Below are 55,987 nucleotides of genomic sequence, written 5' to 3' on the forward strand. Positions count from 1 at the left end.
ACCCCGGCTTCCCATTCGCCTTCATAGGTCGACCCGTCCGGGTATGTGATCTTGCCAGTGCCATCGGCGAGGTCTTCGCGGAATTCTCCGACATAGACCGACCCGTCGGGATAGGTCACGGTGCCGTTGCCTTCGATATGTCCAGCGACCCAGTTGCCGACATAGTGATAGCCGTCCGCGCCTTTGAATTCGCCTTGGCCGTGGCGTTTGTCGGCTTCAAAGCTGCCTTCATAGGTGTCGCCATTGGCATAGATCACCCGACCTTGCCCCTGACGCTGTCCGGCGACGAGATCGCCTTCGTAAATATCGCCATTGGGCTGAATGAGTTTGCCCGTGCCTTCGATCTGGCCCGCTGCCCAGAGGCCCTCGTAGATGAGACCGTCATCGGTTGTCAGCACGCCTTGACCAGAGCGTTCGCCCGCGACGATCTCGCCTTGGTAGGTGGCGCCGTCGGGATAGCTGATGGTGCCTTGGCCTTCCTTGACGCCATTGACCCAATCGCCTTCATAGACGTAGCCACCGGGCGACAGCATGGTGCCCTTGCCGTGATGCATGGCGTTCTTAAACCCGCCCTCATAGCGCACCCCGTTGGCATAGACCGCGACGCCCTGGCCGTTGATCTTGCCGTCTTTCCATTCCCCTTCATAGGTGCCGCCGTCGGTAAATGTGATCTTGCCGATGCCTTCGGGTTTGCCTTTGGCGAACTCGCCGACATAGACCGACCCGTTGGGAAAGCGTGCCTGGCCTTCGCCGCGGATTTCGCCTTCGACCCATGCGCCCGTATATTCATAGCCATTGGGGAGGCGGTAGCTTCCGGTGCCGTGTTGCAGCCCGTCCTTGAAGGTGCCTTCATAGACGCCGCCGTCATCATATTGCTTGGTCAGGATTTCCCCATCCTGCGCCGCCACGGGCGCAGACCATGCACCCATGGTCATGAGAACGGCGAGAGTGATCGTCCGCTTTGTGATCGCCTGTTTTCTGCTCATATTCATCCCCTCGGGCCAAGCCCGGTCACGTGCGTGGCGTTTTGCGAATCCTAGAACAGGGGCGGTTTCGGGGCAACGCCTTTTGCCTTGGCTCTTCCCCTCACGCGTGCATCTGCTAAATCTGCGACGAAGAAATGCGACAGGAGAGCCTGATGGCCGACAGTTTCCGTCTCACCATGGCACAGGTCAACCCGGTGATGGGCGACCTTGAAGGCAACGCCGCCGAGGCGCGTCGCGTCTGGCAGGAAGGCAAAGCGGCGGGGGCGGACCTCGTGGCGCTGCCGGAGATGTTCATCACTGGCTATAACGCGCAAGACCTGATCCTCAAGCCAGCGTTTCAAAAGGCCGCAATGGCGGAGATCGAGGCGCTGGCCCGCGATTGCGCCGATGGCCCGGCGCTTGCCATTGGTGGGCCGCTGGCCGAGGACGGGGCGCTCTACAACGCTTATTTCATCTGTCGCGGTGGCAAGATTGTGCACCGCCAGCGCAAGCACCACCTGCCGAATTACACGGTCTTCGACGAAAAACGCCTGTTCGATGCCGGGCCGCTTGGCGGGCCGTATGACGTCGGCGGCGTGCGGGTCGGCTCGCCCATCTGTGAGGATGCGTGGTTCGAGGATGTCTCGGAGACCATGGAAGAAACCGGGGCGGAGATTCTCGTGGTGCCCAACGGCTCGCCCTATTATCGCGACAAGTTCGACCGCCGGATGAGCCACATGGTCGCCCGGGTGATCGAGACAGGCCTGCCGCTGGTCTATCTGAACATGGTCGGTGGTCAGGACGATCAGGTGTTTGACGGCGGCTCATTTGTGCTCAACCCCGGTGGTGAGCTGGCGGTGCAGCTCCCGGTCTTCGACAAGCGCGTGGTGCATGTGGATTTCACCCGTACCGACACCGGTTGGCGCGCGGCGCATGGCGAAAAGGCGGTGCTGCCCGCGGGCGAGGAACAGGATTACCGCGTCTGCACAGAAGCGCTGCGCGATTACATGGGAAAGACCGGGTTTTCCAAGGTGCTTCTTGGTCTCTCGGGTGGGATCGACTCGGCGCTCGTGGCGACGATCGCGGTCGATGCGCTCGGGGCGGAGAATGTGCGCTGCGTGATGCTGCCGTCGGAATATACTTCGCAAGGCTCGCTTGATGACGCAAAGGACATCGCCGAGCGATTGGGCTGTCGCTATGACTATCTGCCGATCTCCGGGCCGCGCGATGCGGTGACAGAGGCGCTGGCGCCCCTGTTCGAAGGCACGGCGCCGGATATCACTGAGGAAAATATCCAGTCCCGCCTGCGGGGACTTCTGCTCATGGCGCTTTCCAACAAGTTCGGAGAGATGCTTCTCACCACGGGCAACAAATCCGAGGTCGCGGTGGGATACGCGACGATCTATGGCGATATGGCGGGCGGCTATAATCCGATCAAGGACATGTACAAGACACGGGTCTTCGAGACCTGCCGCTGGCGCAACGCCGTGCATCGCGACTGGATGAACGGCCCCGGCGGCGAGGTGATCCCGGTGTCGATCATCGACAAGCCCCCCTCCGCCGAGCTGCGCCCGGATCAGAAGGACGAGGACAGCCTGCCACCCTATGACGAGCTGGACGCGATCCTGACGATGCTGGTGGACGAGGAGCGCTCGGTCGCCGAGTGCGTCGCGGCGGGGTTCGCGCGTGAGACGGTGAAGCGGGTGGAGCATCTGCTCTACATATCGGAATACAAGCGGTTCCAGTCCGCCCCCGGCGCACGGCTTTCGAAAAAGGCGTTCTGGCTGGATCGCCGCTATCCGATCGTCAACCGCTTCCGCGACAAGAGCTAGACCTCTGCGCGCCCTATGCGGGCGCGTCTTGATAGGGTGAAAGGGGCGCTGCCCCTCTGGCCGCAAGCGGCCATTCACCCCGGAGGTATTTGGAACAGAGAAGAAGAGCGGGGGTCCGTTTCTTCTCTGCGAAAATACTCATACTGGACGTCTCCTGTGTCGATGTCTTTGCGGTGAGGGTGCGATGCCCGCGGTGGCGGGCCGGGGCGACCGGCCCCCTCGCGGGGGCGGGCGGCGCGTTCGTCCTTAGCCCAGAACTGTGAGCGGGCAGTCGGTCAGGAGGCGCTCGGCGTCGGCGCGGGTGCAGAGGTCGGTGGCGCCTGTCATCACCGCCGCGCTTGCCGCGGCCGCGCCGCGTTGCAGGGCGGTGCCGGGGTCGGCACCCAGCGCCAGCGCGAGCGTGTAGGCGCCGACAAAACTGTCGCCTGCGCCGATACGGCTTTGCACCGGGACATCTGCGGCGGCGGCGTGAAGGGCGGTGGCAGCGGTGGCAAGGACCGAGCCATCGGCGCCACGTGCGACGATGACGGTGCGGGCCACGCCTTTGCCGACGAGGGCGCGGGCGAAACCGGCGGTGTCGGTGCGTGTGGGCAGGGGCGTGCCGCGCAGGGTCTCGGCTTCGTGCTGATCCATGCGCAGCGTGTCGAGACCGGGAGCCGGGCGCGCGACAAGCGCCTCGAGCGCGGTGCCGGACACATCCGCGACCACCCGCACATCGCGTCCGGACAGCAAAGCACAGAGCCGGGCGATGAAGTCGGGCGGTACGCCGGGCGGCAGGCTGCCGCTTGGCACGACAAAGCCGCCGTCTGGCACGATGCCGGGAATCATGTCGAGGAGGCGTTCTACATCCGCCGCGCTCCAGTCAGGGCCGGGCAGGACAAAGCGGTATTGCGCGCCACTGTCGCGGTCGGTCACAGCGAGGCTCTGACGGGTTTCACCGGGGGCGCGGAAGGGCAGGTAGGCGATGCCTTCATCAAGCAGAAGGTGGCGCAGCGTCTTGCCGGTCGATCCGCCCACGGCGACAAGGGCGCGGGTTTGCCCGCCAAGGGTTCGAATGGCGCGGGAGACGTTGATGCCGCCCCCGCCGGGATCGACAGCGGGCCGGTCGCAGCGCAGTTTCGGCCCGGCCGCCACATGGTCGACGGCGGTGGACATGTCCACCGCCGGGTTCAGCGTCATCGTCAGGATGTCCTGCAAGGGACGTGTCTCCGGTCTCTGGTCCGTTTGGACCTAGAGCATAAGCTGATAGCTCGCCGGAACATAGTGATACCCGTCGCCTCGGGTTTCGACGTAGCCGATGCCGGGCCAAGGCATGTGATAGCCGACGAAGGGAATCTCGCTCCCGGCCATCATCGAAAGCATCTTGCGGCGAGTGGCGGCGGCGGCTTCCTTGTCGCGGTCGAATTTCACTTCCCAGTCGGGGTGGGCGAGGGACCAGACATAGTGGTTGGCGAAATCGGCACCGAGCACGAGCTGTTTGCCTTCGCTTTCGAGCATGTAGGCCATGTGGCCGGGGGTGTGGCCGAAGGCTTCGATCGCGGTCACGCCTGAGGCAACCGCATCGCCGCCCTTGATCATGGCGATCTTGTCTTCGAGCGGGCGGACCTTGGCTTCGAACGTGTCGTTGCCCGCCATGTCCCATGCGTCGAACTCGACCGCACCCGTCACGTATTTGGCTCCGGCAAAGGTTTCTCCGCCGTCGCCCATCAGCCCGCCCACATGGTCGCCGTGCATATGGGTGATCACAACGGTGTCGATCTGGTCGGGGCGATAGCCTGCGGTCTCGAGCGCGGCGGTGATGCCTGCGGGGTTGAGGCCGGTGTCAAAGAGGATCAACTCGGAACCGGTATTGACCACGGTCGGGGTAAAGAAGAACTGTGCCGCGTCGGTGGGAATATTGGCCTTGGCAGAGGCGGCGGCGAAGGTATCGGTATCGACGTTCATGCCGAAGATGGTTTGCGGATTGGGCACGGTGCGGGTTCCGGCCAGCAACGTGGTGACTTCGAACCCGCCGAGTTTCACGCGATTGAAGCGGGTGGTGCCGACGCCCATCATCTCGGCAGCGGCGAGGGCGGGGGAGGCCGTTGCAGCGGCGAGCGGCAGGGCTGCTCCGCCAAGCAGGACTGAGCGACGATTGATATGGGGGGTCTTCAAGGGCATTTCCTGTGTCCTCCTGATATGTGCGTGTTTGGGAGGGTAGCGCGGAACGGCGCCGCCGCCATGTCAACTTTGTGTGTCCGGCGGGAACGGCACCTGGTGCGGGCTTCTTATGGACAAAACCGCGCGCGTATGAGAGGTAGCGCGCGATATCCGGAGATTCCCATGACCACGACACGTTTCGCGCCCTCTCCCACGGGCTATATCCATGTTGGCAACCTGCGCACTGCGTTGATGAACTTTCTCATCGCGAAGAAGGCAGGCGGCACCTTTATCCTGCGCATCGATGACACCGACCCGGAGCGCTCGAAGCAGGAATATGTCGATGCGATTCAGGAAGACCTTGAATGGCTCGGCATCACATGGGACCGCATGGAGCGTCAGTCGGAGCGGCTCGAGCGGTACGAGCAGGCGGCTGAAGAGCTGCGCGAGAAGGCGCGGTTCTACGAGTGTTTCGAGACGCCGACCGAATTGGACCTGAAGCGCAAGAAACAGCTCAACATGGGCAAGCCGCCGGTCTATGACCGCGCTGCGCTCGATCTGTCCGAGGCGGAGAAAGAGGCGCTGCGCGCGGAGCGGGGCAACGGGCATTGGCGCTTTAAGCTCATTCAAGAGCGGATCGAATGGACCGATGGCATCCTTGGGGATCTGTCGATTGATGCGGCCAGCGTGTCGGATCCGGTTCTTATTCGCGGCGATGGGCAGTTCCTTTATACGCTTGCATCGGTGTGTGACGACGTGGATTTCGGTGTGACGCATGTGGTGCGCGGGTCGGATCACGTCACCAACACAGCGACACAGATTCAGATCATCGAAGCGCTTGGCGGGGCGGTGCCGGAATTTGCGCACCATTCGCTTTTGACCGGCCCGCAGGGCGAGGCGCTTTCGAAGCGTTTGGGGACACTTTCGCTGCGCGATCTGCGCGCCGCGGGCGTGGAGCCGATGGCGCTTGTCAGCCTGATGGCGCGGCTTGGCTCGTCCGATCCGGTCGAGCTTCGCGAGAACATGGACGAGGTCGCAGACGGGTTCGATATCGGCCATTTCGGCTCAGCGCCGACGAAGTTCGACGAGCAGGATCTTTACCCGCTCACCGCACGCATCCTGCATGAACAGCCTTTCGCGGCGATGGCGGCGGATGTGAAGGCGGCGGGCGTGCCGGATGATCTGGCCGAGCAGTTCTGGGAGGTGACGCGCGAGAATATCGTCACGCGCAAGGACCTTGCCACCTGGTGGGATTTGTTCGCCAACGGCGCGGAGCCGGAGATTGACGAGGAAGACCGCGCGTTCATCGCCGAGGCGATGGCGCTTCTGCCCGAGGGGCCATTTGACGGCGAGACCTGGGGCACTTGGACCAAGGCCGTGAAAGAGGCGACGGGCCGCAAGGGGCGGGGGCTTTTCATGCCGCTCCGCAAGGCGCTTACCGGACAGAGCAACGGGCCGGACATGAGCGCGGTGATGCCGCTTTTGCAGGTGGTGAAGGCGCGCGGGTGAGGTCTGTCGCTTGAATGTGCGCGGCCAGGGCCGCGCGCAGGATATCTCGTCACCGCGCCTCTGGCGCGGCTCCTCGGATGGCCTCCGGCGGGGATATTTTCAGCAAGAGGAAGATCCGGGCGTCAGCGCCTCAGGGACGGGTGTGCCTCGGCCAGCGGGATGCGCGTTGTGGCGAGGTGCGCGAGATGGGTATCGACCTGTTTGCGCAGGGCGTCGGTCGTAGTCTGGGCGCGCGGGTAGATCGGGGCGGAGCGGTCGTCGAGGATCGGGGCGGACCAGCCTGAGGTTGTCGCGAAGCAATGTGCCACGCCGGACGCGCCGAATTCCTGTAGGTAGCCTTGCACCACCGTGTCGATATAGGAGAGCAGCACCGGGTGTTCGGCGCTTGGGCGGCCGTGTTTGCCTTCGGGGACGGTATAGACGGCGATGTGGATCGGGTCGGGCGCGTCGTGGGTGACGTCATCGCAGACGGCGACGCGATCATAGGCGTGTTCGCGGATATGAGTGCGCGCCAGTCATCGCCGGGCACATGCGCGATCAGGCCGTCGATGGCGCAGTCCGGATCGGGGATCGCTGTCAGATAGGCCACGGGTCGCAGGTCGGTATGGCGCCAGATTCGTCGCCAACCCGACAGTCGCGCGGGACGGGCCTGACCATACGCGTGGGTGGCGCGGTTCACGAGACTTCCATAGCCAAAGAAGTACTTTTGGTGCATATTGGCCGACATTCACTAGTATCTGTTGATCCATGTCAAAGCATTTAGGCGTCAAAACCCGCATTTTCCGTGGATGTTTTCGGCCATAACCCTAGTTCGGAGAAGACTGTGCGTATTACGAAAAGAACCAATATTGCGATCCGCGTGCTGATGTTTTGCGCGGCGCACCGCGACCGTCTTGTGACCAAGGCGGAGATTGCGCGGGTGTGCAAATCTTCCGAGAACCACCTTGCGCAGGTGATCAACCAATTGGGCCAGATGGGGATCATCCATACCCATCGCGGGCGCAACGGCGGCATCGAGCTTGCGCTTGAGCCGGAACAGATCGAAGTCGGCCAGATTTTCCGCCACATGGAGGCCCCTGTGCCGTTGGCAGAGTGTTTCGCGGATGCAGACAACTCCTGCCCGCTTGTCAATGCCTGCCTATTGCGGGTGGCGTTGCAGGATGCGGCGGAAGCCTTCTATGACGTTCTTGACGGTGTGACGCTGAATGCGCTGGTCTGCAACAACGCGGCGTTGCTTGATATCCTTGCGCCGCGGAATTGCCGCGAGCGTGGCGCTGCGTCGGCAGGGCTTGTCAGCGCCTCCGCATAACACTAGGTATCGGTTGACGCGAGTCGGGAGAACCGGGTTGACCCGGTGCCGAAGGAGCAACCGCCCCGGAAACTCTCAGGCCACAGGGACCGACACGCACCGATAACACTCTGGAGAGAGCCTGCGAGAGGCAGGCCGCCGAAGGGATAGCGATCTCAGGCGAAAGGACAGAGGGGGCATTGCCCGCGCGGGCCACATTCGCGCGAGAGAGTGATGCCGGATGCCTTCATGATCAGAAGCCGCTCCGGAAGACAGGGAGCGAGACCATGGACGCGTTGCAGCGCACGCCGCTATACGATCTTCATCTGGAGCTTGGCGCCAAGATGGTGCCTTTCGCGGGATACGAGATGCCGGTGCAATATCCGCTCGGCGTCATGAAGGAGCATCTTCATACCCGCGCCGAGGCCGGGCTGTTCGATGTCAGCCATATGGGACAGGTGATCCTGCGCGGCGAGAGCCTCGAGGCGGTTGCCAAAGCGTTCGAGGGCCTTGTGCCGGTGGATGTGCTTGGCCTTGACACGGGGCGCCAGCGCTACGGCTTTTTCACCAACGACACAGGCGGGATCGAGGACGATCTCATGTTCGCCAACCGGGGCGATCATCTTTTCGTTGTGGTCAACGCGGCCTGCAAAGCGGCGGATATCGCGCGGATGAAGGCGGCGTTGGAGCCGGGGATCACGGTTGAGACGATCACGGACCGAGCGCTTGTCGCGCTTCAGGGGCCGCAGGCGGAAGCCGCGTTGTCGCGGCTCGCGCCGGAGATTGCGGAGATGCGATTCATGGATGTGGCGACGGTCGAGATCTTGGGTGTGGACTGTTGGGTTTCGCGTTCGGGCTATACCGGCGAGGACGGGTTCGAGATCTCGGTTCCGGACGGCAGTGCAGAGGCGCTTTGCCGGGCGCTTCTCGAGATGGAGGAGGTCGAGGCGATCGGCCTTGGCGCGCGTGACAGTCTGCGGCTCGAGGCCGGGCTTTGCCTATATGGAAACGATATTGATGCGGGCACCAGCCCGGTCGAGGCGGCACTGACCTGGGCGATCCAGAAGGTGCGGCGCACGGGCGGAGCGCGTGCGGGTGGTTTCCCCGGCGCGGAGGCGATCCTAGGCCAGATGGCCGAGGGCGTGGCACGCAAGCGGGTTGGTCTTTTGCCGGAGGGCCGGGCGCCCATGCGCGGCGGTACGGAAATCTATGCAAGTGACGAGGGCGGTGCGCCCATCGGAACGGTGACGAGCGGCGGATTTGGTCCGAGCGTCAACGGACCTGTTGCCATGGGCTATGTCTCTGCGGAATATGCGAGCAAGGATAGCGAACTTTTTGGTGAGGTGCGCGGCAAGCGGATGCCTGTGAAGGTTGTCAGAATGCCTTTCGTGCCGGCCGGTTTCAAACGTTGAACGAACAGGGAGACCTCGGAAGATGAAATTCACCGAAGAACATGAATGGCTGCGCGTCGAGGATGACGTGGTTGTCGTGGGCATTACGGAACACGCGAGCGAGCAGCTTGGCGATGTGGTGTTCATCGAATTGCCGGAAGAAGGCACCGAGGTGTCGAAGGATGACGAGGTTTGCGTCATCGAGTCGGTCAAGGCGGCAAGCGATATCCTTGCGCCGCTTGATGGCGAGATTGTCGAGGTCAACGCGGCCTTGGTCGAGGATCCGGGCAAGGTCAACGAAGACCCGCTTGGTGATGCGTGGTTCTTCAAGATGAAGCCCGCGGATGCCAGCCAGATGGACGATTACATGGACGAGGCGGCCTACAAGGACTTCGTGGGCTGACGCGCGACTGTCCGGCGCGGGGTGTGCCGGGTTTGCAAGGGAAATGACGCCCGAGAGGGCAGGGCGCGACCGATGCCGGAGCGCCGATGGGTAAGTTATGGAGGACACCATGCCGTTCACGCCGACGGACTACCTGCCGTATGATTTCGCCAACCGCCGCCACATCGGGCCATCGCCCGAGGAAATGGCCGACATGCTTGGGGTGGTTGGGGCCGAAAGCCTTGATGCGCTGATCGAGGACACGGTGCCCAAGAGCATCCGGCAAGAGGCACCGCTTGATTTCGGGCGGCCGTTCTCGGAGCGCGAGTTGCTTTATCGGATGCGGGTCACGGCGGCGAAGAACAAGGTTCTGACAAGCCTTATCGGGCAGGGATATCACGGCACGGTGACGCCGCCCGCGATCCAGCGCAACATCCTTGAGAACCCGGCGTGGTACACGGCCTACACACCGTATCAGCCAGAGATTTCGCAGGGCCGCCTTGAGGCGCTCTTGAATTTTCAGACCATGGTGTCGGACTTGACGGGGCTTGAGGTTGCCAATGCGTCGCTTCTTGACGAGGCGACGGCCTGCGCCGAGGCGATGACCATGGCGCAGCGGGTGTCGAAATCGAAGGCCAAGGCGTTCTTTGTCGACCGTGATTGCCACCCTCAGAATATCGCTGTGATCCAGACCCGTGCAAAGCCGCTTGGCATCGAGGTCATCGTCGGCAATCCGGACAAGTTGGAGGCCGACAAGGTTTTCGGCGCGATTTTCCAGTATCCGGGCACATATGGGCACGTGCGGGATTTCACCGACCATATCGCGGCGCTGCATGAGGCCAAGGCGATTGGGATTATCAGTGCCGATCCGCTGTCGCTTACCCTGCTGAAAGAGCCGGGTGCAATGGGGGCGGATATCGCCGTGGGCACCACCCAGCGCTTTGGCGTGCCGATGGGATATGGCGGGCCGCACGCGGCCTATATGGCGACCAAGGACGCCTATAAGCGGCAGATGCCGGGGCGGATTGTCGGCGTGTCGGTCGATGCGCGCGGCAACAAGGCGTATCGTCTCTCGCTCCAGACCCGCGAACAGCATATCCGGCGCGAAAAGGCGACGTCGAACGTCTGCACGGCGCAGGCGCTTTTGGCGGTGATGGCGTCGATGTATGCGGTGTTCCACGGGCCGAAGGGGCTCAAGGCGATTGCGCAGCGGATTCACCGCAAGACCGTGCGCCTTGCCAACGGGCTTGAGGCGGCGGGGTTCAAGGTTGATCCCAAGGTGTTCTTCGACACGATCACCGTCGATGTGGGCCCGCTTCAGGCGGCGGTTATCAAGTCGGCGGTGGACGAGAACGTCAACCTGCGCCCGGTCGGTGAGACACGGGTTGGGATCACCGTGGACGAGGCCACGCGCCCGGCAGTGATTGAGGCCGTGTGGCGAGCCTTTGGGATCGACCGCAAGGATGACAATTTCGAGGCCGAGTATCGCGTGCCGGACAACATGCACCGCCGGAGCGATTTCCTCACCCATCCGGTGTTCCACATGAACCGCGCCGAGACGGAAATGATGCGCTACATGCGCCGCCTTGCGGATCGTGATCTTGCGCTTGATCGGGCGATGATCCCGCTTGGGTCGTGCACGATGAAGCTCAACGCTGCTGCCGAGATGATGCCGGTAAGCTGGCGCGAATTCTCGTTGTTACATCCCTATTGTCCAGAGGATCAGGCGCTTGGCTATCGCGAGATGCTTGACGATCTCACCGCGAAGCTTTGCCAGATTACCGGCTATGACGATTTCTCGATGCAGCCCAATTCGGGCGCGCAGGGGGAATATGCGGGGCTGCTCACCATCGCGGATTACCATGCAGAGCGCGGCGAGGGGCATCGCAATGTCTGTCTCATCCCGATGAGCGCGCATGGCACAAACCCGGCGAGTGCGCAGATGGTTGGCTGGAAGGTCGTGCCGGTGAAGTCGAGCGAGAACGGTGACATTGATCTCAACGATTTCCTTGAGAAAGCGCAGAAACACTCGAACGAGCTTGCAGGCTGCATGATCACCTACCCCTCGACGCATGGTGTGTTCGAGGAAACGGTGCGCGAGGTCTGTGCGATCACCCATGAGCATGGTGGGCAGGTCTATATCGACGGCGCCAACCTCAACGCCATGGTGGGCCTGTCGCGGCCTGGCGATCTTGGTGGGGATGTGAGCCACCTCAACCTGCACAAGACCTTTGCCATCCCGCATGGCGGCGGTGGTCCCGGCATGGGGCCGATCGGGGTCAAGGCGCATCTCGTGCCGCACCTGCCAGAGAAGGCGGGCGCAGTCAGCGCGGCGCCGGTCGGGTCGGGGTCGATCTTGCCAATTTCTTGGGCCTATATCCTCTTGATGGGGGGCGAGGGCCTGACGCAGGCCACGCGTGCGGCGATTCTCAACGCCAACTACATCGCTAAGCGTCTCGAGGGGGCCTATGACGTCCTTTACAAAGGGCCGACGGGCCGGGTCGCACATGAGTGTATTATCGACACGCGCCCCTTTGCCGAAAGCGCGGGCGTGACGGTCGATGATATTGCCAAGCGCCTGATGGATTGCGGGTTCCACGCGCCGACCATGAGCTGGCCCGTGGCGGGCACGCTGATGATCGAGCCGACGGAGAGCGAGACCAAGGCCGAGCTCGATCGGTTCTGCGATGCGATGCTGGCAATCCGCGAGGAAATCCGCGTCATCGAGGCGGGCGAGATGGATGCGGAGAACAACCCGCTCAAACACGCGCCGCACACGACGCAAGACCTCGTGGGTGAATGGGACCGGCCCTATAGCCGCGAGCAGGGCTGTTTCCCGCCGGGGTCTTTCCGGGTCGATAAGTATTGGCCGCCGGTCAACCGGGTCGACAATGCCTATGGCGACCGCAACCTCGTCTGTATCTGTCCGCCGATGGAAGACTACGTGGACTAAAGCGGGGGCGGCTTGCGCCGCCGCAGGTTTCGCCCAGCCCCGGCCAGGGCCGGGTCCGGGCCCGCCGCGGGTTGAGAAAACAGCGCGTCGCTTGCGGGCGGCGCGCCTTTTGTGTTGGATGGGACGCCTCCGGCGGGAGTATTTGGGCAAAGGAGGAGCAGGGGCGTTTGCGTATGAAAAAAGGGCGGGAGGAAGCCCTCACGCCCTTTTCGAAATCTGTCAGTCGCGCCGGCGGATCAGGCCAGAGCGATATCCACCGCGCTTTCGCGGCCATCACGGCCGGCCTGAAGTTCGTAAGTGACCTTCTGGTTGTCGGCGAGGCCGGTCAGCCCGGAACGTTCCACGGCCGAAATGTGAACGAATACGTCCTTGCCGCCCTCATCGGGTGCGATAAAGCCGTAGCCTTTGGTGGTGTTGAACCATTTGACGGTGCCAGTTGCCATCGTCGTATCTCCTGTCTGTATCGTAACTGCCCGCGATCCTGCGGCAGCGTGGCTCGGTCAGTGCAAAATCGAGTGCCTGAGCCGAAGGAACAGTAGGTCGATAGAGGTAACGTTGCGCGGTGAGTATCCGCGAGAGTCGGTTTTTTCGCAAGCATTGTCTGGCGAAACGCCTCGCGATGAGCGGCAAAATTCGCTGAATTTTCGGGCATCTGAAGTTATTTGGCCACCAGTTTAAATTTTACCAGTTGATAAAAAACAGAACCCGTGACAGCCTGATTCCATTAGCCAAACGATGACATGGGGAGAGGAATGACCAATTCACCGTTGAGCGAAGGTATCGTGGGAGGGCGTCTTGGCCCCGACCAGCTTGCCGACAATTTCGGGGATTTGCATCCCCGGCTCGAGGATCACGAGGCGCTGGTCGCCGCGGATCGGTGTTACTTCTGTCACGACGCGCCCTGCATGGACGCCTGTCCGACCGATATCGACATCCCGCTATTCATTCGCCAGATCGCGACCGGCACGCCGGAGGCGGCGGCCAAGACGATCCTGAACCAGAATATCCTTGGGGGCATGTGCGCGCGGGTTTGCCCGACGGAGACGCTCTGTGAGCAGGTCTGTGTGCGGGAGACGGCGGAGGGCAAGCCGGTCGAGATCGGACGGCTGCAACGCTATGCGACGGACACGCTCATGCAGGCGGGGGTGCACCCGTTCGAGCGTGCCGCGGCGACGGGAAAGCGCGTCGCGGTGGTCGGGGCGGGGCCTGCGGGTCTTGCGACGGCGCACCGGCTGGCGATGCATGGCCATGATGTGACTGTGTTCGATGCACGCCAGAAGCCGGGCGGGCTCAACGAGTTCGGCATTGCGAGCTACAAGTCGGTCGATGATTTCGCGGCGAAGGAGGTCGACTGGCTTTTGAAGATCGGTGGGATCACCGTGGAGACCGGCAAGGCGCTTGGCGCGGGCCTGACGCTCGAGGCGCTCAAGGGCGATTATGATGCGGTGTTCCTTGGGATCGGGCTTGGCGGGGTCAATGCGCTTGGCGTCGAGGGCGAGGAGAAGGGCGGCGTTCTTGACGCGGTCGATTTCATTGCCGAGCTGCGCCAGGCGTCGGACCTTGGGGATGTGGCCATCGGGCGCGACGTGGTTGTGATCGGCGGCGGCATGACGGCGGTGGATGCCGCGGTTCAGGCGAAACTTCTGGGCGCGCTGAACGTCAGCCTTGTCTATCGACGGGGCCGGGAGCGGATGAATGCCAGCGTCTTTGAGCAAGACCTAGCGGCGTCGAAAGGCGTGCGGATCATCACCAATGCCTCGCCCAAGGCCGTGATCGGCAATGGCGCGGTGCGCGAGATCGAGTTCGAGTATACCGATGACGATCTCAAGCCTACGGGCCAGACGGTGCGTATTGCCGCCGACCAAGTTTTCAAGGCAATCGGTCAGACCCTTGAGGGCGCGGCCTTGCCGGAGACGGAGCGCGGCAAGATCAAGGTGACCGGCGCGGGGCGCACGAGCGTCAAAGGCATCTGGGCCGGGGGCGATTGTGCGAGCGGGGGGGATGACCTCACCGTGACCGCAGTGGCCGAAGGGCGCGATGCCGCCGAAGACATCCACGCCGCGTTGACGGCGTAAGAAAGGGAGATCAGCGACATGGCCAATCTTCAAAGCAACTTCGTGGGGATCAAATCCCCGAACCCGTTTTGGCTCGCCTCTGCGCCGCCGACGGACAAGGAATATAACGTGCGCCGCGCTTTTGAGGCGGGGTGGGGCGGGGTCGTCTGGAAGACCCTTGGCGAGGAAGGCCCGCCCGTCGTCAACGTCAACGGTCCGCGCTATGGCGCGATCCACGGGGCGGATCGGCGGCTTCTGGGCTTGAACAATATCGAGCTTATTACGGATCGCCCGCTGCAGACGAACCTGCAGGAAATCAAGGCGGTGAAGCGGGATTACCCGGATCGTGCGGTGATCGTCTCGCTCATGGTGCCGTGCGAGGAAGAGGCGTGGAAAGCGATCCTGCCGCTTGTCGAGGAGACGGGCGCAGACGGGATCGAGCTTAACTTTGGCTGTCCGCACGGGATGGCCGAGCGCGGTATGGGATCGGCCGTGGGGCAGGTGCCGGAATATGTCGAGATGGTCACGCGCTGGTGCAAGGCGAACACGCGGATGCCGGTGATCGTCAAGTTGACGCCGAACATCACCAATATCCTCAACCCGGCGACGGCGGCGATGAAGGGGGGCGCGGATGCGGTCAGCCTCATCAACACCATCAACTCGATCACCGGGGTGGACTTCGACGTGATGGCGCCGATGCCGACGATTGACGGCAAGGGCACGCATGGGGGCTATTGTGGTCCGGCGGTTAAGCCCATCGCGATGAACATGGTGGCCGAGATCGCGCGCAATGCGGAGACGGCGAACCTCCCGATCAGCGGCATTGGTGGCGTCACGACATGGCGCGATGCGGCGGAGTTTATGGCGCTTGGCGCGGGGAATGTGCAGGTTTGCACGGCGGCGATGACGTATGGGTTCAAGATCGTGCAGGAGATGATCTCGGGCCTGAGCCAGTGGATGGATGAGAAGGGCCACACGAGCACCGCTGACTTCGTTGGTATGGCAACGCCGAATGTCACCGATTGGCAGTATCTCAACCTCAACCACGTGACCAAGGCGGTTATCAACGAGGATGATTGTATCAAGTGCGGGCGCTGCTATGCGGCTTGTGAGGATACCAGCCATCAGGCGATCGAAATGACCGAGGATCGGGTGTTCCGGGTCAAGGACGACGAGTGCGTCGCCTGTAACCTTTGCGTCAATGTCTGCCCGGTCGAGGATTGCATCACCATGCGCACGCTTGCCCCCGGCGAGATGGACGAGCGCACGGGCCAGCCGGTTGCGGCGGAATATGGCAATTGGCTTGCGCATCCGAACAACCCGGCGTCGCAGGCGGCGGAGTAACAGCACAAGCTCTCTGTGCAGGGTAGGCAGGTTGCAGCCCACCCACGACAAGAGACCCGGCGGGGTGTTCTCCTTCCCGCCGGGTTTTTCATGTCCGGGTGTCAGGGGATGTCAGGGGGCGAGCATCTTGCGGAACATCGTGTCAAGATACGTGCGTGCGCCGTCGATCACGTCTTCGTCGCCGGGTATGAGCACCTGAAGCTGCGCGTCGAAATCTGCGTAATGCTGGGTCGTGGCCCAGATCGATACGATCAGGTGACGTGGATCGAGCGGCGCGAGCTTGCCCGCGTCGATCCAGCTTTGGATCAGTGCACATTCGGCGTCGAAAAGCGGTTTCAGCGCGGTTTCGAGATGCGGGCGCATGCGCGGCGCGCCTTGCAGGATCTCGTTGGCGAAAAGGCGGCTTTCACGGGGGAATTCGCGCGCCATGTCAAGCTTGCGATAGACATAGGCGAGGATCTCCTCGACCGGGTCGCCCTCGGGGTCGAGATGCGCGAGCGGGTCAAGCCACGTCTCCATCAACTGATTCAGGAGGGTGACGTGAATCTCTTCCTTGCCGGAGAAATAATAGAGGATATTGGGCTTCGACAGTCCGGCCTCTGCGGCGATCTGGTCGAGGGTGGCACCGCGAAAGCCGTGCTGGGCGAAAACCTCGAGCGCCGCGTCGAGAATGCGTTTGCGATTGCGCAGTTGAATGCGGCTCGGTTTCTTCTCGCTCTTGGTGGCGGGTTCAGCCATGACGCCTGTCCTGATCCGTGGTCGGGGGGCGAGGATACGTCAGACCGGGCGGGGCGTCCAGCGGACGAAATCACGCGGGGATGCCGATACCGCGCAGGATGATCTCTTTCACGCTTTTCTTGGCCGCGTCCCATTGCGCCTCAGAAAGAGGGGCCCCACCGTTCAGCGTCTCGATCTGGTGGTTGAAGTCGGCGTAGTGCTGGGTTGTGGCCCAAAGCATATAGAGCAGATGGCGAGGGTCGACAGGCGCCATGCGCCCCTCGGCGATCCAGCGGTCGATCACGGCGGCGCGCCCTTCGGTCCATTCGGTCAGTGTTGTCTCGAGATAGTCCTGAATCACCGGCGCGCGGTGCATGACTTCGGAGGCCCAGACCTTGGACCCGGCGGGGTGCAGGCGGGAGATTTCCATCTTGGCGTCGATATAGGCACCGATTCCCTCGGCCGGGCCATCGGCCTTGTCAAAGACGTCCGCGGCCTCGAGCCAGATCTGAAAGATGTTTTGCACCACTTGCCGATAAAGAGATTCCTTGGTCGGGAAGTAATAGTGCAGGTTGGCCTTGGGAAGCCCGGCAAGGTCCGCGATGAGCTGCATCGTGGCACCGCCAAAGCCTGCCTCGGCAAAGACTTTTTCCGCTGCATCCAAAATAAGCTTTTCGCTTTCCAGGCGGCGTTCTTTTTTGCTGTTTGGTTTTTGCGCGCGCGGCATGGGAAAATCCCTGTGGAGAAAAATCTTGACCGGTTGGTCAGACTGTGGTGGCCTCACATTGACCATATGGTCAGGATTTACCCGAGCGCAAGAGTCCAGTCGGACCGGACGCCGGGAGGACATAAAAAGCAAGCAGCGGGCGGGGTGAGTGCCGAAAAATGCAGCCCCCGACCCGGCAAGCAAGGGAGATACGAGATGGCGGCGCCCGGTGAAAACCTCAAGATCAATGCCGACCGGCTTTGGGATAGTCTCATGGAGATGGCCAAGATCGGCCCCGGCGTGGCGGGTGGCAACAACCGCCAGACCGTGACGGACGAGGATGGCGAGGGCCGCGCCCTGTTCCAGACATGGTGCGAGGCGGTGGGCTGCAGCATGGGGCTCGACCAGATGGGCAATATGTTTGCTGAATATCCGGGCACCGACCCGCAGGCGCTCCCGGTCTATGTCGGCTCGCATCTCGACACGCAGCCGACGGGCGGCAAGTATGACGGGGTGCTCGGCGTGCTTGGCGGGCTGGAAATCCTGCGGACCATGAAAGACCTTGGCATCAAGACGAAACACCCGATCGTTGTCACCAACTGGACCAACGAGGAAGGGACGCGGTTTGCCCCGGCGATGCTCTCGTCCGGTGTCTTTGCAGGCATCCACACGCAGGATTGGGCCTATGAGCGCGAGGATGCGGAGGGCAAGTCCTTTGGCGACGAGCTGAAGCGGATCGGTTGGCGCGGCGAGGAAGAAGTTGGCGCACGCAAGATGCATGCCTTCTTTGAGCTGCATATCGAACAGGGGCCGATCCTTGAAGCGGAAGGCAAGGATATCGGCGTTGTCACGCATGGGCAGGGCCTTAGCTGGACGCAAGTTACGATCGAGGGCAAGGACGCGCATACCGGTTCGACCCCGATGCCGATGCGCCGCAATGCGGGCCTTGGCATGGCGCGCGTTCTCGAGAAGGTTGACGAGATAGCCCTCAGCCACGCGCCGCATGCGGTTGGCGCGGCGGGGCATATTGATGTGTATCCCAACTCGCGCAACGTGATCCCCGGTAAGGTGGTGTTCACCGTCGATTTCCGCAGCCCCGAGCTTGACGTGATCACCGACATGGAGAACCGTCTCAAGGTAGAAGGTCAGAAGATCGCCGATGATATGGGCCTGACGATTTCCTTTGAGAAGGTGGGCGGGTTCGACCCGGTCAAGTTCGACGACGGATGCGTGGGCGCGATCCGGGGCGCGGCGGAGCGTCTTGGCTATAGCCACAAGGATATCATCTCGGGCGCGGGGCATGATGCCTGCTGGATCAACCAGGTGGCGCCGACGGCGATGGTCATGTGCCCTTGCGTGGACGGGCTTTCGCATAACGAGGCGGAAGAGATTTCCAAGGACTGGGCCGCAGCGGGGGCGGATGTGCTTCTGCATGCGGTTCTCGAGACGGCGGAGATCGTCGAGTGAACGGATAGCGGAGGACCGGGGGCCAGCCCCCGGACCCCCGAGGTATTTCAACCAAGAAGATGCAAGGGGGGCGTCCCTTGCCGACAGGGAGAAGAACAATGGGAACCAAGGTTATCAAGGGCGGCATGGTCTGCACCGCCGACCGGACGTGGAAAGCGGATGTGCTGATCGAGGGAGAGACGATCAAGCAGATTGGTGAAGACCTCAAGGGCGACGAATATATCGACGCGGAAGGCGCCTATGTGATCCCCGGCGGGATCGACCCGCATACGCACCTCGAGATGCCCTTCATGGGCACCACTGCCGCCGAGACCTTCGAGACCGGCACTTGGGCCGCGGCCGTGGGCGGCACGACGATGGTCGTCGATTTCTGCCTTCCGGGCGAGGACGGGTCGATCAAGAACGCGATCAACGAATGGCACCGCAAGAGCGCGCCGCAGATTTGTTCGGACGTGGGCTATCACATGGCGATCACGGGCTGGAATGAGACCATCTTTGAAGAGATGAAAGACGCCGTGGATATGGGCGTCAACTCGTTCAAGCACTTCATGGCCTATAAGGGCGCGCTGATGATCGAGGATGACGAGATGTTCGCCTCGTTCAAGCGCTGTAAGGAGCTTGGCGCGCTGCCGATGGTGCATGCCGAGAACGGCGACCTCGTGGCCGATATGCAGGCGCAGATGCTCGAGAAGGGGATCACCGGGCCGGAGGGGCACGCCTATTCGCGCCCGCCGGAATTCGAGGGCGAGGCCGCGAACCGGGCGATCACCATCGCGGATGCTGCCGGTGTGCCGCTTTATATCGTGCATGTGTCCTGTGAGCAGGCACATGAGGCGATCCGGCGCGCGCGCCAGAAGGGGATGCGCGTTTATGGCGAGCCGCTGGTGCAGTTCCTGACGCTTGATGAGCGCGAGTATTTCAACACCGATTGGGACCATGCCGCGCGCCGGGTCATGAGCCCGCCGTTCCGCAACAAGGATCATCAGGATAGCCTTTGGGCCGGGCTTCAGGCTGGGAGCCTGCAGGTCGTGGCGACGGACCACGCGGCGTTCTCGACCGAGCAGAAACGCATGGGGGTTGCCGATTTCACCAAGATCCCGAACGGCTCGAACGGGCTTGAGGAACGGCTTGCCGTGCTTTGGACCGAAGGGGTCGAAACCGGCCGCCTGACGCCGAACGAATTTGTTGCGGCAACCTCGACCAATGTGGCGAAGATCCTCAACATTTACCCCAAGAAAGGGGCGATCGTGGAGGGCGCGGACGCGGATATCGTGGTGTGGGATCCGAAGATCACCAAGACGATCAGTGCCTCGAACCATCACTCGATTCTCGACTACAACGTGTTTGAGGGCTTTGAGGTCAAGGCGCAGTCGCGCTACACCTTGAGCCGGGGTGAAGTGATCTGGGCTTGGGGGCAAAACAGCCAGCCGCAGCCCGGTCGGGGCCGGTTCGTGCCGCGTCCGGCCTTCCCGAGTGCCAATGTGGCGCTTTCGAAGTGGAAAGAGCTTACCGCCCCGAAACAGATTCACCGGGACCCGATGAACATCCCGGCGGGCATCTAAGACAGAAACCTGCGGCCCCGCCAGACCCGGCGGGGCGGCCAACAAGCAAGCCAAAACGGCCAGCGGAGCGAAGACTTTGACAAGCGAACCTGTGATCAGCGCAAAAAACCTGTCGCTGACCTTCCAGACCAACGATGGTCCGGTCCATGCCCTGAAAGACGTCAACCTCGATATCGAGAAGGGCGATTTCGTGAGCTTCATCGGCCCGTCGGGCTGTGGCAAGACCACCTTGCTGCGGGTCATGGCCGACCTTGAAAAGCCCACGGCGGGCGAGATCACGGTCAACGGCGTCAGCCCCGAAGAGGCCCGCAAGGCGCGTGCCTATGGCTATGTGTTTCAGCACGCGGGGCTTTATCCGTGGCGCACGATTGGCGGCAATATCCGCCTGCCGCTCGAGATCATGGGCGTGAGCAAAGCCGAGCAGGACGCGGCGGTGAAGGAAGTTCTTGAGCTGGTCCACCTTGACGGGTTCGAGCGCAAATTCCCCTGGCAGCTTTCGGGCGGGATGCAGCAGCGCGCGTCTATTGCCCGCGCGCTTGCCTTCCATGCCGATATTCTTTTGATGGATGAGCCGTTCGGGGCGTTGGACGAGATCGTGCGCGATCACCTCAATGAGCAGGTTCTCGAGCTTTGGGCACGCACCAACAAGACGATTGGGTTCGTCACGCACTCGATCCCCGAGGCGGTCTATCTCTCGACCAAGATCGTGGTGATGAGCCCGCGGCCGGGGCGGATTACCGACGTGATCGACAGCCCGCTCCCCAAGGAACGGCCGCTTGAAATCCGCGATACACCGGAATTTATCGAGATCGCGCACCGGGTCCGTGACGGGCTTCGCGCGGGCCACGAGGACGACGCGTGATGGCGGGGCTTTGGCATAGGCTTGGCCCCATCGTCACGGTGGTGATCGCGATCTTCGTGCTTTGGTACGCCGGGACGCTCGCGTTGAATGCGCCGTGGGCGCAGGACAAGGCCAAGCGGGCGGGGGTTGAGTTGAGTTTTTCCGAGCTTGTCGCGGACACGATGAGCCAGAAGAAACCGAAACTCCCCGCGCCGCATCAGGTTGGGCAGGAGATCTGGAAAACCACAGGCGAGATGGTCGTCAAAGGGCGGGCCTTCTCGAAGCGCTCGCTTCTGTTCCATAGCACTGTGACGCTATCCTCGACGCTTCTCGGTTTCGCGCTTGGCACGGCGCTTGGTATCGCGCTGGCGGTGGGGATCGTTTACAACCGCACGATGGATATGAGCGTGATGCCTTGGGTCATCGCGAGTCAGACCATCCCGATCCTTGCCATTGCGCCGATGATTATCGTGGTGCTCAACGCGGTCGGGATTTCCGGGCTGCTGCCGAAGGCGGTCATCTCGATGTATCTTTCGTTCTTCCCGGTCGTCGTCGGTATGGTGAAAGGGCTGCGCAGCCCCGATCACATGCAGCTTGACCAAATGAAGACTTGGAACGCGACCAGCGGTCAGGAGTTCTGGAAACTGCGCCTGCCGTCGTCGATGCCCTATCTCTTTACCTCGCTCAAAATCGCGATGGCGGCGTCCCTCGTGGGGGCCATCGTGGGCGAATTGCCGACTGGCGCGGTTGCGGGCCTTGGCGCGCGGCTTCTTGCGGGGAGTTACTACGGGCAGACGATCCAGATCTGGAGCGCGCTCATCACGGCGGCGGCCCTTGCGGCGGCGCTTGTCGGGTTGATCGGGCTTATGCAGACTGTGGTTCTCAAACGGATGGGGATGGTGCGATGATCTGGGTAATCGCAGGGCTCGCCATCTGGGCGATTGGTTGGTGGAGCAATGTTCTTTTGTCGCGGCGCCCGAAGACACGGGCGACGGGGCTTGCTGTTCCGGCGATCTTCGGGATCACGCTGATACTGATCTGGGAATGTATGGTGCGCGGGCTTGAGATTTCGCCCGTGCTCCTACCACCGCCGTCGATGATTGCGGCGCGGTTCGGGGTCTCGACGGGTATCCTCTGGGAGGACTTCGTACAGACCGTCATCAAGGGCGCCTTGTCGGGCTATATCCTTGGGTGCGGTGCGGCGTTCCTCATTGCGGTGCTGATCGACCGCTTCCCGTTCCTGCAACGCGGGCTTCTGCCGGTTGGGAATTTCGTCGCCGCGCTGCCGATCATCGGCATGGCACCGATCCTCGTGATGTGGTTCGGCTTTGACTGGCAATCCAAGGCGGCGGTCGTTGTCGTGATGGTGTTCTTCCCGATGCTCGTCAACACGGTGCAGGGGCTTCAGGCGACCGATCACATGCAGCGCGATTTGATGCGCACCTACGCGGCAAGCTATGGGCAGACGCTGCTCAAACTGCGCTTGCCCGCAGCGATGCCGTTCATCTTTAATGGCCTGAAGATCGCAACCACGCTCGCGCTTATCGGCGCCATCGTGGCCGAGTTCTTCGGCTCGCCCATCAAGGGCATGGGATTCCGGATTTCCACATCCGTGGGGCAACTCGCGCTCGACCTCGTCTGGGCCGAGATCGTTGTTGCCGCTGTGGTGGGGTCCGCGTTCTATGGCGGGGTCGCACTGCTCGAAAAGGCAGTCACCTTCTGGCACCCGTCACAAAGAGGCTGAGCAAAGAAAAGACCAAAGTCCAAATAGCCAAGTCCAACAAGGAGAGAAAGAAAATGAAAACCATGATGAAGACAATGAGCGCTGCGGCGCTTGGCCTCGCGGCGTCGATGGCGCAGGCCGCCGATGACGTTACGCTCCAGCTGAAATGGGTCACGCAGGCCCAGTTCGCGGGCTATTATGTCGCCCTCGACAAGGGGTTCTACGATGAAGAAGACCTCAACGTCACGATCAAGCCGGGCGGCCCGGATATCGCACCGGCGCAGGTCATCGCCGGTGGTGGTGCTGATGTCGTGCTCGACTGGATGCCCTCGGCGCTTGCCAGCCGCGAAAAGGGTCTGCCGCTGGTCAACATCGCGCAGCCCTACAAATCCTCGGGCATGATGCTCACCTGCCGCAAGGATGCAGGCGTCGCAAGCCCCGACGATTTCGCAGGTAAGACGCTCGGTGTTTGGTTTTTTGGCAACGAGTATCCGTTCCTGAGCTGGATGAGCAAGCTTGGCCTCTCGACCGACGGTGGCGAGGATGGTGTCACGGTTCTCAAGCAGGGCTTCAACGTCGATCCGCTTCTTCAGGGGCAGGCGGCGTGTGTGTCGACAATGACGTATAACGAATACTGGCAGGTGATCGATGCGGGCCTGACCCCGGATGACCTCGTGGTGTTCAAATACGAAGACCAAGGCGTCGCGACGCTTGAAGATGGCATGTATGTGCTTGAGGAAAATCTCGCCGACCCGGCCTTTGAGGACAAGATGGTGCGTTTCGTGCGCGCTTCGATGAAAGGCTGGAAATGGGCCGAGGAGAACCCGGAAGACGCGGCGATGATCGTTCTCGATAACGACGCATCGGGCGCACAGACCGAGGAACACCAGATCCGCATGATGACGGAAGTGGCCAAGCTCACCGCCGGTTCGAACGGCGCGCTTGACCCGGCCGATTATCAGCGCACCGTTGACAGCCTTCTGTCGGGTGGCTCGGATCCGGTCATCACCAAGCAGCCGGAAGGCGCCTGGACCCATGCGATCACGGATAAGGCTCTGAACTGAGCCTGACCCGCGGGGAGCGGGAAAGGGGCCGGGGGGAGACCTCCGGCCCTTTTGCTTTTTCGAGGCAGAGCAATGTGGTAGCGCGGGACATGCGGTTCTTCATCGATGCAAACCCGGTCGTGCAAACGCTCGTGACGCTGGCGCTTGGCGCGGTCGGAGCGGCGCTTGGTGCGTGGGTCGGGCTGCCGCTTTTTCCGATCACCGGGCCTGCGCTTTTCATCAGTCTGCTGAGCCTTGCCGGGGTGCCGCTTGGGCTTGCCGTGCCGTTTCGCAACGTGGCATTCCTTGTCGTGGGTGTCGGGATCGGAGCGGGTATGAACGCGGCTGCGCGCGAGGCAATGCTGCGCTGGCCCGTGGCCTTTGCCGCGTTGGCGGGGTTGATGGTCTTGATCCTGCTCGTCAATCGCTGGCTGCTTGTCGCGGCGTTTGGATTTGAGCGGCGCGCGGCGCTTCTGGCAGCGTCACCGGGGCATCTTAGCTTTGTTGTGGCCATGTCCTCGGCGCTTCATGCAGATGCCGAGCGGATCACCGTGATCCAGACGGTGCGCGTCCTGATCCTCTCGGTGCTCGTTCCCTTCGCGCTTGGCGGGCTTGGCGCGGATGTCGAGACTTCGTTTCCAATGGCGCAAGAGATCATGGGGGTCGGGGCGATGGCGATCCTTCTCGGGCTTGGCGGTGCGCTAGGGCCGGTTTTGAAGCGGCTTCGGGTGCCGGCGCATTTTCTCATCGCGGGGCTTCTTGTGTCGGCGATTGCGCATTTCTTTGATCTCACGCCGGGAGCGGTGCATCCGGCCATCGCGCTTGCGGGGTTCGCGACCATTGGCACATTGATCGGGACGCGGTTTCGCGGGATCACGTTCCGCGATCTCTGGCGCGCGCTTCTTGCGGCGTTGAGCGCGGCGGCAGTGACGCTTGGCCTGACGGTTCTGATTGCGGTGCCTGTGGCGGGGTTCCTTGCCATGCCGCTTGCGCATGTCGTGGTCGCTTTTGCGCCCGGCGGCCTTGAGACGATGATCGCTATGGGCGCGATCCTCGGAGCGGATGCCGGGTTCGTCGCGGCCTGCCATCTTGGGCGGCTCCTCATCCTGCCGGTGTTGCTGCCGCTGATGCTTGGCCGGGGTTCACAAACGTGACCGAAGCCTTATGTATGAAAAAATGAATGTGATTTCGGAGCGAAACTCATGAGCGGCAAGAAAATCACCTGTTTCGATTGTGGTCAGGTCAACCGGGTGCCTGAGGACAAGCTCGGCGCGGGGCCAAAATGCGGCACCTGCGGCGCGCCCTTGATGAAAGCGAAAGTCGCTGAGGTCGATCTTGCGACGCTTGAGAAAGCGGCGCGCAATGATGAGGTGCCTTTGGTCGTGGATTTCTGGGCGCCGTGGTGTGGTCCGTGTCGCCAGATGGCACCACAATTTCAGCAGGCTGCGCAAGAGCTTACGGGTCAGGCGCGGCTTGTGAAGCTCAATACCGAGGATCACCCGCAGGCGGGCGCGAAATACCGTATCCGGGGGATTCCGACCATGGCGGCCTTTGCCGGGGGGCGCGAGCGGGCGCGTGAATCCGGGGCGATGCCTGCGGGCGCGATCGTCAAATGGGTCCGCGCGAGCGTCTGATCCGGTTCATGAGATAACGCGGCAGGCGGCGCAGCACAGCGCGGGCCAGTTCGGGATATTCAACCTCGCCCGCGAGGAGGCGCATGTATTGCATCCGCACCGTGCCAGAGCGTTCGAAGGTTCGCGTGAAGGCACCCTGCCAGCGTGGCGCAAAGATGATTGGGCGCAGCATCCGCGCGATGCGCAAGCTCCGGTGCATGTCGCGTAGCGCGGTGTGGTAGCGGGTGTAGGCGGTCTCTGGACGTCCGTCGCGGAGCGCGGCCGTGGCGGCCTCGGCGGCAAGCTGGCCGCTCTTCATGGCAAGCGCGATGCCCTCACCGGTGATCGGATCGACAAGCCCTGCCGCATCTCCGGCAAGCAGGATATGCGCCCGTCCCGGTGCCTTGCGAAAATCGCCGAAGGGCAGGTAGTGCCCCTTGAAGCGGCGGGTATCGTCTGGCAAGTCAAGTGATTGAAGATAAGCAGAAAAATGCGCCTTCATATCCGGGTTTGGGGCGTGCAATCCGCCAACGCCGACGGTTGTTGAGTGCTGTTTTGGGAAGGACCAGCCATAGCCCCATGTGGCGGCGGCGAAGTCGATGCGCAGGGGGTGATCTTTGGGGGGCTGTTCCTCTGGGGTGGCTTCGATCTCAAGCCCGAAACCGATCGTTTCTTTGTCGAAAGGGGCGCCAAAGAGATGGCGCGCGGTGATGGAATTGACGCCATCCGCACCGATCAGCACCGATGCCTCGAGCCGCGTCCCGTCGCGTAGGCTCACGCCCGCATCATCAAGCGTTGCGATGGCGCGGCCCGTGAAATCAACGGCCCCAGCCGCAAGCGCATGATCCAGAAGCGTTGCATCGAGATCGCGACGCATGGTGAGATTGACCGGCGGAATATCCGAGAGCCGGGCAAGGCGGCGATCTTGATACCAGAACTCGATTTCAGAGAGGTTAACAGCACGGTCCGTCTCGAACTCTTGCCCGAAAACCTCGCGGTAATAGGCGCGGCTCCGACCGGTGAAGAGACCACCGCAGAGCTTGTCCCGTGGGAAGCGCGCCTTGTCGACAAGGGCGACGCGTAGACCTGCGCGTGCGGCGCAGAAAGCCGCGGCGCTTCCGGCGGGGCCGGCCCCGATCACGAGGATGTCGAATGGCTCTGAACTGGTGTCTTCGGTCATGCGTGCTTCTACCAGCTTTCTTGTGAGGTCGCATAGGGTTAGTCTTGGGCAAAACAAGAGGAAACTGGCAATGAGCGAAGAGATCAAACCAGAAGGCGAAGCCACCCTGCGCACGGTTGCGACACCTGCGGATGTCAACGTCAATGGCGATATTTTCGGGGGGTGGGTGCTTGCCCAGATGGACATCGCCAGCGGCATCGTCGCGGCGGCGCGCGCCAAGGGGCGGGTGACGACTGTGGCGGTGGATGCGATGAAGTTCATTCGGCCTGTGGGGGTTGGGGATATCCTGTGCGTCTGGGCCTGGGTCGAGCGGGTCGGACGGTCGTCGATGGGGATCAAGATCGAGGCCTGGGTGGTGCGTCATCGGGCGCTTCACATGGAAAAGGTCACCGAGGCCGTCTTTACCTATGTGGCGATTGACGACGATGGCAGCCCGCGTCCCGTGCCGCCGGAGTGAGTTATATTCTGACTATTGAATATTTATTTCCACTCGCGTATTGTCTGTCCTGAAGCCGCGCCGATTCTTGGGCTGTGGCACCGGAAAAAGGAATAAAAACAATGTGCTTGGATCGCATCATGTTCATGTTCGCTGGCGGTATGGTGCTGCTTAGCGTTGCGCTGACCGTCTTTGTCTCGCCGCTATTCATGTGGTTGACAGTGTTCGTTGGCGCGAACCTCATGCAATCGTCGATCACCGGGTTCTGCCCGGCGGCGATTGTCTTCAAGAAGCTCGGTGCGAAGGAAGGCAAGGCCTTCTAAATCCCGCCACACCACTCACGTATAGGCCCTGCCATATGGCGGGGCCTTTTGCGTTCTGGAGGGGAAAAACCCACGTCGGTATCTCGTCGGTATTGCGTCTGTATCGCGGTGGTGCAGCGTGCGGGGCGCTAAGGCGAGGGTAAGGCGGGTTTGCGAGGATGGCCGCAAAGGAGACCTGCCCATGACAGAGACGAGAAAACGCCCTCAGACGAAAGCCGCCCAAGCGGCACGGTCGCAGCTCATCTGGGATCTGACCTATCTGCGCCGCGAGCGGCTTATTGATGCCGATATCCGTGACGAGGTGCCAGAGGCGTGGCACACGCTCGAGGCGGATATCCCGACCGAGGAGCCGAAGGAAAAGATCTCGCTCTACCTCGACAAGTCGGTGGCGAAGGTCTTCAAGGCGATGGGCAAGGGGTATCAATCGCGGATCAACCGGCTTCTCAGGACATGGGTGCAGATGAAGATCGCCGAGGAGGTAAAGCTCGACGCGGCGCTTGAGGCGCGGGTGGCGCGGAATGAGGCCGCGCTTATGGGGCGACGTGACGACGTGTGACGGTGCGGCGGCCATCCGGGTGCAGGCGGACAATAAAGAGATCGCCGTATTCGAGGGGGGCGGGGCCGGGCGCGGCGAGGTCTTCCCAAAGCGGGGTCAGGTTCGATTTGTTGCCGACCCAGACGACCGTGCCCTTGGGATAGCGGCTCGTGATCTGGGCGGCGACCTTGTCGGTGGTGATGATCGTCACGGGCAGGCCCGTCGCCTTGGCGAGCGGCGCGGCTGTGTCGCGGTTGCGGTCCATACCGGGGGAGAAGATCGCGTCGATCTTGTAGTCGGAGAGTGCAGCCGGAAGCGCCGCCGCGCGGGCGCGGCCCTTGGCGTTGAGCTGTTCCAGATCGCGGTCGGCATGGCGCAGGGCGATGATCGTCGTGCTCGCATCCGGCGGGATCGTGGCATTGGCACAGGCGGTCAGCACAAGCGCGGCGAGAATGGCAAGGAGTGAGCGGAACCGGATCATATGAGCCTCCCTTTGACGTAGGGGCAGGGTGGCAGATTAGAGCGGGAGGTGTCTAGGGGGGATGGGATTTGAGTGAACAAACGCATGATGCAAAGCATCATGCATCGCGCCCGACCCCGCCCCCCAGGGCGGGCGCGATTGCGCCCTCCCTCGGGATCGGGCGCTGGGGTCATCCGTGAACCGAGGAGCCAATGAAGTATTGACTAGCGATCACTAATTCCCAAGTCTCTCCTCATGGAAGACTTCAGCATTTCGTGTGCGCGTGAACGACCCTTCCTGTCCGCATTTGATGCTATTATCTCTTCTATTGCATCGCGGACGGATTGAGGGCCAACAATGTCGCACCGCATTTGCCAATAAGCAAAGTTTTTTGACGCTTCATCTGTGCCTTCAATTGCTGCCCTATGATAGGCCTCCAAAAGGCCGATGTAAGCTTCCTTTCGCTCGCGAAAGCTGCGGTCCCGTTCTTGAGCGCGAGTCGACAACCAGCTTTGCACCAAGGCTGTCACAACCGACCCAAGCCCAAAAGCCCCAAGGAGCGCAAGCCAGTCCATCACCGCGTAAACTTCTTGTGCTTCAAGCGCTTCGGCTCGAGCGCATCTGGGCCGAGGCGGCGTTTCTTGTCTTCTTCGTAGTCCTCGAAGTTGCCTTCGAACCATTCCACGTGGGCGTCGCCTTCGAAGGCGAGGATGTGGGTACAGATGCGGTCGAGGAAGAAGCGGTCGTGCGAGATCACCACGGCGCAGCCTGCGAAATCGACGAGGGCGTCTTCGAGGGCGCGGAGGGTTTCCACGTCGAGGTCGTTGGTCGGTTCGTCGAGGAGGAGGACGTTGCCGCCTTCCTTCAGGAGCCGGGCCATGTGGACGCGGTTGCGTTCCCCGCCCGACAGGAGCGAGAGTTTCTTCTGCTGGTCGCCGCCTTTGAAGTTGAAGGACGAGCAATAGGCGCGCGAGTTGACCTGCGCATCGCCCAGCTCGATGATCTCGGCCCCGCCGGAGATCGCTTCCCAGACGGTGTCGCCATCATTGAGGTCATCGCGGGATTGGTCGACGTAGGAAAGCTGGACCGTGTCGCCATATTCGACCGTGCCTGTGTCGGGCTCGAGCTGACCGGTCAACATGCGGAACAGGGTCGATTTACCGGCACCGTTGGGACCGATGACGCCGACGATGCCGCCGGGCGGGAGCGAAAACGAGAGGTCTTCGATCAGTTGCTTGTCGCCCATGTGTTTGCCCAAGCCCTCGACCTCGATGACCTTGGAGCCGAGGCGCGGGCCATTGGGGATGACGATCTGGGCGCGGGTGATCTTTTCGCGCTCGGACTGGTTGGCGAGCTCGTTATAGGCCTGAATACGGGCCTTGGATTTGGCTTGGCGGGCTTTCTGGCCCTGACGCATCCATTCGAGTTCGCGCTCGAGGGTTTTCTGTTTCGATTTGTCCTCGCGGGCTTCTTGCTCGAGGCGCTTGGCCTTTTGTTCGAGCCATGCGGAGTAGTTGCCCTCGTAGGGGATGCCCGCGCCGCGGTCGAGTTCGAGGATCCAGCCGGTGATGTCGTCGAGGAAGTAACGGTCGTGGGTGACGATCAGGATCGTGCCTTTGTAGTCGATCAGGTGCTGTTGCAGCCAGGCGATGGTCTCGGCGTCGAGGTGGTTGGTCGGCTCGTCGAGGAGGAGCATGTCGGGCGCTTCGAGCAGGAGCTTGCAGAGCGCGACGCGGCGGCGTTCCCCGCCCGAGAGGGTTTTGACGTCGGCATCGTCGGGGGGGCAGCGCAGGGCCTCCATAGAGATGTCGATCTGGCTGTCGAGATCCCAGAGGTTCTCGGCGTCGATGGCGTCCTGAAGGGTGGTCATTTCCTCCATGAGTTCGTCGGAATAATCCTCGGCGATCTGCATGGCGATCTCGTTGAAGCGATCGACCTTGGCCTTCTTCTCGGCGACGCCAAGCATGACGTTCTCGCGCACGGAGAGGCTCTCGTCGAGCTGCGGCTCCTGCGGGAGGTAGCCGACCTTGGCGCCCTCGGCGGCCCAGGCCTCGCCGGTGAAATCCGTGTCGAGGCCGGCCATGATCTTCATCAGGGTCGATTTACCGGCGCCGTTGACGCCGACAACACCGATCTTCACGCCGGGCAGGAACGAGAGGTGGATGTTCTCAAAGCATTTCTTGCCGCCGGGATAGGTCTTGGAGACCCCCTGCATGTGGTAGACGTACTGGTAAGATGCCATTGCTGCGCGACTCCGGTTGGAAAACGTGTTTCAGCGGGTCTAGCCAAGAGGAAGGGAAAGGGCAATTGTGGAAGCATGGAACATAGGAGAATTCACATACTGAGATTGCTGTTTCTTGCGGTATCTCTTGCGACGCCAGTGGTTGCACAGGTTACAAACCATGCCGCCGAAGGTAATCTCGAAGCGACGAATGATGTGCCATGTCTGGAAATATCGAAAATCCGTAATGAGTACTCACCGGCTGATATTGCCGGTGGTGTACGTGCGTGTTTTCGCGAGGGGAAAGACGACCAGGCGGTGGAAATGTTGGTAGTGATGCAGCTACGGGCTGCTTTTGATATTCGTCGCGTGAAGGACCGAACGGCGCATCAAGCCGGGCGGGTGTTGGCCCTGAACCTACACAACGCCGGTGGGGCAACATGGGAACAGAGGATGTCGCGTGCGTTTGAGCGTTTTGGTGCCGCCGGGTCAACGAGGCATGAGCAGCTCTGTGCCGTTCAGAAGCAAGTGGGGCCTCCCACGCATTCGCCACGATATATGATTCAACATGGCATGGGAGCATTCACAAAGGATGCGGGCGACGGTTTGGTAAAAGGATTTAATGCCAGAAGTGTGTGGGTGGATGTTCTCAAGAACTATCTAAAATGCGATCTGTGAGGTTATTGCCGGGTTGAAGCCCGGCCTATGAGGGCTGGGGAGTGCTTTTGATTGTGGCGATGTGTGCGCCCGCCCCGTGGGGGCGGTTCGGGCGCTGCGCGTGCTGAGCACGCGCATGGTCAGAGGTGTTTTTCGAAAAAGTAATCCGGGTAGGGGTCGTCGTTGAAGCGGTCGAGGGCGGTCCAGCCGGTGGATTGGTAGAGGCGGACGGCGTCGGGGAGGCTTGAGTTGGTGTCGAGGCGCAGGGTGACGATTCCGAGGGCGCGGGCGGCTGTCTCGGTGGCGTCCATCAGGCGTTTGGCGAGCCCCAAGCCGCGGGCGTCGGGGGAGACCCAGAGGCGTTTGACTTCCGCGTAGCCCTTGTCCGAGCCTTTGAGGCCGACGCAGCCGATGGGGGCGTCGTCGCGGTAGGCGACGAGGAAGGCGCCGCGGGGGGAGCGCATGTCGGCGGCGTCGGGGTCGCGGGAGAGGGAGACATCAAAGCCGGTTTCAAACCGCGCGGCGAGTTCGGCGTAATAGGCTTCGAGGCAGGCGACGGCGTCGGGATGCTGCGGGTCGGTTTCGCGGAGCGTGATGCGGGTCTGGTTCAGGGTCATCGTGATGAGGTCCATGGCGGCGAGGAGGGCCGTGCGATCCTTGGCGCGGGACAGGAGCGCGGCGGCGTGGTCGTCAGAGAGTTTGTTATAAAGCGCCTGTTCGGTGCGGCCCGTGTCGGTCAGGCGGACGATGCGGCGGCGGCGGTCGTCGGGGTCGGTGTCGAGCGTCACGAGGCCCTCGTCGGCGAGGCCGCGCAGGAAGCGGCTCAGGAGCGTTTTGTCGAGGTCGAGATAGGTTCGGATCGTATCGACGGGCGTGCCTTCTGGCGCGACGGAATGCAGCACGCGGGCCGGGCCAAGGGGGCGGCCACGGCCGAGGAAGGATTGGTCGAGCGCGCCAGTGTCCCGCGTGGCGGCGCGGTAGAAGCGGCGGACGCGGGCGATGTCGGCGGAGTTGTGCATTTGGTTTACCTTCGTCAACTTTAATGGTTTGCTTAAGTCAACCAATGGGAGCGGTCAAGGGGTTCTTGTTGACAGGGCGCGGGCCGCAAGCGATGCAAGCGCAATGACTTTGGGATTGCCGCATACGCGCCCCGGCCAAGTGATCGGGTTGTTGGGAGGATCGTTCGATCCGGCCCATGAGGGCCATGTGCATATCACGCGCGAGGCGCTGAAGCGGTTCGGCTTGGATCATGTCTGGTGGCTTGTCAGCCCGGGCAATCCTTTGAAGGCCGAGGGGCCAGCGGATTTGCAGCGGCGGATGGCGGCGGCGCGGGCGGTGATGCAGCATCCGCGCGTGCATGTGAGCGATGTCGAGGCGCGTGCCGGGACGCGCTATACGGCGGAGACGATTGCACGGTTGCAGGCGATGTGTCCTGGCGTGCGGTTCGTCTGGCTCATGGGGGCGGATAACCTGGCGCAGTTTCATCGCTGGAAGGACTGGCGCGAGATTATGGCGCGGGTGCCGGTCGGTGTCATGGCGCGGCCCGGGGATCGGATCGCCGGGCGCACGGCGAAGGCGGCACAGGTCTTCCGCGAGGCGCGGGTTCCGGCGCAGGGGCTTGGGCGGCGCGCGGCGCCGGCCTGGGCCTATGTCAACGTGGCGATGGTTGATGTGAGTTCCTCGGCCATCCGTGCGCGCGGCGGTTGGGTGCGCTAGGGGCTTTGCCCCTCTTGAGCCTTTGGCTCAATTCACCCCGAGTATTTCTCCAGAGAAGAAGAGTGGCTCAGGCTTTGGCGGGCCGAGTGGCGAGGAGGGCCGAGGCGAGGCCTGAGGTGATGATGAGAGCGAGGCCGGTCAGCGTCCAGGCGTCGGGCAGGTCGGAGAACACGGCCCAGCCCAAGCCTGTAGCGGCGATCAGTTGAAAATAGACCAGCGGCGCGAGTTGCGAGGCGGGGGCGCGGGCATAGGCATAGAGCAGGAGCAGGTTGCCTCCGGCGGAAAACAACGCCGAGGCGACGGTCAGCGCGCCTACGGTTGCAGTCAGAGGCGGCAGGGAATCATAGGCGAAGGGCGTCAGGAACAGGGCGCTGAGCGCGAGTTGGGTAAAGAACAGAGAGGTTGGGCGGCCGACAGAGGATAGCCAGCGCGAAGCGGTCAGAAAGGCCCCATAGAAACACCCCGCGAGGAGGGCGAAACCGATGCCCGGAGTGGGCGACAGGCCGGGGCGCACCACCAGAAGCACGCCAACAAAGCCGAGCGCGATAAGCGCAGTGCGCGCTGGCGTGATCGTTTCGCGCAGCAGAAGCGCGGAGAGCGCGTAACTTAGGAGCGGGCCGACGAAGAAGGCGGCGAAGACATCGGCGACGGGCACGGTTTGAAGCGCGGTCTGAATCGAGGTGATGCCGCCGGTGAGCAGCAGGGCGCGCAGCCAGATGCGCCAGTCGCGTAGCAGGCGTGCCGTTTCGCCATTGAGGAAGGGCAGGGCCAGCGCGGTGCCGATCACAAAGCGAGACCAGGCCACAAACAGCGGCGAGGCGCCATGCTCCATGGTCAAGAGCTTGCCTGCTGTGTCGCCGGAGGGGATCATCGACATGGCGATGAACATGATGAAGATGGCCTGTCCCATGGAGAGGGCGATAGCATGGGGGGTGCGACGTCGGAAGCGCGATTGTGAGCGGGCTGCGGCTTGCCGGGGGCTGTGACGTGGGGTTAATGTCTTGCCATGGTTCAGAGTGTTTCACGTCGGGTTTTCATAGCGTTGAGCGCCTCCCTTGCGGGCAGTGCGGCCTTGGCAGGTCCGCCGGGGCAATCCTTGCGACCGAAGCTTCGCCCGAAAGGGTTTGCCAAGCGCGCTGCGCCGGGGGCGGGAGAGCTTATTCGCCGGGCCGGGGTTTCCGGCGCGGTGGGCTTTGCGTTGGCCGATGTGGAAAGCGGAGAGATTCTCGAAGGGCATCAACCTGAGGCGACCTTGCCGCCCGCGAGCGTCACCAAGGCGGTGACGGCGATGTACGCACTTGAGACGCTTGGGGCGGAGCATCGCTTTGTCACCCGTCTCATGGCGCGCGGCGAGATCTCGAACGGGATTCTCAAGGGCGATTTGATCCTTGTCGGGGGAGGCGATCCGACCTTTGACACGGATGCGCTTGGCGATCTGGCGCGGGGGCTTAAGGAGGCGGGCATCCACGAGGTCAAGGGGCGGTTCCTTGTCAACGGGGCGGCCTTGCCGTCGATCCGCAGCATTGATCCGGTTCAGCCCGCCCACGCGGGGTATAGCCCGGCGGTCTCGGGGTTGAGCCTCAATTTCAACCGGGTGCATTTCGAATGGAAGCCGGCGGCCGAGGGATACAGTGTCACGATGGACGCGCGCTCGGCCAAGTATCGGCCCGACGTGAGCATTGCCAAGATCGCCGTCGCGGATCGGGCGCTTCCGGTCTACACCTATGAATCCAAGGGGTCGCAGGATGTCTGGACCGTGGCGAGCGGGGCGCTGGGCCGGGGCGGCGCGCGGTGGTTGCCGGTGCGCCAGCCCGAACTATACGCGGGCGACGTATTTCGCACCTTGGCGCGGGCGCATGGCATTGTCCTTGAGCCTGCAAAGCTTGATTTTGGCGTGCCAGAGGGGCGGGTCGTGGCCTTCCATTTGAGCGAGCCGCTTCGGGAAATCCTGCGCGGGATGCTGCGCTATTCGACGAATCTCACGGCGGAAATGGTCGGGATGGCGGCGAGCAAGGCACGGGGCGTCGCGATCGAAACACTGGCGGAGTCGGCGGCGGCGATGAGCGCGTGGGCGCATGAGGCGCTCAACATGCCGCATGCGGCGCTGGTCGATCACTCGGGGCTTGGTGGGGCGTCACGGATGCGGCCGGATGAGTTGGTCCGCGCCTTGGCGGCGGCGAAGCAGCGCGATGTGCTGCGCCCGATCCTCAAGGATATCCGCCTGCGCGATGCCAAGGGCCGGGTCAAGGAAGGCGCGCCGATGAGCGTTCAGGCCAAGACCGGGACGCTCAACTTTGTCAGTGGGCTTGCGGGCTATGTGACATTGCACAACGGGCGGATGCTTGCCTTTGCGATCCTGAGCGCAGATCTCGAGGCGCGGGCGGCGGTGCCGGCACATGACAGGGAGCGCCCGAAAGGGGCGCGGCGCTGGGTCCATAAGGCGCGCCACCTGCAACAGCGGCTTATCGAGCGTTGGGATGCGCTCTATGCAGATCACGGCTAGGGCGGTCGCTTTAGTCGCGGATCACCACTTTCATGTTCTCGAGCCCGACCTGTTTGGTCAGGTCAAACAGGACGCTTGCATGGTCGGGATGCAGGCGCACACAGCCGGCCGAGGCCGGGCGCCCGAGGCGCGAGACCTGATCGGTGCCGTGGATCGCATAGTGGCTATGAAAGAAGATCGAGTAGGGCATCGGCGCATCGTTGTAGAGGCTCGACTTGTGATAGCGCGACAGGAGATAGGCGGTGTATTCGCCATTCGGCGTGATCTTACCGCGTCGGGCGGTGGAGACGGGCCAGGTATAGCGCTGCCGACCGTTGACAAAGACCTTGAGGTGCTGATCGGACTTGTCGACGAGAGCAAGCACGGTGCTTGGCGCCTTGGGGGTCTGGGACAGAGAGACGGAATAGCTTTGCGGGCCGTGGGCGACAAGGTCGCGTCCCATGAGGGGTTGGGCAAAGGCGGGCAAGGCGGGCGCCAAGGTCAGGAGCGTCGCGGCAATCAGGGAAAAACGCATGGAGTCCGGTCAGTTAGGAAATCTGTCGGACGATGTTGACGCAGCGATAGGCGGTTTGTCAAAACCTCTTCACGCAAACGTGTGGTTACGTCATGTGCCGGGCCCGCGCGCCACGCTCGATCGCGGCAGCATGGAGGCGGTCAATCTCGAGCTCATAGCGGATCTCTTCGAGCAGGCGCAGTTCGGCTTCGGCGATGGCGCCATCGGCGGCGGCGACGTCACAGGCCAGAGCATAGGCGGTCTCGTAGAGACGCTCGGGGAGGTTGTCGCGGATGAGGCCGAACAGAGCGGCGAGGCCGTCTTCCTGTTCGAAGAGATCGAACACGGTTTGCGACACGAACTTGAGCCGGTCGAGATCATAGCTCGCAAAGACCGGGAGGTTGTTCACGGCGGATTGAATCTTGACGAGTTCGGCAGTGCGGATGTTCTCGTCCGAGGCGGAAATCGCGACCATGACAGCCACGAGGCTATCCTGCGGTGTGAGGGGGGTCGGGGTGTCTTGGGGCACGGGCGCTCATCCTTATTCTTGACCACTGTCAGAGAATAGGCATCGCGCCCCGTGCCAGCAAGAGGGCTTGCCGCCTTGTCAGGCCATTTGCGCGCTAAAGCGGTAGTCGATTTCGGCAAAGCTCCGCTCGGCAAAGCCGTAGGCGAACTTGAGGCCGTCGGGACCCGCGACTGTGCCGTGCTCGACCTCGCCGGGGACATAGATCACGACGCCGGCGGCGATACGGTGCGCCACGCCTTCGATGGTCACGACGCCGTCGCCTTCGAGGCCAAAGTAAATCTCGGCTTGCCGGTGGCGATGGGGCAGGAGGGTGCCGCCCGCTTCGAATTCGGCGATGCCGAAGACGAGATCCTTGGGATCGTCCGAATGGCCGTTGACGAGGGTCCGCCAGCGCACGGTGCCGAAGGTCGGATCGGTGCCGCCTTCGAGGGGAACATCCGCGCTATCGAGGGAATAGGCGCGGTCGGAGGGCGCAAAGGGGCTATTGTCCGGGGTCGGCGCGTCGAAGGTTTCGTCGAAGTCGATCTCGAACGGGGCGGCGTCGGTGTGCATGGTCATGGCGTGTTCTCCTGTCGCTTCACGTAACGGGGTTTTCGGCCTTCTGACAATCCGCTAAAAGGGCATGATACTATACGCTGAGGTTATGATGTCTGTGCGCTTGCCTGCCTTCTCCGGTCTCGTTGCCTTCTATGCCGCGGTGCGCCATGGCACGCTCACCGGAGCGGCGCAGGAGCTGAACGTGTCACAGCCGGCCATCTCGCGCCGGATTTCAGCCTTGGAAGCGGATCTCGGGTGCCACCTTTTTGACCGAAGCCGAAAGCCAATACAGCTAACAGAACAAGGGCGAGAGCTTGCCCAGACGCTGCGTGCGAGCTTTGGGTCGATCGAGACCGTGGTAGAGCGACTCCGGCGCGGCGCGGCCAGGCGCGTCGTCACCGTTAGCGCGCCGTCAGGATTTGTCGGATACTGGCTTATCCAGAACCTAGGTGATCTCGAAGAGGCCTTTCCCGAGATCACCATTCGCATCATCAGCCAAGAACATGGTGATCCAGAGCGTCCCGGCGATGTTGCCGTGCGCTTTGGCCTTCCGGATACGAGCGTCGCGGGGGAAGAGCGAATCCTTGGTGACGAGGTGTTCGCGGTGGCCAGCCCGCTCTATCTACAGCGCCGGGGGCTTGCGCCGGACGCGGTCGATTTCGAGGGGCTGACGTTGTTGACGATGGAGAGCGCGCGAAGCCATTGGCACGACTGGCCAAGCTGGTTCGAGGCGGTGGGGCGCGCGATGCCGGGCCGGGTGCGGGAGCTTGATTTCAATTCCTATGCCCATCTCGTCAACGCAGCCCTTGCCGGGCAGGGGATTTGTCTCTGCTGGAGTGGGCTTCTAGAGCAGTTTCTTGAAAGCGGTGCGGTGCTGCGGCTTGGCGACGAGGTGGCGCATTCGGATCGCGGCTATCATATCGCGCTACGCGAGGGGCTTGCGGCGCGGGTCGATGCACGGGCGGTGTTCGACTGGATCGTCGCGCGCGCAGGGGTGGTTTGAGGCGGCGGGACAAGCTGTTCTGAATCGGCTTCGGCTTGGAGTAAGACGCCGTTTCCGCCCCTAAAATCTTGACGATGCTGCAACGGCACAATAGACCCCGGAAGTCGGTCCGCATGGGGCGGGCGACGCTCGACTGGAGAAGTAAGAATGTCTGAACTGCGCGAAGCTGCCCTCGTTTCGAAAGCCTGGCCCTTTGAAGAGGCGCGCCGGGTGCTCAAACGGTATCAGAAGCAGGCGCCCGAGAAGGGCTACGTGCTGTTCGAGACAGGCTATGGGCCGTCGGGCCTGCCGCATATCGGCACCTTCGGCGAGGTGGCGCGCACCACGATGATCAAGACCGCGTTCGAGCTTATCTCGGATATTCCGACGCGGCTCATCTGTTTCTCTGATGACCTTGACGGAATGCGCAAGGTGCCGGGCAACGTGCCGAACCAAGAGGAATTGCAAACACATCTGCAAAAGCCGCTGACCTCGGTGCCGGATCCATTCGGCACGCATGAGAGCTTTGGCCATCACAACAACGCCATGCTGCGCCGGTTCCTTGATACCTTTGGGTTCGAGTATGAGTTCTTTTCGGCAACTGAATTCTATGGGTCGGGGCAGTTCGACGAGGTGCTCAAGCGCGCGGTCGAGAAATACGACGAGATCATGGAGGTGATGCTCAAGTCCCTGCGTGAAGAGCGTCGCCAGACCTATTCCATCTTTCTGCCGATCCATCCCGAGACGGGACGGGTTCTCTATGTGCCGATGAAAGAGGTGAACGCGCAGGATCATACGATCACCTTTGACGACGAGGACGGCAAGGAATGGACCCTGCCTGTCACCGGCGGCAACGTGAAGCTTCAGTGGAAGCCGGATTTCGGCGCGCGCTGGGCGGCGCTCGAGGTCGATTTCGAGATGTATGGCAAGGACCACAGCACCAACACGCCGATCTATGACAAGATCTGTCGTATCCTCGGTTGGCGGGCGCCGGAGCATTTCACCTACGAGCTTTTCCTTGATGAGAACGGGCAGAAGATCTCCAAGTCGAGCGGCAATGGTGTGTCGATTGACGAGTGGCTTACCTATGCGAGCACCGAGAGCCTGTCTTACTTCATGTATCAGAAGCCGAAGACGGCGAAGCGGATGCACTTCGATGTGATCCCCAAGGCGGTTGATGAATACCACCAGCAGCTTCGGGCCTATCACGGACAAGATCTCAAGGCGCAGTTGAACAATCCGGTGTGGCATATCCACGGCGGGAAGGTACCGCAGTCGAACATGGTCGTGCCGTTCTCGATGCTGCTCAACCTTGCGTCGGTTGCCTCGGCGCATGACAAGGAAACGCTCTGGGGCTTTATCCGCCGCTATGCGCCTGCGGCGACGCCGGAGAGCCACCCGGACCTCGATGCGGCGGCGGGCTTTGCGGTGAAGTATTACGAGGACTTCGTGCAGCCCACGAAGGTCTACCGCGCGCCGACAGAGCTTGAGCGTGAGGCGCTTGAAGAGTTGCGCGACAAGCTTGTGGCTTATGATGGCCCGGTGGATGGCGATGAGCTTCAGTCGGTGGTGTTCTCGGTTGGCCGCGAACGGTTCGACCCGATGCGCGATTGGTTCAAGGCGCTTTACGAGGTGCTTTTGGGCGCGAGTCAGGGGCCGCGTTTCGGCGGGTTCATCGCGCTTTATGGCGTCGAAGAGAGCGTTGCGCTGATCAACAAGGCGCTGGCCGGCGAATTGGTTTGATCGACAGGGGGCCATGGCGCAGGATTGGGCCATGGCAACCGGATATGAACCGCTCAACACGTTAAAGCCGATTGGCAAAGATATCTGGATCGTGGATGGCCCCGCGATCCGGTTTTACGGCATGCCGTTTTCAACGCGGATGACCGTGGTGCGGCTGGCGAATGGCGATCTCTGGCTGCATTCGCCGGTCGCCTATGATGCGGCTTTGGCGCGGGCGCTCGAGGCGTTGGGGCCGATCCGGCATCTCATCGCGCCGAACTGGATCCATTATGCCTATGTGGGCGCGTGGCAGGAGGTCTATCCCGAGGCCAAGGCCTGGGCCGCTCCGGGCGTTGCGGAACGGGCGGAAAAGCACGGCGTCGCGATGCGGGTTGACCATGATCTGCGGGGCGATGCGGCAGAGGCGCCATGGCGCGGGGAGATCAAGCAAAGGATCATCGAAGGCAGCAAGATTCACCGCGAGGCGGTGTTCTTTCACGAGGCGTCGAAGACCCTGATCCTGACCGACCTGATCGAGAATTTCGAGCCGGAGAAGATCCCGTGGTGGATGCGAATCGCCGGGCGGTTCGGTCGGATCATCGCGCCGGACGGGCAGATGCCGCGCGACATGCAGATGAGTTTCATGGGTCATCACGACACGCTGCGCGCCGGGATCGAGGAAATGATCGGCTGGGAACCGGAGCGGATCGTCATTGCGCATGGGGCGTGGTTTGAGGGGGATGCGGTGGCCGAGCTACGACGGGCGTTCCGCTGGGTCCTGCGGTAGGTGGTCTGGTCGCGTCGTGCGATCGCGCTAGCTCTCCGGGTAGGAGGATAAGCTATGCGGATGATCTTGGTGATGGCGATGACGCTTTGGGGGCTCGCGGCGAGCGCCTCTGAGCAAGGAATAAAACAGGTGATCGGGGCGCAGATGGAGGCGTTTCGGGCGGGCGATGTCGAGGGGGCTTTCTCTTATGCCAGCCCGAGCCTCCAGCGTTTCTTTGGCTCGTCAGAGCGGTTCGGCACGATGGTACGGACGGGATATCCGGAGGTCTGGCAACCGGGCTATGTCCGGCTTCTTGAACGGCGCGAGATTGCGGGCAATCTTTGGCAAAAGGTGCTGGTCGAGGATAGTGGCGGGGCGATGCACCTATTCGACTACCAGATGGTCGAACATGAGGGCGCGTGGCGCATCAACGCGGTGCAGCGCCTGCCGCTTCCTGATGTGGGCGTCTGAGGCGGGCAAGGTTTTTCGAAATCGCTTGGGTCGACAGGCACCGTCACGGTGCTGTCGGGGCGCGTTAAGGCGCGGTTGATATTTCCCTTTCCGAAGTCATGCGCCCCATGCGCTGAGCGATCAGGAAAGGGAAGAGATGAACAAGGCGATTACCGACGGTCTTTTGTTGATGCCACCGGCCTTTGCGGCGGGGCTGGCCCAGTGGTCGAGCGGCGATGGCACGCCGGGATCGGACACGTATGACGGCGCGGTCAATGCGGCGCTTGTTCCGGCAGATGCGGATTTTGGCGGCTGTCTCGAGCTGGTGAAGCTCGAGGCGGTTCAGAAGCTCCGTTATATGGGAGAGACGCCGATCCTGCCCGGGTGCTACCTCCGGGTCACAGCGCGGGTCAAGGCGGTGTCTGGCAACCTTCCGAAAGTGCGTATCGCGGCCTGGGCCGGGGATGGCAGCGGCGACCACGTGAGCGGCCTTGTGGAGGCGGGCGACGAGGTGACGCTGACCTCCTATGGATCGGTCGTTGAGGTCAGCGCGATCATCGGCACAGGCGCGCGCGGCGGTGTCGACATGACCTGGGGCTCGGAACCTGTCTACGGACATTTCGGGCTCGACCTCACCGGAGCGATTGGCGGTGTGGTGCGTATCGACGACATCAGCATCGAGGATGTCACCAGCGCCTTCTTGCGCGATATGATGGATTGGGTCGATGTGCGCGATTTCGGCGCGGTGGGTGATGGGGTCACGGATGACTCGGCCGCCTTTGCCGCTGCGGACGATGCGGCGAACGGGCGCGAGGTCTTGGTCTCGGAGGGGGTGTTCTTTCTCGACGACAACGTGACCTTCAACACGCCGGTGCGGTTCGTCGGGACGGTCACGATGCCGGAGGACAAGTATTTCTCATTGACCAAGAATTTCGAGCTGGCGGCCTATATCGATGCGTTCGGGGATGAAACGCTTGGGTTCAAGAAGATGTTCCAGTCGCTTCTCAACAACGCAGACCATGAATCGCTTGATATGGGCGGTCGGCGGGTGACGATTGATGAACCGCTCGACCTTCAGGCGATCGTCGCCAATCGCACGGAATACAAACAGCGGCGGGTGATCCGCAACGGGCAGTTCTATGTCACGGGTGATACGGTCTGGGATCCGGATATTGTCACTTCGGTGGCGAGCTATGACTCGAACCAGTCGCGGACGCTGACCAATGTGGCCAACGTGGCCAATATCGCCATTGGCAGTCATGTCACGGGGAGCGGTGTCGGGCGCGAGATCTACGTCAAGGACAAGAACGAAGCGACGCAGGAGATCACGCTTTCGCAACCACTCTATGATGCGGAGGGCACGCAGACCTTTACCTTCACGCGGTTCAAATACGTGCTTGATTTCACCGGCTTCAGCAAGATCAGCTCTTTCGAGGTTCAAGGGATCGAGTTCCTTTGCAACTCCGTCGCGAGCGGGATCGCCTTGTCTGCGGCGGGGGTCGCGTTTCACGTCAAGGATTGCCATTTCAACCGCCCCGGCTGGCGCGCGATCACAAGTATTGGGGACGGGTGTCAGGGGATGCTTGTCGACCGCTGCGATTTCAAGACGCGCGAGGGTGGCACCCCGGCGCAAGATCGGGAAACAGTGGCGATCAACACCAATGCCAATGATGTGAAAATCCGAAACAACAGGGCCAGCCAGTTTCGCCATTTCCTTGTGATCGGCGGGACAAACTCGATCATCACGGGCAACCATTTCTTCCAAGGCGATTCAGAGCCTGCGGGTCTTCGCACGGCGGGAATCTTGCTTGGGGCGGCGCATTGTGCGGCGAGCATTGATGGCAACTATATCGACAATGCCACGATTGAATGGAGCAACGAGTACGAGGCGGAACCTGACTTTACCAGCGGCTACTCTTTCAGTGCGCTTTCGGTGACGGACAATGTGTTCCTGTCCGGGCATGTGGCGTCGTGGTTTGCCTATCTCGTGGTGAAACCGCATGGGGCGAACCATTATTTCACCGGGTTCACCGTGACCGGGAACAAGTTCCGTTCGATCAACGGGCATATCGACCGGGTGGACCGGATCGATACCAGCTTTGCCGAGTTGGATAAGACCAAGAGCAAGAACATCCATGTCGAGGGCAATACCTATCACGCGGTCGGTGACGGGATGCGCAATCCGCTTTTGGTCGAGCATGACCAGAACAGCGCGGCACAGACTTGGGTCGTCGAGACGCAGGGGCGGCTACCGTTTGAATGGCGCGCGCGCACGGTCGAGTCTGTGGTCGCGAAGGGGCGGATCGAGGATGGGGCGGGGAATCCGGTCTATACGATGCCGTATGTTGAGGTCGAGAAAGGCGCCAATGGCGACGAGGTGCATCTCAAGTGGGACGTGCCAGTGCGCGGCAAGGTCTGGGTCAAGGTGCGGATGGACTAGCGCCAGAAGGCGACCCACTCGACCAGTTGGAAGAACTTGCGGGCGAGCAGAAGCGTCGCCTGACCATCGAGCCAGATAAGATCGTATGCCAGGCCGGAGAAGATCAGCACGGCCAGGAAAACGGCGATCGGGTTGGTCATAACGAATTGCGCCTCCGGGTGGTCCTTGGGCAAAGGTATGCCTCAGACCGCCCGGAGGCGCAAGTTTTGCAGGCGATTGCCGGGGCTTACATCGAGCCCATCTTCTGGGCCACGTCGGCCATGCGGCAGGAGAAGCCCCATTCGTTGTCATACCATGCCAGAACGCGCACGAGGCGGCCGCCGATGACCTTGGTTTGGTCGGCGGCAAAGGTCGAGCTTTCGCTGGTGTGGTTGAAATCGACGGAGACGAGTTTCTCTTCGGTGTACCCGAGGACGCCTTTCATGGCGCCGGCGGCGGCTTCGGCCATGACAGCGTTCACGTCCGCCTCGGTCACGTCTTTTTGTGCCACGAAGGTCAGGTCCACGGCGGAGACATTCGGCGTCGGCACACGCACGGCGGAGCCGTCGAGCTTGCCCTTGAGATCGGGAAGGACTTCGCCAAGCGCCTTGGCGGCGCCAGTGGATGTCGGGATCATCGACATGGCGGCGGCACGGGCGCGGTAGAGATCCTTGTGGCGACGGTCGAGAGTCGGTTGGTCGCCGGTATAGGCGTGGATCGTGGTCATGATGCCCGATTCAATGCCGAAAGCGTTGTGCAGAACCTTGGCCACCGGCGCGAGGCAGTTGGTGGTGCAGGAGCCGTTGGAGATCATCGTGTCCGAGGCTTCGAGCATCTCGTCGTTGACACCGAAGACGATGGTCTTGTCGACGTTCTTGCCTGGTGCGGACAGAAGCACTTTCTTGGCGCCGCGGTCGAGGTGGGCCTTGGCTTTCTCGCCGTCGTTGAACTTGCCGGTGCATTCCATGACCACGTCGACGCCGGACCAGTCCAGTTCGTCCATGTCATAGGTCGAGAACATCTCCATCTCGCCTGCGCCGAGATCCATCATGCCGTCGCCGATCTTGACCTCGTTGCGGAAGCGGCCATGCACAGAGTCGTAGCGGATCAGGTGTGCTGCGGTCTCGAGCGGGCCTGTGGCGTTCACCTTGACGACCTTCACGTCGTCGCGGGCGCTTTCGGCGATGTGCATGAGGGTGCAGCGGCCAATGCGGCCAAACCCGTTGATGCCAACAGTCACGGTCATGAGGTATCCCTTCGTCCTGAATTCAGGCGGGGTATAGACGGCTCCCTCCCATGACGAAAGGGGGCTTTTGGCAGCCAATCATGGTGTTAGCGATAAAGATTGGCCGGTTCCCGCGTGGTAGCGATAACGCAGCGTCAGCTTGGGCTGCCTTTGATCTGGTCATAGGCCGAAAGCGCGCCTTGCCGCGACTCGCGCAGGTCGGCGATCGGGTGGGGATAGTCCGTGCCAAGAACGATTCCCGCCCCGCGCAGAACCTCGGCAGGGGCCTCCCACGGGGCATGGAGATACTTGTCGGGGAGGCGGGCGAGTTCCGGCACATAGCGGCGCAGGTAGGCGCCTTCGGCATCGAACTTTGCCGATTGGGTCACCGGGTTGAAGATACGGAAATAGGGTGCAGCATCGGCCCCTGATCCGGCCACCCATTGCCAGCTTGCCGGGTTGTTGGCGGGATCGGCGTCAAAGAGCGTGTCGTGAAACCAAGCGAGGCCGTGGCGCCAATGCACGCGCAAATTCTTGACGAGGAAAGAGGCCACGATCATCCGCACGCGGTTGTGCATGTAGCCGGTTTGCCAAAGCTCTCGCATCCCGGCATCGACGATGGGGATGCCGGTCTGGCCCTTTTGCCATGCGGTCAGGAGGTCGGGGGCATCGCACCAGGGGAAGCCATCGAATTTGCGGTTGAGGTTCTGCCAATCCATGTCCGGGTTATGGAACAGGAGGTTGTAGGAGAATTCGCGCCAGCCGAGTTCCGACATGAAATGATCGCGATCGCGGGAGGCGGGTTGTGCCTTGGCGCCATACCATACCGTATTGGGCGAGATTTCCCCGAAGGCGAGGTGTGGTGAGAGGCGCGAGACATGTGGCGCGGATGGTATGTCGCGCCCCTCTTTGTAGCCGGTAAGCCCCTCTTCGAGAAAGGCCTCAAGGCGGGCCGTTGCGCCTGCTTCGCCGGGCGTCCAATCTGCGAGCACGTCTTCATCCCAAGCCGGTGTCGGGCGCAGGGCGAGATCATCAAGGGCGGTGTCATTCGGGACATCGAGCAAGGCAATCGACGGCGCAGGAAGCGGCTCGCGCGGTGGAGCGGCGGCGGCACAGCCTTTGCGGAAGAAGGGCGAGAATACGCGATAGGGTGTGCCATCAGCCTTGTTCACATCCATTGGTTCCCACAGGAGGGCTCCGTTCGCGGAATGCACATTGAGACCACGGGTGCGCAGCTCGGTCTTGAGCGCTGTATCGCAGTCCATGCCGCGGGCGTCATAGCGCCGGTTCCATGTCAGGGTTTCGGCGCCGTGGGTTTCGGCAAGGCGGGGCAGGATCTCGGCGGGGTCGCCCCGGTAGACGTGCAGCGCCCCATTCAGCGCTGCGTTCAAGGCTTCAAGAGACCGGTGCAGCCAAGCACGGGTCGCCCCGCCGGGGGCATCGGCCTCTTCCAATATGTAGACAGGTAGAAGCGCGCCGCGCTTGGCGGCGTAGGACAGGGCGGGGTTGTCGGACAGCCGCAGATCACGGCGAAACCAATGGATCGAAACAGTCATGACCGGCAAAGTAAGGCCCCGCGGCCCGGCGTCCAGTCCTTCTAGAGCATACGCCCGGCGAGACGGTCGAGAATGGCGCAGTCCGGGCTATGATCCCCGGCGCAATCCTCGATCACTTCGACCAGGGAATTTCGCATGTGTTGAAGTTGCGCGATTTTCTCTTCGACCCGACCGAGATGGTTCATGGCCAAATCCTTGACCTCTGCACTGGCGCGGGCCTCGTCCTCGTAGAGACGAATGAGGGCCCGGCAGTCTTCGATCGAAAAGCCGAGTTTTCTCGCGCGTCCAAGGAAGGAGAGACGGTGTAGATCCGTTTCCGAAAAGACACGATACCCGTTCGGAGTACGTTCCGGTTGGATCAGGCCAATATCCTCGTAGTAGCGGATTGTCTTGGCCGGGACGCCGGATCGTTTGGAAATTTCTCCGATATTCATACTATACCTCCTCGCGTGCTGGCGAGATCGCGGACGGAGAGACTCGCCGCAGCCGCAAAGCATTGGATAGCACGAAGATAGAGGAGAGGGCCATAGCCCCGGCACCGAGCATCGGCGAGAGCTGCCAGCCAAGCAGGGGGTAGAAGAGGCCCGCCGCGACCGGGATCAGCGCAATGTTATAGGCAAAGGCCCAGAACAGATTTTGGCGGATATTGCGCATGGTGCGGTGCGACAGGTCGATGGCCGTGACGACGCCCGAGAGGTCCGGTCCGATGAGGACGACATCGGCGCTTTCGATGGCAATATCGGTGCCCGTGCCGATGGCGATCCCGGTGTCGGCGCTTGCGAGGGCGGGGGCGTCGTTGATCCCGTCTCCGACGAAAGCGATGGGGCCGTGTGCTGCGCGCAGAGTCTCGACTTCGGCGGCTTTACCCTCGGGGAGGACTTCGGACGCAACATGGTCGATGCCAAGATCGGCGGCGATGGCGCGGGCTGTGGTGCTGCTGTCGCCGGTGATCATGGCGACGGACTTGCCCATGGCCTTGAGGCGATTGACGACGGCGCGGGCGGTTGGGCGGATCGGATCGGCGACAGAGATCAACCCTGCAAGGGTGCCGTCGATGGCGACATAGAAGGGGGTCTCTCCGCGCGCGGCCAGTGCTTCGGCCTCGTCTGCAAGGGGGGCAGCGTCGATCCCTTCGCGCGCCATGAGGCGTGCGGCCCCGATGAGGACAGTCTTTTCCTCGACCGTGGCGCGGATGCCAAAGCCGCCAATGGCCAAGAACCCTTCGGCTTTGGGCAGGGTAAGCCCTTGTTCGTTGGCGGCGGCGGTGATGGCGCGTGCGATTGGGTGCTCCGAAGGGGCCTCGGCAGCGGCGACAAGGCGCAGGAGGGTGTCCGGCGCAATGTCGGTGCAGGGGGACAGGGTTGCCAGTGTGGGACGGCCTTCGGTCAGGGTTCCGGTCTTGTCGAACGCGACAACCGAGAGGGTTTCGAGCCTTTGCAGCGCTTCGCCCTTGCGGAAAAGCACGCCGAGTTCGGCGGCGCGCCCGGTGCCGACCATGATTGAGGTTGGCGTGGCGAGGCCCATGGCGCAGGGGCAGGCGATGATGAGCACCGAGACGGCGGCGACGAGGGCGTGCGGCAGGCGCGGGTCCGGTCCAAAGGCGAGCCAACCCGCCAGCGCGAGCGCAGCAACAAGGATCACCGCAGGCACGAAGATCAGCACCACGCGATCCGCCAGCGCCTGCACCGGGAGTTTCGCGCCCTGGGCACGTTCCACCATCGTGATGATCCGGGCGAGCATGGTGTCACTTCCAACGCCCGTGGCGCGGTAGATCAGGGCGCCGTCGCCATTGATCGTCCCGGCGACCACGGTGTCGCCTTTGGCTTTCGCAACGGGGAGCGGTTCGCCCGTGATCATGCTTTCGTCGACATAGCTCTCGCCAGAGTCGACCGTACCGTCGACGGCGAGACGTTCGCCGGGGCGCAGATGCAGGAGATCGCCAACAGTGACGCTATCGACGGGAACCTCGGTGACCTTGCCGTCGCGTTCAACGCGGGCGGTATCGGCCTTGAGACGAGCCAGCTTGCGGATCGCGCCGCCTGTGCGGCCCTTGGCGCGGGCTTCGAACCAGCGTCCGACGAGGATCAGTGTGACGATGACGGCGGCGGCCTCGAAATACACATAGCGTGCGCCAGGCGGCAGGATCGCGGGTGCGAAAAGCGCAACGGTCGAATAGCCCCATGCGGCAGAGGCGCCCATGGCGACGAGGGAGTTCATGTCGGGGCTGCGGCGCAAGAGAAGCGGGATGCCTTTCAGGAAGAAACCGCGGCCGGGCCAGATCAGGACAAGGCTCGTCAGCACGAATTGCAGGAGCCAGGATTGGCTCTGGCCGATATTGGCCATGATCCAGTGATGCAGGGCGGGGATCGCGTGGCCGCCCATTTCGATCAGGAAAACCGGTAGGGTCAGGAGGGCGGAGATCAGGGCGATGCGGCGGGCATCGTCGACTTTCGCAGCTTCCTCGGCCCCGGCGTCGCGGGTGGTTTCGTCCGTGCGGGGTGTCGCGGTGTAGCCTGCGGCGCGCACGGCGGCGGCGAGGTCGGTCGCAGCGACGGACCGACGCAGCACCTGTACCTGGGCGGTTTCGGAGGCGAGATTGACCGATGCTTCGAGAACGCCGGGCACCTCTTGTAGTGCGGCCTCGACCCGTGCGGCGCAGGAGGCACAGCTCATGTCGGAGATATCGAGCGTGATGTTCTCTTCGCGGGCCGGGTAGCCTGCGCTCTTCAGGGTCTCGCGGATGTCAGCGGCCTTTGCGCCATCAAGGTCGACGGTCCCCATCGTGTTGGCGAGGTTCACCGCAGCGGAAGTCTGTCCCGGCATGGCCTGAAGCGCGCGTTCAGCCCGTCCGGCGCATCCGGCACAGCTCATTCCGTCGATCTCAAAGCGTAGCGTGGTCATGACATGCCTCCTGAACGCGCGAACGGCGCGCGACAACCCTCCAGTATTTGGAAGGATGGAGGCCCGCAACCCTTCCAGCGACTGGAAGGATCGCGGAAAATGTATCAGCTTTTCGTGAAGGCGCCGCGTTCGACCATTTGAGCGAACATGTCTTCGACGGTTTCCTTCAGCGGCCGATAGGTCAGGCCGAGCGCGGTGCGTCCCTTGGAATTGTCCGCCTTCCAGACAATGTTGGCATTGCGGGAGACGAACTTGCGTTCCACGCCCGCGGTCGGGGCGAGCAGCCAGAAGAGCCATTTCGGCAGGGGGCGCTTGGGGAGCGGATAATCCGCGCCGAACTTGTCCTGAAGCAGTGTGGCGATCTCGAACGTGTTGGTGCCGTGGCCTGAAGTGATATGGCGGCCTTCGGCTTTGGGGGTGAAGGCGGCGGCGAGATGCGCTTGGGCGAGGTCACGCACGTCGACCACGCCAAGCCCGAGCTTGGGGGCGCCCGCCTTCATGGTGCCGTCGCCAAGCATCTTGATGATGCGGAAGCTTTCGGAAGTGGGCAGGTCGTTGATCGCAGGGCCAAGCACGAGAGACGGGTTGATGACGACGAGATCCCAACGGTCCTGCTCTGCCGCGATGGTCCAGCCTTCTTTCTCGGCCAGTGTCTTGGAGTAGGAGTAGGGCTGATAGTCGAGTGAAGCGGTGGTGTTCCAGACGTCTTCCGTCAGCATCCCTCCGGGCGCAGAGGCGCAATCGATGGCATCGGTATAGATCGCGGCGCAGGAGCTTGTCAGGACAACGCGGCGCACGCTCTCGGTGCGGTTGGCTTCTTCGAGGACGTTTCGTGTGCCTTTGACGGCGGGGTCGATCAGGTCGCGCTGGGGGTCTTTGACGTTCACGATAAAAGGCGAGGCGGTGTGAAACACCACGGAACACCCCTGCATCGCTTCGCCATAGGAGCCGGGCTCTAGCAGGTCGGCTTTGAAGAAGCGGATTTCGCCGTGCGCGGCCTCGGCCAGTGCGGTCAGGTGGGCGGTCTTTTCGGTCTTGGCAGGATCACGAACAGGGGCATGAACGGTCAGGCCTGCGTCGAGCAGGGCTTTGACGATCCAGCCCGCAACATAGCCTGTCGCGCCTGTGACCATCACGGGCGCGGAACGGTCGATATCGAGCATGGGGATTTCCTCCGGGTGCAGTGTCAGGAGGAAAGATGGGGGTCTCAGAGCCGTTTGGCAATGCGTAGACCGGGCGCGCGCCATGAGCCGCGCGCCGAGACCAGTTTAGTGCGCAGTATCGGGCGCCGGGGCGCCTTTCTGTGCGGCGACACGCTTGCGGCTAAAGACGCGCGCCACAAGCACGAAGAAGAGCGGTACAAAGACGACGCCGAGCACCGTGCCAGTGATCGTGCCACCAAGCACGGCGGAGCCGACGGCCGTGCGCCCACCCGCGCCCGCGCCGCTCGACAGGGCGAGAGGCACGACACCAAGCGAGAAGGCCAGCGAGGTCATGATGATCGGGCGGAAGCGTTGGCGCGCCGCTTCGCGGACGGCCGTATAGAGGTCTTCCCCTGCTTCGAACCGTTCGCGGGCAAATTCCACGATTAGGATCGCGTTCTTGCCGGTGAGGCCGATCACGGTCAGCAGGCCGACCTGGAAGAAGACACCGTTTTCAAAGCCGAACCAATAGGCCGCGCCCATGGTGCCAAGCACCCCGATCGGCATAGCCAGCATGACCGAGAAGGGAATGGCCCAGCTTTCGTAGAGCGCGGCGAGGCAAAGGAAGATCGCGGCCAGCGAGAGCGCATAGAGCATCGGGGCGGAACCGCCGGAATCCAGTTCTTCGAGAGAGAGACCCGTCCATGCGACGCTATAGCCGGGCGGGAGTTGCGAGACGAGGCGTTCGATTTCGGCGATGGCGTCGCCGGTCGAAACACCGGGCGCGGGCGAGCCCTGGACCTGCATCGAGGGCACACCGTTGTAACGCGTCAGACCTTGGGGGCCGTATTCCCAGCTTTCGGTGGTGAAGTTGGCGAAAGGCACAAGATCGCCACTGGCGTTGCGGACGCGCCATTTCTGTAGGTCCGAGGGTGTGGCGCGACTATCGGGTTCGCCTTGGACATACACGCGCTTGATGCGGCCATTGTCGTTGAAGTCGTTCACATAGGCCCCGGCCCACGCGATGTTGAGCGTGGTGCCGACATTGGCAGGGCTCACCCCAACCGCCCCGGCAGCGCGCCAGTCGATATCGAGCTTGAACTGTGCAGCATCTTCGAGGCCTGAGGGGCGGGCCGAGCCGATCAGCGGGCTTTGTGCTGCCATGCCCAAGAGCTGATTGCGGGCGTTCAGGAGCTGTTCGTGGGTCTGACCGCCTTGCGCCTGAAGGTAGAAGTCAAAGCCCGAGACGTTGCCGAGTTCGATGACCGAGGGTGGCACGATGGGGAACACCATCGCATCGCGGATCGCTGAGAACGCCGGGAAGGCACGGCCCGCCACCGCCTGAACCGATTGCGCGGGCGAGGGGCGTTCGTCCCAGTCTTTCATGCGCACGAAGGCGAGGCCCATGTTTTGACCCTGGCCGGCGAAAGAGAACCCGACGACGCCAAAGGCGGATTCCACGTTCTCTCCTTCGGCCTCGTGGAAATGGGATTCCACCTGTTTCACCACGTCGAGCGTGCGCTCGGCGGAGGCGCCGGTCGGGCCTTGGATGAGGGTCATCAAGATGCCCTGATCTTCATCGGGGAGAAAACCCGTTGGCGTGTTGTTGAACAGGAAGACCATGCCATAGCCAAGGGCGGCATAGAGGACGAGAACGCGGAAGGGGCGGCGGATCACGTGGCCAACCGTCCCGGCATACCCGCCTGTCACCTTTTCGAAGGCGATGTTGAACCAGCCGAGAGGGCCGCGATGCGTATGGTGGGCATCCTTGGCTTTCAGGAGCGTGGCACAGAGGGCCGGAGTCAGGGTCAGGGCGACCAGCACCGAAAGCGCCATGGCCGAGACGATGGTGATCGAGAACTGGCGATAGATCACACCGGTGGAGCCACCGAAGAAGGCCATCGGCACGAAGACCGCGGACAGAACGAGGGCGATCCCGATCAGGGCACCGGTGATCTGGCCCATGGATTTGCGCGTCGCCTCACGCGGAGAGAGGCCTTCTTCTTCCATGATGCGTTCGACGTTTTCGACCACGACGATGGCGTCATCCACAAGCAGGCCGATGGCGAGCACCATGGCGAGCATGGTCAGTGTGTTGATGGTAAAGCCCGTGATCGACAGGATCGCGAAGGTGCCGAGGATCACGACCGGCACGGCGAGCGTCGGGATAAGCGTCGCACGGAGGTTCTGCAGGAAGAGAAGCATCACGAGGAAGACGAGGCCGATGGCTTCGAACAGCGTCTTTTGCACTTCGTGGATGGAAATCTCGATGAAGGGTGTGGTGTCATAGGGGATGACGTAGGAGACCCCTTCGGGGAAGAATTCTTTATACTCTTCGATGCGGTGTTTTACCCGTTCAGCGGTATCGAGCGCGTTGGCCCCAGAAGCGAGGTTGAGCGCCATGCCCGAGGCGGGCTGACCGTTGTAGCGGGCGATGGTGGCGTAATTTTCAGCACCGATTTCGACGCGTGCCACATCCCGCAGGAGCACAAGACCGCCATCGGTTTCAGCCCGCAGGACGATGTTACGAAAGTCCTCGGGCGTGGACAGGAGCGATTGCGCGGTGATCGTTGCGTTGAGCTGTTGCCCGCTTGGGGCAGGCAGGGTTCCAAAAGCGCCGGCGGAAATCTGGGCGTTCTGGGCAGAGACCGCATTCACCACATCAGAGGGCGTCATCTCGAAGGCGGCGAGCTTTGAAGGGTCGAGCCAGATGCGCATGGCGTATTGCGCGCCAAACACCTGTGCGCCGCCCACGCCTTCGATGCGGCTGAACTCATCCACGAGGTTCGAGCTGAGATAGTCCGAGAGGTCGGCTTGGTCGAGGCGGCCATCCTCGGAAATCAGCGCCAGCACCATGAAGAAGGAAGACGACGCCTTTTGCACCTGCACGCCGAGGCGTTGCACGGTTTCGGGCAGCAGCGGTGTTGCCTGTGCCAGTTTGTTTTGCACTTGCACCTGCGCCACGTCCGGGTCGGTTCCGGCCTCGAAGGTCAGAGTAATGCTTGCCGTGCCCGCAGAGGTCGACGAGGACGACATGTAGCGCATGCCGTCGAGGCCGGTCATTTGCTGTTCGACGATCTGGGTTACCGTGTTGGCGACGGTTTCCGCAGACGCGCCGGGATAATGCGCGTTGATGCGGACAGAGGGCGGTGCGATCTTGGGATATTGCGCGATCGGTAGGGTGTAGATCGACAGAAGGCCGACCCCCATGATGAGGATCGAGATCACCCAGGCAAAGACGGGCCGGTCGATAAAGAAGCGGGCCATGATGGACTCCCCGGGGTTTGGATCAGTTGTCTACAGGCGCTTCCGCGCGTTCTTCGGGGGCGACCGTCATGCCGGGCGAGACCTTTTGCAGGCCCGCGACGATGATGCGGTCGCCGGGCGCAAGACCCTCTGTGACGACCCAGTGGTTGCCAAGGTCGCGCTGCACGGTCAGTTCCCGGCTTTCGACGACATTTTCGGCGGTGACGACCATGGCCGTCGGGCGGCCCCGACGATCCCGTGTCACTCCTTCCTGCGGCGCGAGGATGGCGTCTTGGACGATGCCTTGGGGCATGGCCACCTGCACGTACATGCCCGGCAACAAGAACCTGTCGGGGTTCGGGAACTCGAGCCGTAGGACGATAACCCCGGTCTGTTCGTTCACATGCGGTTCGGCAGCGGCGAGAATGCCTTCGTGTTCGTAGGGTTCGCCATCGGCAAGGCGCAGGGTCACGACGGCTCCTGCCTCTTCGGCAAGTTCCTGTCCAGAGCGGCGCCATTGCAGGAGCTCGGACGCGGATTGTGTGACGTCGACATAAACCGGATCGAGCTTGCGGATGACGGTCAGGGCGGTGGTTTGCCCAGCCGTAACAAGCGCGCCTTGGGTTGTCTGGCTCAGACCGACGGTGCCGGAGATGGGGGCGGTGATGGTGGTGCGGTCGAGATCGATGGTTGTCGAAAGCACCTGCGCCTCTGCAACTTTGACTGCGGCTTCGGCCACGTCGCGGGCGGCGACGGCATCATCAAAGGCTTGTTGGCTTGCGACATTGCGTTCGCGCAGCTCTTTCTGGCGGGCTTCTTCGCGCTGGGCCGAGCGAAGCTGGGCCTCGGCCTGTGCGAGGTTGGCTTCGGCGGCGGCCTTGGCGGCCTCGTAGGTGGCCGGATCAATGCGGTAGAGCGGGTCACCTTTCGCAACAGGGCGGCCTTCTTCGAAGATGCGTTCCATCACGATGCCGCTGACCTGTGGTCGCACCTCGGCAACGCCTGAGGCGGTCACACGACCGGGCAAGGCAGAGGAAAGGGTCACATCCTGCGTCTTCAGCGTCACCACGGTGACGGGTGTCGGCGGGCGCTCTCCGCCTTGCTGCTGTGCTTGCGCGCTTGGCGCGTTGAACGACAGGACAAGCCCGAGGGCGAAGATCGGGGCGAAAAGACGAAGGCGCGACATGTGGACTCCGGGATTGGTCTGCCGCCACGGTGGCGGATGGTTACCTGCGGCGATAAGGAAACTGGAGGGTTTTGTAAAGATTGGATAGGGTATGTTCCTGTGAACCTTTCGTTATGCCCAGCAAGGAGCCTTTCATATGCCCAGCGAACCGGCACTTTCCGAAGCGCAGACCAGCCGTCGCCGGGGGAGGCCGGTTCAGATGTGCCCGGCAGAGCGGGAAGCGTTGGTTCTTGATTGCGCGATTGCGCTTTTGTCGGAACGCGGTGCGGAAGAGGTTACGGTGGCCGATATTGCGCAGAGGGCGGGTATGTCGAAACGCACGCTCTACAGTTTGTATCGCAGTCGCGAAGAGCTTCTCGGGGCGGCGCTTCGACGGATCAGCGACACGATTTTCCGACCCTTGCGCCCCGATGAACGCAGTGCGTCGCTTGAAGATCGGCTGCGCATTCTGCTGACGTTCGATCCGACGATGGACGCGCCAGAGCTTCCCATTGAAATCTTGCGTATCATCGTTGCGGAGGTGCGAAACTTCCCCGATCTCGGGCGTAGCCTAAGCCGGAAGGGGCCGGGGCAGGTGGCGACGTTCCTGACGGATGAGTTAAGGCGCGCAGCGCGGGTAGGAGAAGTTGAGATCGCCCCGGAAGAGATCGCTCCTTCGGCAGAGCTTTTGGTGGATATGGTCTTTGGCGATACCATCCACTGTATGCTCGACCCGGACCGGATTGCGCGCCTCGCCAATGATCGTGCGGCACGGCGCGACCGCGCCATTCGCCTTTTCCTCAATGGTGTGCGCCCGCGTCGCTAGAGCGGCTTAGGACAATCCCAGATGGCGGCGGGTCTCGGTCAGGGTCTCGCGCAGTCTCTGTGGTCTTAGGCGCACCATATCACCCAACATCCTGCTGAAGATATGGAATGCTTCGATCGTTTCTTTGGAGAAATGGTCCTTGGCCTCGAGCGATTGCGGCGTGTCGATGGTCTTGTCGTCCATCTTGGCCAAGGCGTCGGCCATCGGGGTGCCTTCGAAGAAGTCTGCGTCCATGGCTTCGGCATCGGCGGCATAAAACTTCTGGATCGGCTCGACGAGAGACGCGGGAATGAGAAGCTTGTCGTCACGCGCGCCGAGGTCGCCAGTCCGCATGTATTCGGCAAGCAAGCGGCCAATCGCTGTTCTTGCTTCGTCGTAGCGCATGTCTTCAAGGCCCTTCAGCGTATCGCGCAGAATGAGCTGCACCTCGCGTTGAAGCGCGAGTTGGCCGAGGGTCAGGGACGTGTT

General features: G+C 62.3%; 52 protein-coding genes and 1 riboswitch (2 of these 53 running past the window's edge). Of the genes, 28 read left to right on the plus strand and 24 right to left on the minus strand.

Features of this window, described 5'->3' with window-relative positions; all coding sequences use genetic code 11:
* Positions 1 to 935 carry the 5' portion of an MORN repeat-containing protein gene (locus tag R1W01_RS09775; protein ID WP_297758781.1) on the minus strand. Its footprint begins 442 nt before the window's first position, so only the first 935 of its 1,377 coding nucleotides appear in the window; its start codon is at positions 933 to 935; its stop codon lies off the left edge, out of view.
* Positions 936 to 1,138: 203 nt separating this feature from the next.
* Here R1W01_RS09775 and R1W01_RS09780 point away from each other — a divergent pair, with 203 nt between their 5' ends.
* On the plus strand, positions 1,139 to 2,797 hold the full coding sequence (locus tag R1W01_RS09780) for an NAD+ synthase (RefSeq protein ID WP_297758588.1): 1,659 nt from the start codon (positions 1,139 to 1,141) through the stop codon (positions 2,795 to 2,797).
* A gap of 246 nt (positions 2,798 to 3,043) precedes the next feature.
* Here R1W01_RS09780 and R1W01_RS09785 read toward each other — a convergent pair whose 3' ends face one another.
* Entirely contained in the window at positions 3,044 to 3,994 is a 951-nt protein-coding gene (locus R1W01_RS09785; RefSeq protein ID WP_297758591.1) for a 1-phosphofructokinase family hexose kinase, read from the minus strand.
* Positions 3,995 to 4,027: 33 nt separating this feature from the next.
* Positions 4,028 to 4,957 (minus strand): MBL fold metallo-hydrolase, encoded by a 930-nt coding sequence (locus R1W01_RS09790; protein ID WP_297758594.1) that lies wholly within the window; start codon positions 4,955 to 4,957, stop codon positions 4,028 to 4,030.
* Positions 4,958 to 5,119: 162 nt separating this feature from the next.
* Between R1W01_RS09790 and gltX the strand changes: the two genes are divergently transcribed.
* On the plus strand, positions 5,120 to 6,445 hold the full coding sequence (gene gltX, locus R1W01_RS09795; RefSeq protein ID WP_297758596.1) for a glutamate--tRNA ligase: 1,326 nt from the start codon (positions 5,120 to 5,122) through the stop codon (positions 6,443 to 6,445).
* A gap of 122 nt (positions 6,446 to 6,567) precedes the next feature.
* Here the strand turns inward: gltX and R1W01_RS18400 are convergent, their stop codons facing one another.
* Positions 6,568 to 6,816, minus strand: coding sequence for a hypothetical protein (locus R1W01_RS18400; RefSeq protein WP_411028156.1), 249 nt, complete (start codon positions 6,814 to 6,816; stop codon positions 6,568 to 6,570).
* A 452-nt stretch (positions 6,817 to 7,268) separates the two neighbouring features.
* Between R1W01_RS18400 and R1W01_RS09805 the strand changes: the two genes are divergently transcribed.
* The 4 genes from R1W01_RS09805 to gcvP all read left to right on the plus strand — a co-directional run bounded on the left by R1W01_RS09805 (position 7,269) and on the right by gcvP (position 12,459).
* Positions 7,269 to 7,754 (plus strand): RrF2 family transcriptional regulator, encoded by a 486-nt coding sequence (locus R1W01_RS09805; protein ID WP_243612625.1) that lies wholly within the window; start codon positions 7,269 to 7,271, stop codon positions 7,752 to 7,754.
* Between the two features lie 14 nt (positions 7,755 to 7,768).
* Positions 7,769 to 7,856: riboswitch (glycine riboswitch) on the plus strand.
* 164 nt (positions 7,857 to 8,020) lie between these two features.
* Positions 8,021 to 9,145 (plus strand): glycine cleavage system aminomethyltransferase GcvT, encoded by a 1,125-nt coding sequence (gcvT, locus tag R1W01_RS09810; protein WP_297758599.1) that lies wholly within the window; start codon positions 8,021 to 8,023, stop codon positions 9,143 to 9,145.
* A gap of 22 nt (positions 9,146 to 9,167) precedes the next feature.
* Positions 9,168 to 9,527 carry a glycine cleavage system protein GcvH gene (gcvH, locus tag R1W01_RS09815; RefSeq protein WP_243612623.1) on the plus strand — a complete coding sequence of 120 codons (360 nt, stop codon included), beginning with the start codon at positions 9,168 to 9,170 and terminating at the stop codon, positions 9,525 to 9,527.
* Between the two features lie 109 nt (positions 9,528 to 9,636).
* Positions 9,637 to 12,459 carry an aminomethyl-transferring glycine dehydrogenase gene (gene gcvP / locus R1W01_RS09820; RefSeq protein ID WP_297758603.1) on the plus strand — a complete coding sequence of 941 codons (2,823 nt, stop codon included), beginning with the start codon at positions 9,637 to 9,639 and terminating at the stop codon, positions 12,457 to 12,459.
* A 236-nt stretch (positions 12,460 to 12,695) separates the two neighbouring features.
* On the opposite strand, the gene R1W01_RS09825 is transcribed toward gcvP, so the two are convergent.
* On the minus strand, positions 12,696 to 12,902 hold the full coding sequence (locus tag R1W01_RS09825; RefSeq protein ID WP_243612621.1) for a cold-shock protein: 207 nt from the start codon (positions 12,900 to 12,902) through the stop codon (positions 12,696 to 12,698).
* Between the two features lie 309 nt (positions 12,903 to 13,211).
* Between R1W01_RS09825 and R1W01_RS09830 the strand changes: the two genes are divergently transcribed.
* Entirely contained in the window at positions 13,212 to 14,534 is a 1,323-nt protein-coding gene (locus R1W01_RS09830) for an NAD(P)-dependent oxidoreductase (RefSeq protein ID WP_297758606.1), read from the plus strand.
* Positions 14,535 to 14,552: 18 nt separating this feature from the next.
* The gene (gene preA / locus R1W01_RS09835) at positions 14,553 to 15,857 is read left to right on the plus strand and encodes an NAD-dependent dihydropyrimidine dehydrogenase subunit PreA (protein WP_297758609.1); all 1,305 of its coding nucleotides are present in this window, start codon (positions 14,553 to 14,555) and stop codon (positions 15,855 to 15,857) included.
* 111 nt (positions 15,858 to 15,968) lie between these two features.
* Here the strand turns inward: preA and R1W01_RS09840 are convergent, their stop codons facing one another.
* Both R1W01_RS09840 and R1W01_RS09845 read right to left on the minus strand, forming a co-directional pair.
* Positions 15,969 to 16,595 (minus strand): TetR family transcriptional regulator C-terminal domain-containing protein, encoded by a 627-nt coding sequence (locus tag R1W01_RS09840; protein WP_243612618.1) that lies wholly within the window; start codon positions 16,593 to 16,595, stop codon positions 15,969 to 15,971.
* A 70-nt stretch (positions 16,596 to 16,665) separates the two neighbouring features.
* On the minus strand, positions 16,666 to 17,301 hold the full coding sequence (locus R1W01_RS09845) for a TetR/AcrR family transcriptional regulator (protein ID WP_243612617.1): 636 nt from the start codon (positions 17,299 to 17,301) through the stop codon (positions 16,666 to 16,668).
* A gap of 195 nt (positions 17,302 to 17,496) precedes the next feature.
* On the opposite strand from R1W01_RS09845, the gene R1W01_RS09850 reads away from it, so the two are divergent.
* The 8 genes from R1W01_RS09850 (at position 17,497) to trxC (ending at position 25,550) form a co-directional block, all read left to right on the plus strand.
* Entirely contained in the window at positions 17,497 to 18,747 is a 1,251-nt protein-coding gene (locus R1W01_RS09850) for a Zn-dependent hydrolase (protein WP_297758615.1), read from the plus strand.
* A 98-nt stretch (positions 18,748 to 18,845) separates the two neighbouring features.
* On the plus strand, positions 18,846 to 20,309 hold the full coding sequence (hydA, locus tag R1W01_RS09855; protein WP_243612615.1) for a dihydropyrimidinase: 1,464 nt from the start codon (positions 18,846 to 18,848) through the stop codon (positions 20,307 to 20,309).
* Between the two features lie 76 nt (positions 20,310 to 20,385).
* Positions 20,386 to 21,171 carry an ABC transporter ATP-binding protein gene (locus R1W01_RS09860; protein ID WP_297758618.1) on the plus strand — a complete coding sequence of 262 codons (786 nt, stop codon included), beginning with the start codon at positions 20,386 to 20,388 and terminating at the stop codon, positions 21,169 to 21,171.
* The gene (locus R1W01_RS09865) at positions 21,171 to 22,058 is read left to right on the plus strand and encodes an ABC transporter permease (protein ID WP_243612613.1); all 888 of its coding nucleotides are present in this window, start codon (positions 21,171 to 21,173) and stop codon (positions 22,056 to 22,058) included. The genes R1W01_RS09860 and R1W01_RS09865 overlap by 1 nt, the downstream gene beginning before the upstream one ends.
* Positions 22,055 to 22,894 (plus strand): ABC transporter permease, encoded by an 840-nt coding sequence (locus R1W01_RS09870; RefSeq protein WP_243612612.1) that lies wholly within the window; start codon positions 22,055 to 22,057, stop codon positions 22,892 to 22,894. The genes R1W01_RS09865 and R1W01_RS09870 overlap by 4 nt, the downstream gene beginning before the upstream one ends.
* Before the next feature lie 53 nt (positions 22,895 to 22,947).
* Entirely contained in the window at positions 22,948 to 23,937 is a 990-nt protein-coding gene (locus tag R1W01_RS09875; protein ID WP_297758621.1) for an ABC transporter substrate-binding protein, read from the plus strand.
* Between the two features lie 89 nt (positions 23,938 to 24,026).
* Entirely contained in the window at positions 24,027 to 25,070 is a 1,044-nt protein-coding gene (locus R1W01_RS09880; protein WP_243612610.1) for an AbrB family transcriptional regulator, read from the plus strand.
* 48 nt (positions 25,071 to 25,118) lie between these two features.
* Entirely contained in the window at positions 25,119 to 25,550 is a 432-nt protein-coding gene (gene trxC / locus R1W01_RS09885) for a thioredoxin TrxC (RefSeq protein ID WP_243612609.1), read from the plus strand.
* Here trxC and R1W01_RS09890 read toward each other — a convergent pair.
* On the minus strand, positions 25,525 to 26,709 hold the full coding sequence (locus R1W01_RS09890) for a geranylgeranyl reductase family protein (protein ID WP_297758626.1): 1,185 nt from the start codon (positions 26,707 to 26,709) through the stop codon (positions 25,525 to 25,527). The genes trxC and R1W01_RS09890 overlap by 26 nt on opposite strands.
* 70 nt (positions 26,710 to 26,779) lie before the next feature.
* On the opposite strand from R1W01_RS09890, the gene R1W01_RS09895 reads away from it, so the two are divergent.
* The 3 genes from R1W01_RS09895 (at position 26,780) to R1W01_RS09905 (ending at position 28,024) form a co-directional block, all read left to right on the plus strand.
* The gene (locus R1W01_RS09895; protein ID WP_243612607.1) at positions 26,780 to 27,166 is read left to right on the plus strand and encodes an acyl-CoA thioesterase; all 387 of its coding nucleotides are present in this window, start codon (positions 26,780 to 26,782) and stop codon (positions 27,164 to 27,166) included.
* 101 nt (positions 27,167 to 27,267) lie between these two features.
* The gene (locus R1W01_RS09900; RefSeq protein WP_243612606.1) at positions 27,268 to 27,468 is read left to right on the plus strand and encodes a DUF2892 domain-containing protein; all 201 of its coding nucleotides are present in this window, start codon (positions 27,268 to 27,270) and stop codon (positions 27,466 to 27,468) included.
* 181 nt (positions 27,469 to 27,649) lie between these two features.
* Positions 27,650 to 28,024: a BrnA antitoxin family protein gene (locus tag R1W01_RS09905; RefSeq protein ID WP_243612605.1), complete on the plus strand. Its 375-nt coding sequence runs from the start codon at positions 27,650 to 27,652 to the stop codon at positions 28,022 to 28,024.
* On the opposite strand, the gene R1W01_RS09910 is transcribed toward R1W01_RS09905, so the two are convergent.
* Positions 27,999 to 28,484, minus strand: coding sequence for a histidine phosphatase family protein (locus R1W01_RS09910; RefSeq protein ID WP_297758630.1), 486 nt, complete (start codon positions 28,482 to 28,484; stop codon positions 27,999 to 28,001). The genes R1W01_RS09905 and R1W01_RS09910 overlap by 26 nt on opposite strands.
* A 553-nt stretch (positions 28,485 to 29,037) precedes the next feature.
* Complete coding sequence (gene ettA, locus R1W01_RS09915; protein WP_243612603.1) at positions 29,038 to 30,705, minus strand: energy-dependent translational throttle protein EttA; 1,668 nt, start codon at positions 30,703 to 30,705, stop codon at positions 29,038 to 29,040.
* Between the two features lie 75 nt (positions 30,706 to 30,780).
* Between ettA and R1W01_RS09920 the strand changes: the two genes are divergently transcribed.
* Entirely contained in the window at positions 30,781 to 31,362 is a 582-nt protein-coding gene (locus R1W01_RS09920; RefSeq protein WP_243612602.1) for a hypothetical protein, read from the plus strand.
* A gap of 119 nt (positions 31,363 to 31,481) precedes the next feature.
* Here the strand turns inward: R1W01_RS09920 and R1W01_RS09925 are convergent, their stop codons facing one another.
* Positions 31,482 to 32,360: a GNAT family N-acetyltransferase gene (locus tag R1W01_RS09925; RefSeq protein ID WP_317275215.1), complete on the minus strand. Its 879-nt coding sequence runs from the start codon at positions 32,358 to 32,360 to the stop codon at positions 31,482 to 31,484.
* 103 nt (positions 32,361 to 32,463) lie between these two features.
* Here R1W01_RS09925 and R1W01_RS09930 point away from each other — a divergent pair, with 103 nt between their 5' ends.
* On the plus strand, positions 32,464 to 33,057 hold the full coding sequence (locus R1W01_RS09930) for a nicotinate-nucleotide adenylyltransferase (protein ID WP_297758634.1): 594 nt from the start codon (positions 32,464 to 32,466) through the stop codon (positions 33,055 to 33,057).
* A 67-nt stretch (positions 33,058 to 33,124) separates the two neighbouring features.
* Here the strand turns inward: R1W01_RS09930 and R1W01_RS09935 are convergent, their stop codons facing one another.
* Positions 33,125 to 33,967, minus strand: a complete 843-nt coding sequence (locus R1W01_RS09935) for a DMT family transporter (RefSeq protein ID WP_297758636.1) — start codon at positions 33,965 to 33,967, stop codon at positions 33,125 to 33,127.
* A 96-nt stretch (positions 33,968 to 34,063) separates the two neighbouring features.
* Between R1W01_RS09935 and dacB the strand changes: the two genes are divergently transcribed.
* Positions 34,064 to 35,560 (plus strand): D-alanyl-D-alanine carboxypeptidase/D-alanyl-D-alanine-endopeptidase, encoded by a 1,497-nt coding sequence (gene dacB / locus R1W01_RS09940; RefSeq protein ID WP_297758639.1) that lies wholly within the window; start codon positions 34,064 to 34,066, stop codon positions 35,558 to 35,560.
* 10 nt (positions 35,561 to 35,570) lie between these two features.
* Here the strand turns inward: dacB and R1W01_RS09945 are convergent, their stop codons facing one another.
* From R1W01_RS09945 to R1W01_RS09955, 3 genes are all read right to left on the minus strand, one after another.
* Positions 35,571 to 36,074 (minus strand): L,D-transpeptidase, encoded by a 504-nt coding sequence (locus tag R1W01_RS09945; RefSeq protein ID WP_243612597.1) that lies wholly within the window; start codon positions 36,072 to 36,074, stop codon positions 35,571 to 35,573.
* Between the two features lie 85 nt (positions 36,075 to 36,159).
* A complete protein-coding gene (locus R1W01_RS09950; protein ID WP_243612689.1) occupies positions 36,160 to 36,528 on the minus strand; it encodes a tellurite resistance TerB family protein in 369 nt (122 codons plus the stop codon).
* Positions 36,529 to 36,660: 132 nt separating this feature from the next.
* A complete protein-coding gene (locus tag R1W01_RS09955) occupies positions 36,661 to 37,140 on the minus strand; it encodes a cupin domain-containing protein (protein WP_243612596.1) in 480 nt (159 codons plus the stop codon).
* An 88-nt stretch (positions 37,141 to 37,228) separates the two neighbouring features.
* Between R1W01_RS09955 and R1W01_RS09960 the strand changes: the two genes are divergently transcribed.
* The 5 genes from R1W01_RS09960 to R1W01_RS09980 all read left to right on the plus strand — a co-directional run bounded on the left by R1W01_RS09960 (position 37,229) and on the right by R1W01_RS09980 (position 43,479).
* The gene (locus R1W01_RS09960; protein WP_317275216.1) at positions 37,229 to 38,122 is read left to right on the plus strand and encodes a LysR family transcriptional regulator; all 894 of its coding nucleotides are present in this window, start codon (positions 37,229 to 37,231) and stop codon (positions 38,120 to 38,122) included.
* Between the two features lie 147 nt (positions 38,123 to 38,269).
* Positions 38,270 to 39,844 (plus strand): lysine--tRNA ligase, encoded by a 1,575-nt coding sequence (locus R1W01_RS09965; protein WP_297758647.1) that lies wholly within the window; start codon positions 38,270 to 38,272, stop codon positions 39,842 to 39,844.
* A 31-nt stretch (positions 39,845 to 39,875) separates the two neighbouring features.
* Positions 39,876 to 40,610 carry a DUF4336 domain-containing protein gene (locus tag R1W01_RS09970; protein ID WP_297758650.1) on the plus strand — a complete coding sequence of 245 codons (735 nt, stop codon included), beginning with the start codon at positions 39,876 to 39,878 and terminating at the stop codon, positions 40,608 to 40,610.
* 54 nt (positions 40,611 to 40,664) lie between these two features.
* On the plus strand, positions 40,665 to 41,060 hold the full coding sequence (locus R1W01_RS09975) for a DUF4864 domain-containing protein (protein WP_297758653.1): 396 nt from the start codon (positions 40,665 to 40,667) through the stop codon (positions 41,058 to 41,060).
* A gap of 136 nt (positions 41,061 to 41,196) precedes the next feature.
* Positions 41,197 to 43,479 carry a glycosyl hydrolase family 28-related protein gene (locus R1W01_RS09980; protein ID WP_297758656.1) on the plus strand — a complete coding sequence of 761 codons (2,283 nt, stop codon included), beginning with the start codon at positions 41,197 to 41,199 and terminating at the stop codon, positions 43,477 to 43,479.
* Here the strand turns inward: R1W01_RS09980 and R1W01_RS09985 are convergent.
* The 8 genes from R1W01_RS09985 to R1W01_RS10020 all read right to left on the minus strand — a co-directional run bounded on the left by R1W01_RS09985 (position 43,476) and on the right by R1W01_RS10020 (position 54,714).
* Positions 43,476 to 43,619 (minus strand): glyceraldehyde-3-phosphate dehydrogenase, encoded by a 144-nt coding sequence (locus tag R1W01_RS09985; RefSeq protein WP_243612590.1) that lies wholly within the window; start codon positions 43,617 to 43,619, stop codon positions 43,476 to 43,478. The two genes, R1W01_RS09980 and R1W01_RS09985, sit on opposite strands and share 4 nt — an antisense overlap.
* 86 nt (positions 43,620 to 43,705) lie before the next feature.
* Positions 43,706 to 44,704: a type I glyceraldehyde-3-phosphate dehydrogenase gene (gene gap, locus R1W01_RS09990; protein WP_297758659.1), complete on the minus strand. Its 999-nt coding sequence runs from the start codon at positions 44,702 to 44,704 to the stop codon at positions 43,706 to 43,708.
* Positions 44,705 to 44,838: 134 nt separating this feature from the next.
* Entirely contained in the window at positions 44,839 to 46,239 is a 1,401-nt protein-coding gene (locus R1W01_RS09995) for a cryptochrome/photolyase family protein (RefSeq protein WP_297758662.1), read from the minus strand.
* 41 nt (positions 46,240 to 46,280) lie between these two features.
* A complete protein-coding gene (gene cueR, locus R1W01_RS10000) occupies positions 46,281 to 46,673 on the minus strand; it encodes a Cu(I)-responsive transcriptional regulator (protein WP_243612587.1) in 393 nt (130 codons plus the stop codon).
* Between the two features lies 1 nt (position 46,674).
* Positions 46,675 to 49,140: a heavy metal translocating P-type ATPase gene (locus R1W01_RS10005; protein ID WP_297758665.1), complete on the minus strand. Its 2,466-nt coding sequence runs from the start codon at positions 49,138 to 49,140 to the stop codon at positions 46,675 to 46,677.
* 104 nt (positions 49,141 to 49,244) lie between these two features.
* Entirely contained in the window at positions 49,245 to 50,303 is a 1,059-nt protein-coding gene (locus R1W01_RS10010; RefSeq protein WP_297758668.1) for an NAD-dependent epimerase/dehydratase family protein, read from the minus strand.
* 105 nt (positions 50,304 to 50,408) lie between these two features.
* The gene (locus R1W01_RS10015; RefSeq protein WP_297758670.1) at positions 50,409 to 53,549 is read right to left on the minus strand and encodes an efflux RND transporter permease subunit; all 3,141 of its coding nucleotides are present in this window, start codon (positions 53,547 to 53,549) and stop codon (positions 50,409 to 50,411) included.
* 22 nt (positions 53,550 to 53,571) lie between these two features.
* Positions 53,572 to 54,714 carry an efflux RND transporter periplasmic adaptor subunit gene (locus R1W01_RS10020; protein WP_297758672.1) on the minus strand — a complete coding sequence of 381 codons (1,143 nt, stop codon included), beginning with the start codon at positions 54,712 to 54,714 and terminating at the stop codon, positions 53,572 to 53,574.
* 136 nt (positions 54,715 to 54,850) lie between these two features.
* Here R1W01_RS10020 and R1W01_RS10025 point away from each other — a divergent pair, with 136 nt between their 5' ends.
* Positions 54,851 to 55,519, plus strand: coding sequence for a TetR/AcrR family transcriptional regulator (locus R1W01_RS10025; protein WP_243612582.1), 669 nt, complete (start codon positions 54,851 to 54,853; stop codon positions 55,517 to 55,519).
* Positions 55,520 to 55,525: 6 nt separating this feature from the next.
* On the opposite strand, the gene R1W01_RS10030 is transcribed toward R1W01_RS10025, so the two are convergent.
* A protein-coding gene (locus tag R1W01_RS10030) for a hypothetical protein (RefSeq protein ID WP_297758678.1) crosses the window boundary here: on the minus strand, positions 55,526 to 55,987 show its 3' end. 615 nt of this gene lie beyond the right edge of the window; 462 of the gene's 1,077 nt are visible here — the last part of the coding sequence; its start codon lies off the right edge, out of view; the stop codon is at positions 55,526 to 55,528.

The organism is Shimia sp. FJ5, from assembly GCF_032918335.1.
GTDB classification, from domain to species: Bacteria; Pseudomonadota; Alphaproteobacteria; order Rhodobacterales; family Rhodobacteraceae; genus Shimia; species Shimia aestuarii_A.

Excerpts from the sequence above, each read along its gene's own strand:
- R1W01_RS10015 (WP_297758670.1), bottom strand. The coding sequence starts at position 53,549 with ATGGCCCGCTTCTTTATCGACCGGCCCGTCTTTGCCTGGGTGATCTCG.
- R1W01_RS10010 (WP_297758668.1), bottom strand. The coding sequence starts at position 50,303 with ATGCTCGATATCGACCGTTCCGCGCCCGTGATGGTCACAGGCGCGACA.
- R1W01_RS09910 (WP_297758630.1), bottom strand. The coding sequence starts at position 28,484 with ATGATCCGGTTCCGCTCACTCCTTGCCATTCTCGCCGCGCTTGTGCTG.
- R1W01_RS10025 (WP_243612582.1), top strand. The coding sequence starts at position 54,851 with ATGCCCAGCGAACCGGCACTTTCCGAAGCGCAGACCAGCCGTCGCCGG.
- gap (WP_297758659.1), bottom strand. The coding sequence starts at position 44,704 with ATGACCGTGACTGTTGGCATCAACGGGTTTGGCCGCATTGGCCGCTGC.
- R1W01_RS09950 (WP_243612689.1), bottom strand. The coding sequence starts at position 36,528 with ATGGTCGCGATTTCCGCCTCGGACGAGAACATCCGCACTGCCGAACTC.
- gcvH (WP_243612623.1), top strand. The coding sequence starts at position 9,168 with ATGAAATTCACCGAAGAACATGAATGGCTGCGCGTCGAGGATGACGTG.
- R1W01_RS09870 (WP_243612612.1), top strand. The coding sequence starts at position 22,055 with ATGATCTGGGTAATCGCAGGGCTCGCCATCTGGGCGATTGGTTGGTGG.
- R1W01_RS09960 (WP_317275216.1), top strand. The coding sequence starts at position 37,229 with ATGTCTGTGCGCTTGCCTGCCTTCTCCGGTCTCGTTGCCTTCTATGCC.
- preA (WP_297758609.1), top strand. The coding sequence starts at position 14,553 with ATGGCCAATCTTCAAAGCAACTTCGTGGGGATCAAATCCCCGAACCCG.
- R1W01_RS09890 (WP_297758626.1), bottom strand. The coding sequence starts at position 26,709 with ATGACCGAAGACACCAGTTCAGAGCCATTCGACATCCTCGTGATCGGG.
- R1W01_RS09905 (WP_243612605.1), top strand. The coding sequence starts at position 27,650 with ATGACAGAGACGAGAAAACGCCCTCAGACGAAAGCCGCCCAAGCGGCA.
- R1W01_RS09920 (WP_243612602.1), top strand. The coding sequence starts at position 30,781 with ATGGAACATAGGAGAATTCACATACTGAGATTGCTGTTTCTTGCGGTA.
- R1W01_RS09985 (WP_243612590.1), bottom strand. The coding sequence starts at position 43,619 with ATGACCAACCCGATCGCCGTTTTCCTGGCCGTGCTGATCTTCTCCGGC.
- R1W01_RS09840 (WP_243612618.1), bottom strand. The coding sequence starts at position 16,595 with ATGGCTGAACCCGCCACCAAGAGCGAGAAGAAACCGAGCCGCATTCAA.
- R1W01_RS10005 (WP_297758665.1), bottom strand. The coding sequence starts at position 49,140 with ATGACCACGCTACGCTTTGAGATCGACGGAATGAGCTGTGCCGGATGC.
- hydA (WP_243612615.1), top strand. The coding sequence starts at position 18,846 with ATGGGAACCAAGGTTATCAAGGGCGGCATGGTCTGCACCGCCGACCGG.
- R1W01_RS09925 (WP_317275215.1), bottom strand. The coding sequence starts at position 32,360 with ATGCACAACTCCGCCGACATCGCCCGCGTCCGCCGCTTCTACCGCGCC.
- R1W01_RS09780 (WP_297758588.1), top strand. The coding sequence starts at position 1,139 with ATGGCCGACAGTTTCCGTCTCACCATGGCACAGGTCAACCCGGTGATG.
- R1W01_RS09895 (WP_243612607.1), top strand. The coding sequence starts at position 26,780 with ATGAGCGAAGAGATCAAACCAGAAGGCGAAGCCACCCTGCGCACGGTT.
- gltX (WP_297758596.1), top strand. The coding sequence starts at position 5,120 with ATGACCACGACACGTTTCGCGCCCTCTCCCACGGGCTATATCCATGTT.
- R1W01_RS09945 (WP_243612597.1), bottom strand. The coding sequence starts at position 36,074 with ATGCGTTTTTCCCTGATTGCCGCGACGCTCCTGACCTTGGCGCCCGCC.
- R1W01_RS09865 (WP_243612613.1), top strand. The coding sequence starts at position 21,171 with ATGGCGGGGCTTTGGCATAGGCTTGGCCCCATCGTCACGGTGGTGATC.
- R1W01_RS09995 (WP_297758662.1), bottom strand. The coding sequence starts at position 46,239 with ATGACTGTTTCGATCCATTGGTTTCGCCGTGATCTGCGGCTGTCCGAC.
- ettA (WP_243612603.1), bottom strand. The coding sequence starts at position 30,705 with ATGGCATCTTACCAGTACGTCTACCACATGCAGGGGGTCTCCAAGACC.
- R1W01_RS09900 (WP_243612606.1), top strand. The coding sequence starts at position 27,268 with ATGTGCTTGGATCGCATCATGTTCATGTTCGCTGGCGGTATGGTGCTG.
- R1W01_RS09875 (WP_297758621.1), top strand. The coding sequence starts at position 22,948 with ATGAAAACCATGATGAAGACAATGAGCGCTGCGGCGCTTGGCCTCGCG.
- R1W01_RS09975 (WP_297758653.1), top strand. The coding sequence starts at position 40,665 with ATGCGGATGATCTTGGTGATGGCGATGACGCTTTGGGGGCTCGCGGCG.
- R1W01_RS09935 (WP_297758636.1), bottom strand. The coding sequence starts at position 33,967 with ATGGGACAGGCCATCTTCATCATGTTCATCGCCATGTCGATGATCCCC.
- R1W01_RS09955 (WP_243612596.1), bottom strand. The coding sequence starts at position 37,140 with ATGACCATGCACACCGACGCCGCCCCGTTCGAGATCGACTTCGACGAA.
- R1W01_RS09880 (WP_243612610.1), top strand. The coding sequence starts at position 24,027 with ATGCGGTTCTTCATCGATGCAAACCCGGTCGTGCAAACGCTCGTGACG.
- R1W01_RS09930 (WP_297758634.1), top strand. The coding sequence starts at position 32,464 with ATGACTTTGGGATTGCCGCATACGCGCCCCGGCCAAGTGATCGGGTTG.
- R1W01_RS09965 (WP_297758647.1), top strand. The coding sequence starts at position 38,270 with ATGTCTGAACTGCGCGAAGCTGCCCTCGTTTCGAAAGCCTGGCCCTTT.
- R1W01_RS09845 (WP_243612617.1), bottom strand. The coding sequence starts at position 17,301 with ATGCCGCGCGCGCAAAAACCAAACAGCAAAAAAGAACGCCGCCTGGAA.
- R1W01_RS09850 (WP_297758615.1), top strand. The coding sequence starts at position 17,497 with ATGGCGGCGCCCGGTGAAAACCTCAAGATCAATGCCGACCGGCTTTGG.
- R1W01_RS09970 (WP_297758650.1), top strand. The coding sequence starts at position 39,876 with ATGGCAACCGGATATGAACCGCTCAACACGTTAAAGCCGATTGGCAAA.
- trxC (WP_243612609.1), top strand. The coding sequence starts at position 25,119 with ATGAGCGGCAAGAAAATCACCTGTTTCGATTGTGGTCAGGTCAACCGG.
- R1W01_RS09825 (WP_243612621.1), bottom strand. The coding sequence starts at position 12,902 with ATGGCAACTGGCACCGTCAAATGGTTCAACACCACCAAAGGCTACGGC.
- R1W01_RS09980 (WP_297758656.1), top strand. The coding sequence starts at position 41,197 with ATGAACAAGGCGATTACCGACGGTCTTTTGTTGATGCCACCGGCCTTT.
- R1W01_RS09830 (WP_297758606.1), top strand. The coding sequence starts at position 13,212 with ATGACCAATTCACCGTTGAGCGAAGGTATCGTGGGAGGGCGTCTTGGC.
- R1W01_RS09790 (WP_297758594.1), bottom strand. The coding sequence starts at position 4,957 with ATGCCCTTGAAGACCCCCCATATCAATCGTCGCTCAGTCCTGCTTGGC.
- dacB (WP_297758639.1), top strand. The coding sequence starts at position 34,064 with ATGGTTCAGAGTGTTTCACGTCGGGTTTTCATAGCGTTGAGCGCCTCC.
- gcvP (WP_297758603.1), top strand. The coding sequence starts at position 9,637 with ATGCCGTTCACGCCGACGGACTACCTGCCGTATGATTTCGCCAACCGC.
- cueR (WP_243612587.1), bottom strand. The coding sequence starts at position 46,673 with ATGAATATCGGAGAAATTTCCAAACGATCCGGCGTCCCGGCCAAGACA.
- R1W01_RS10020 (WP_297758672.1), bottom strand. The coding sequence starts at position 54,714 with ATGTCGCGCCTTCGTCTTTTCGCCCCGATCTTCGCCCTCGGGCTTGTC.
- gcvT (WP_297758599.1), top strand. The coding sequence starts at position 8,021 with ATGGACGCGTTGCAGCGCACGCCGCTATACGATCTTCATCTGGAGCTT.